Genomic DNA, 56,787 nt, shown 5'->3' with positions numbered 1-56,787 from the left:
CTGATGTTACGCAGTATTTTTCCGTTCTAACTACCGTTTTCGATGGCCTGCACCCTGGATTTGTACACGGATTATCTCATCAGCTCGACGGGCCAAACTTCGGCTACGGGCCTCTCACGCCTGTTCGATGGGCAGCTTAGTCACGACCAGGTGACGCGCTGGCTCAGCAGCGTACACTTGGATTCACGCCAGGTCTGGGGCCATGCCAAACCGCTGATTCGGCAAACCGAGCGGACGTTGGAAGCAGCCGATTTTGCTGTTCTTATCGTCGATGATTCTATTTTGGAGAAGGCCCACACCGATGCCAATGCCCTGCTCTGTACCCATTACGACCATAGCCTGGGGCGGTACGTGAAGGGGCTCAATTTCGTGAGCCTGCTCTATGTGGCCGGTTCGCTCGCCGTGCCGATTGCCGTGGAGCTGGTGGAGAAAACGCAGGCCGTAACCGACCCTAAAACCCAGAAAGTGAGTCAGAAAAGCCCGCTGACGAAAAACGAGATGCTCCGCGCCATGTTGCGCGTGGCCCAAGAGCAAGTGGCCTACGGCTACCTGCTGGCCGACAGCTGGTATGCCTCGGCTGAGAACATGAACCAGGTGCGCGCGTTGGGCCACGACTTTATTTTTGCCCTGCCCACCTCGCGCACCGTGGCCCTGAGCGAAGTGGGGCGCGGCAATGGGGAATTCCAGGCCCTTGATACGCTGGCTTTCCCGGATGGGCAGCCCTTGCGCGTCTGGCTACGGAGCGTCGTGGAGGCGGTGCTCGTGGTCCGGCAAGTCTTTACAAATAAGGACGGTTCGCAGGGCGTGTTATATCTGGTGAGCAGCGATACGAATTTGACCGGGGAACAAGTGACGGTAATCTACCAGAAAAGGTGGAAAATCGAGGAGTACCACAAATCGCTCAAGCAAAACACGTCGATGGGCAAGTCGCCTACGAAAACCATCGATACGCAGGCCAATCATTTCTTTTCTTCCATCCTGGCCTACATCAAGTTAGAGAAGATAACCCGACAATTAGGCATTGGTCATTTTCGCCTCAAAGCCCAACTTTATTTGCGCGGACTCAAAGCCATGCACTACGCGTTAACCAAAATGGCTGCGTAACATCAGTAACTAAGTACTTGCGCAAAAGTAAGCATAACAAAAAGCCGTCATGCTTCGACAAGCTCAGCATGACGGCTTAAATAGAGTGCGATTAATTATGCTCCACTGCTTAATAACCGACAACCAGCAACTAAAAACGTTACTCGACGGGCAAGATGGTGCCTGTAACTTCGCCAAATCCAATTCGGATGCCTTCTTTTTCGGCGTAGCCCCGCATGGTTACGGTGTCACCATCGAGCAGGAACTTACGCTCCGAGCCATCGGGCAGCGGCACGGGCCGGGTACCGCGCCAGGCCAGCTCCAGCATCGAGCCGAGCGAGTCGGGGGTAGGGCCGCTAATGGTGCCCGAAGCGTACAGGTCGCCGGCTTCAATATTGCAGCCGTTGGAGGCGTGGTGGGCCAGCTGTTGGGCCATGCTCCAATACATAAGGCCAAAATTGGCCCGGCTGAGGGTTGTTTCGGTACCGCCGGCGGGCGTGAGGGCCACTTCTAGGTTAACATCGAAATTGTGCTCGCCACTGTGGGCCAGGTAGGGCAGGGGCGTGGGCTCCTGCACCGGCCCGGCAATGCGGAAGGGCTCCAGCGCATCGAGCGTGACAATCCACGGAGCCATGCTGCTACCAAAGTTCTTGCCCAAAAATGGCCCTAGCGGCACGTATTCCCAGCTTTGTAGGTCGCGGGCGCTCCAGTCGTTGAAAAGGCAAAGGCCGAAAATGTGGTCCTCGGCGTCGGCCAGGGGAATGGTGGCGCCCAACTCGGTGCCGGTTCCAACTACAAAACCCATTTCCAGCTCAAAGTCGAGCTGGCGGCTGGGGCCAAAAGTGGGCAGGGCCTCATCAGGCGCCTTGCGCTGGCCATTGGGCCGCTTAATATCGGTGCCCGAAACCACGATGCTGCTGGTGCGGCCGTGGTAGCCAATGGGCAGGTGGCGCCAGTTGGGCAGCAAGGCATTGGCCGGGTCCCGGAACATGGTGCCCACGTTGGTGGCGTGCTCGATGCTGCTGTAGAAATCGGTGTAGTTCGCCGGTTTGATGGGGCGGAGCATGCGCACTTCGGTTTGGCGCAGCAGGCACTGGCTTACGGCTCCTTCGTTATCGCGCAACTCGGGCGCATCGTGGCGCAACAGCTCGCTTACGCGCTGGCGCACGGCGCGCCACGCCGGCCGGCCCAGCCGCAAAAAGGCATTGAGAGAGCGGCGCCGAAATACTTTGGGCTGCGCCGCGCCCAACTCCGTCAAATCCTGAAAGAAACCGTGCTGACTGGCGGCGTATAGGTCGAGCACGTAGCCCCCGATGGCCACCGCCAGGCGCGGCCCCCGCTCATCGGTCTCAAACACCCCAAAGGGTAAGTTTTGAATGGGAAAGTCGCTCGTAGGCGGAATATCTATCCAGGAGCGAAGGGTAGGCGAATTAGGCGAGGTGGCCATAGGGAAAGGGGAAGGGTGCGCGGGCAAAAGTAGAGCTGGGCCGCGCTACTGCATGTTTCGGGCAGCTCGGGCAACAGTGTCCCGCAGCTCCGGGATATTACCGGGCCTCTACGGCGGTGATTTCGGGCACGGCTTTTTTCACCGTGTCTTCCAGGCCCGCTCTTGTCATCGGCGACATGGGGCAGGCGCCGCAAGCGCCTTCCCATTCGAGTTGGAGAATGCCGTCGGCGGTGATGTTGGCTACGCGCACGTTGCCACCGTCAGTGGCCAGGTAGGGGCGCAGCGTGTCCAGTGCGGCCTCAATGCGAGGCATCAGCGGGTGGTCGAAAACGGGGGCAGGGGTTGAGCTTTCCACGAGCATTAAGTAGTCGTTCAAAAGTAAACGGATTGTCAGTTGCTAGCTGTCAGTTGTTATTCCAGATGATTTCAAATGAATAACAACTGACAGCTAGTGACTTAAGGATTCATTTGCACGACGGCCGTTTTGGGGGCTACATTGTTACGAATACTGATTTGCCGGGCTACAGCTTCGGCCAGGTCGGCGAATAGGCGTCCCACCACCGATTTGGGGTCGAGCACGGCGGGCTGGCCTTCATCGCCGTTTTCGCGGATGCTTTGCACCAGCGGCAGCTGGCCCAACAGCGGCACGTCGTGCTGCGCCGCCAGTCGCTGGCCGCCATTTTCACCAAAAATGAAGTACTTGCTGTCGGGCAGCTCAGCTGGCGTAAACCAGGCCATGTTCTCTACCACACCCAGCACGGGCACGTTTATCTGGGGCTGACGGAACATTTGCAGGCCTTTCTGCGCATCGGCCAGCGCCACTTTCTGCGGCGTAGTCACAATGACAGCACCGGTCACGGGCACGGTTTGGACCAGCGTCAGGTGAATGTCGGACGTGCCGGGCGGTAGGTCCAGCAACAGGTAATCCAGCTCGCCCCAATCTACTTCGGTAATAAATTGCTTGAGTGCCGACGACGCCATGGGGCCACGCCACACAATAGCCGATTCGGCCGGTGCCAGAAAGCCAATGCTCATCAGCTTGACGCCGTACTTCTCAATCGGCTGAATGAGGTTTTTGCCGTTGGGACCCTGGAAAATGTGGGGCGCCTCGTTTTCCACGCCAAACATGGTGGGCATGCTGGGGCCCGAAATGTCGGCATCCACCAGGCCCACTTTGGCACCAGTGGCGGCCAAAGCCACCGCCAGGTTGGCCGTGACCGTGCTTTTGCCCACTCCGCCTTTGCCCGAGGCAATGGCGATGATGTTTTTGACGCCGGGCAGCAGGTCGCCGCGGTTGTTGCGCAGCGTGGTCACGCGCGAGGTCATGGTGATGACCACATTGGCGTCCTTGTCCACCATCGTGTGGATGGCGCGCTCGCAGGCATCGTGAATGAGCTGCTTGAGCGGGCACGCGGGCGTGGTCAGGACTACGGTAAAGGCTACGGTAAGGCCGTCAATCTCAATGTTCTCAATCATGTTGAGCGTCACCAGGTCCTGGCCCAGGTCGGGCTCCTCCACGTAGCTCAGCGCTTTGAGAACGGCTTCTTTGGTTATGGTCATAGGTCGGGAAAGCGCCGGAAAACGACGCGCTGCAAAGATAACCCCAGAAGCGGCGGGCAGGTTCGGCCCGTATCCTATTGCTTTTTGATTAAGTTAAGGGGTTCAGTAGCAATAATCCGACAATTGATTGCCATATTTACGAACCCTATTTTGGTCTTCGTTATTCAACGTTTTCACACCTTCTATATGTCAAACAGCGACCCAACAACGCATGTCAGCACTGTCGAAGTGAACTGCCTTTCCCAGAGCTCCGAAGAAGCGGAGTCGCTGGTTGTTTTTGAGCTGATAGTGCCCGGTGCGGCCAAAGTGCCCGCATCCCACCAACCCCTGGAAGTGGCCACAATACTGCTGCGCCAGGGCTCCATTACCAGTACCGTGCCGGGCAAAATCCTGACCCAGCTCCGCGCCAACAACACGGCACTGCGGTCAGACTGGTGCATCACCGCCACCCTGGCTGTGCCCCAGCCGCCGCGGCAGCCATCGAGGTATTAGTTGCTGGTTGTTAGTTGTCGGTTGTCAGGTAAGAGCTTGATTATGCGCAAATTAATAATAATCGCCGATTAGCAACTAACAACTAATGGGGGAAGCGAGCAGCCCTTTGGGCACGCTCAGCGCGCCGGTTTGCGGGTCAATCAAGCCGTTGCGTTCGTCCTCGATGTTGGTGGCCTGCGTGTACACGTCGCCGGCAATGGGTCGGCGGCGCAGCTCCTGTTTGAATGCCAGGATGCTGTTGGTGCGGGATTCCGCGTCCTGCGGCCCGCCGTAGTCCGGGAAGCCAAAGCCGCCCCATTCGCTCACGATGAGCGGCACCTGGCGCCGGTAAAAAAATGGGTCGCCCACGACCAGCGGAAAAGCGGCGGTGCCCGTCATTTCGCCTCCCACCAGGCGGTCCAGCAGTTCTTTCCAGCGCGTCAGGTCGGGGGTGTAGAGGTGGGCCGTGAGCAGGTCGGACTTCAGGCGGCCAATGTGGGAAATATGGTGCCAGCCGTCGTTGTCCACCACCAGAAACTGCGGGTAGGCAATCTGCATGAAGTGGTAGGTGTCCATGATGTACTGGCGGGTTTCGGGGTTGGTGGCAATGTCCTGGGCCCCCCAATCCTCGTTATACAGGCTCCAGATGATGATGGAAGGGTGGGTTTCACTGAGCGTGACGAGGCGCAGCAACTCGGCGCGGTGGTTCTCGCGGCTGCGCGGCGTCGAGCTGTGCGGGCTCGGCACTTCCACCCACAGCAGCAAGCCCAGCTCATCGGCCAGGTTATAGATGCGCGGGTCGATGCCGGCAATGTGCACGCGCACCAGGTTGCAACCCAGCGCTTTCATGGCGTGCATGTGGCGCTGCATTTCTTTAAACGTAGCCTGGCCGGGCTGGTAGAGAATGCCGTCGAGGTAGGTCGCCTCGTTGTTGAGGTACACGTAGCGGCCCCGGGCTTCAATTTTGCGCAGCCCAAACAGGGTTTCAATCTGGGCCGGGTACCCGTCGCGGTCTATAAGCTGGGCTACCAGCCGGTAGCGGTTCGGGGCCTCCGGCGACCATAGCTCCGCGCCGGGCACTTCCAGCACTAGCCGCTGCTGCCACTGCCCCGGCTCCAGGTGCAGCGGAAAATCCGAGGACGCCAGCGGGGCGGTCCGGTCCGTGGTGTGCGGGTCAAAAATCTGCAGGCGAATGGTGTAGTCGCCGGCGTCGTGAATGCGCAGCGTCATATTGAACCGCACCAGCTGGTCTTCCACCACGCTGATGACGCCCACGCGGGAGCGCAGCCGGTTGCGCTCCACGGCCTCCAGCCACACGCTGCGCACGGCCCCGGTATAGGTCTGGTACCAGATGCCCCCGCGCTTGTAAACGTGCGATTCCTGCTTGCCGCGCGGGGTTTCGGCGTCCATGTTGTCGGCAATCCGCACTGTGAGGCGGTTCACGGGCTGCAGCTGGTCTGCGCTCAGCTCATAAGAGAATGAAGTGTACTCGCCGAAGTGAATTTCTTCGCCCTCAATGGTTTTCAGTAGCTGGCCATTGAGCCAGACCCTGGTTTCGTAGCCGCAGGCCCCAAAGGTGAGCTGAAGCAGGGAGCGCGCTTCGGGCTCCGCCACGTCGGGCCGGCGAAATTCGCGCTCGTACCACACTACTACTTTGTCGTGCCAGCCGGTGGCGCCCTGGTGCCCCCGGCCCTGAGCCAGGTGCTCTTCCACCGAGCCGGGCCACTGGGCGGTGTGCTCGTAAACGTGGCCCTGGGCCCAGTTCTCGGTCAGGCCGGCGTCGGCATCGTCGTGGGCAAAGTGCCACTGACCGTCGAGCAGCTGGTGGCTATTCAGGCGCAGTACGGCCCTGGGCAAGGGGTTGGCTACTTGCTCGGAAGCGGTCTGTTCGGGGTGGCTGAAAGAGAGGGAATAATTCGAGGAATTCTGGTCGTCCATGCGGCGGGAAATGGAATTGCGCTATGGCCTTTGAGCAGGCGTGCGGCAGTAAATGTATTTAAATTAGAGCGGCCTGCTCTCAAGTAAAATGCCGCTGGCGCGCGTCACGGGTGCGTGGCTGCCTAATATGACGTTTCCAAACGCTGCCATTCGCCCCGTCTGGTGTGGTTGGCTACGCGCGTCAGAGACGCGGAACCCGTGGGTAACGCGTCGGAGACGCGCGCCAGCAACTGAGTGCGTAAGTCCTATGTGAAATGATTTTGCGTGTTAGGTCAGGCATAAAAAAATCCCGTTTCATCAGAAACGGGAATTTTTTTATGTCAGCAGGCAGCGGCGCCAAGGCTCAGGTTTTCTGCTTTTTCTTCTTGGCTGCCGGAAAGAGAATGTTGTTCAATATCAGCCGGTAGCCCGGCGAATTGGGGTGCAGGGCCAGGTCAGTGGGTTCTTCGCCCACGAGGTGCTGGTAATCCTCCGGGTCGTGGCCGCCATAAAAAGTCCAGGTGCCTTTGCCTAGGGTGCCGTGCAGGTAGCGCGCCTCGCCGGTCTGCTTGGTGTCGCCCATCACCACCACATCCGACTTGATGAGGCGCTTGCGGAAGGCCGTGGTTTGGCCCATGAAGCCGTGAATGGTCTTTTCGTAGTTCTGGCACAGCATGGTGGGCACCGGGTCGTACTTGGCCGAGAAGGTGAAGAGCGAGAAGTAATCGTTCTGCTCGCCCAGGCCGCGCTCGTTGGGCTGCATGTCGATGTTGGAGTACTCGTACTGAATCGGATTGCGCTCCAGCTGAAAGTTTTCGAAGGCCAGGCAGCGGTTGTAATTCAGCTTACTCTGAGCGCTGGGGTCGGCCGGGTCACCGTCGTACATGCTTTCCACCATGTCAAGGCCCAGGCCTGCCAGGGCAATGTCGTAGCTGTCGGTGGCCGAGCACATGGCAAACAAAAAGCCGCCGCCGGCAATGAATTCCTGCATTTTGACGGCCACGGTAGCTTTCATCTGGCTCACTTTGCCGAAGCCATTGCGCTTGGCAGCCGCCTCCCCATCGCGCACCTGCTGCTGGTACCAGGGGTAGTTGCGGTAGGTGGCGTAAAACTTGCCATACTGGCCCGTGAAATCCTCGTGGTGCAGATGCAGCCAATCGTATTTGGGCAAGGTGCCGGCTAGGACCTCATCGTCGTAAAGCTGGGTGTAGGGAATTTCGGCGTAGGCAAGTACCATTGTCACGGCATCGTCCCAGGGCTGCTTGCCTTTGGGCGTGTACACCGCAATTTTGGGGACTTTTTCCAGCTTCATCACGTCCATGTTGGCATTGGGGTCGGCTATTTCCTGCAGAATGCCAGTGTACTGGGCGTCGCTGATAACCTGAAACGTGACGCCGCGCACGGCAAGCTCGTTTTCGGCGCCGGTGGTGGTTTCGAAGGCGAACGACCCGCCCCGATAGTTCAGCAGCCAGTCGACCGGAACATCGCGCTGGAGCAGCCAAAAAGCCACCCCGTACGCCTTGAGAGCCTCTTTCTGGGTGTTATCCATTGGAATGAATACCATATTGGCCTGAGCGGTCAGGGGCGCGGCCACCCAGGCCACGGCCAGGAGCAGGAAGAATAAAAAACGCGTGAGTAACATAGTTTTTCGAGAAAGAAGCGCGACGAAGCAACGGGGTTGCGGCGTCCGTGGTTCAAGTTAAGCGCTGGTCGCCGAACTTTGGCCGCATTAGAATGCGACACCATCTTTGTGCCGGCGCGCCACCGGCCCGTTCCCAGTACTTGTCGTTCAACGATTTTCCAGCCTCCGGCTGGAGCTACTCCCCATGAGCCCATTCGAAAACGTCCGCGAAGCTTTCCGCTCCATCCGCGCCAATCTGCTGCGCACGGTACTCACCGCCTTGATTCTCAGCATTGGCTTGTTTGCCTTGGTTGGCATTCTCACGGGCATCGACGCGATGAAAAACTCCTTGTCGGAAACCTTTGCCAGCCTGGGGGCCAACTCCTTCGACCTCCATGCCAAGGGCTACAACAACCGGGGCCGGCGCGGTGGCCGCCAGGCCAAGCAGTACGCCCCCATCGATTTTCTGCAGGCCAAGCAATACAAGCAAGCCATGGGCGACGACGCGCAGGTGGGGGTTTCGGCCTCCATCACGCGTGCCGCCGAAATGAAGGCCAACGGCATTAAAACCAACCCCAACATGGAAGTGGTGGCCGGCGACGAAAACTACCTGAAAATCCAGGGTTACAACCTGGCCAGCGGCCGCACGTTTTCCCAGGCCGAGCTGAATAATGGCGCCAACGTAATGATTGTGGGCGATGAAATTCGTCTCCGGCTCTTTCCCAAGCAAAGCCCGGTTGGCAAGTACGTGTCGGCTTTGGGTCGCCGTTTCCTGATAGTGGGCCTGCTCGAAAAAAGCGGCGGCAGCATGGGCGGGGGCGGGGCCGACCGTCTGGCCCTGCTACCCCTGGTCACCGGCAACCAGATGCCCCGGCAAGGCGCGCTCACCTACGACATTAAAACCGCCACCGACCAGCAGGGCACCCTGAATTTTCTCATTGGCCAAGCCACCGGCGTGATGCGCGCTGTGCGCCACGACAAGCTGGGCCAGGAAGATAGTTTTGTGGTGGAAAGCAGCGAGTCGCTGGCATCGGACCTGGAATCTATTTCCGGGAAGGTGCGCGTGGGCGGCACCATCATGGCTTTTATCACGCTGCTGGGGGCCAGCATCGCCCTCATGAACATCATGCTGGTTTCGGTGACGGAGCGGACCCGCGAAATCGGTATTCGGAAAGCCCTGGGAGCTACAGCCGTTCAGATTCGCCAGCAATTCCTCATCGAGGCGATTGTTATCTGCCTTATGGGCGGCACGCTGGGCATCGTCCTCGGCGTATTGGGCGGCAATGGTGTGGCCGTGCTCGTGGGCGCCAGCTCGTTTCTGGTGCCGTGGGTTTGGATGATAGCCGGCCTGATTATCTGCGTGGGCGTGGGTCTGGCTTCGGGGTACTATCCGGCCAGCAAAGCCGCCGCCTTGGACCCCATCGATTCGCTGCGCTACGAGTAGGGCCGGAGCGTTTGCCCAAAGCTGCAAGCCGGCCTCAGGGTGGGAAATAAGCGTCCGCGTTCTACATTTGCCCATTACTCATTTGTGCAAATCTCATGGCGGCTCCGGTTTCTGTGCCCATCGACCAACGCTTTGGTCAACTGATTCAGCAGTTTGGCCTGACTAAAAACAGCTTTGCGATATCGCTGGGCAAGACGGCCAGTGTGGTGCAGCACCTCATCGACGGGCGCAACAAACCGGGCTATGACCTGCTTTGCCGGGTATTTGAAGTGTACCCAAATGTCTCAAGAGACTGGCTGCTGCTGGGACGCGGCCCCATGTTGGTAGGCGGTGAAATTGCGCCGAAGCCCGCTCCGGCGGCCAGCCCTTCGGCCCCGGAAGAGGCCATTGTAGTGCCCGAATTTGAGGCCATCGAAGTGCCACCGATGCAGCGGCGCACGGGGCCGGGCGTGGCGGGTAGCCGCCTGCAAGCGGCGGAAATTGCGGCCACGCTAGCCTTGGCGGCTGCGGCCAATCACCCCACACAGCGGGCCGAATTGGAGACTAATAACGTCCCTGAAACACCATCAGATTTCCAGGAACCAACTCTTTTGGTAAGGCCAGCCCCACCGATAGCAGCAGTTCCTGCGCCGGCTATTGAAGTTCCCGTGCCGCCGCCAGCGTTTGCTCAAGCCCCTGGCCCGCCCGAAACGGCTCCACTCGCCGGACCTGTAACCCCGGCCGCAAATCCGGTGCCTGCCCCACTTGCCGGCCCGTCGCCCGAGAGCTACTTAGGGGCCGCGCTCCAGGCACAGCACCTCCAGCACCAGCTGGCAATGGCCGAAATGCGTAACCAACACCTGCTCGAACAGCAGCAGATGCTCCGCGAGATGCTTGCGATGGCCCGTCAGGGAATGGTCTGATGGTTAACCAATCATGCAAGGATAAACGCAGCTTGGATAACTGTCAACCGATTGATAACCAAAATAAAAGCTTCTGGCTTGTAGCCTAAAGCTTATGGCTCACCGCTTAGGCGAAGACGCCCATTTCTTCGGCTTCCATTAGCCCCAGGGCGTTTACGCCGGTCAGGCGCAGAGTTTTCAGCTCGCCAATCAGCAGTGGGTCGTACTTGGCCGCCACCCGAATGTAGTTGGGCGTGAAGCCTTCTATGCGCCCGTCGGTCACGTCATCCTCAAACAGCACGGCGGTTTCCATACCCAAATGCTGCTCGTAGAAATACCGTTTTTTCTTCTCCGATAAGCTGCGCAGCTGCGTGGTGCGCTCGTGCCGCACCCGGCCCTGCACCCGGCCCGGCAGGGTGGGCGCCAGCGTATCGGGCCGCTCGGAATAAGGAAAAACGTGCAGATAGCTAATGGGCAGCTCGTTCAGGAATTGGTAGGTTTCCAGGAAGTCGGCCTCCGTCTCGCCGGGAAAGCCCACAATTACATCGACGCCGATGCAGGCGTGCGGCATCAGTTCCTTGATGCGGGCCACCCGGCTGCTGTAAAGGTCGCGTCGGTAGCGGCGGCGCATCAGCCCCAAAATCTTATCCGACCCGCTTTGCAGGGGAATGTGGAAGTGGGGCATGAAGCGCTCCGAAGCCGCTACGGTAGCCAGAATCTCGTCGGTGAGCAGGTTGGGTTCGCAGCTGCTGATGCGAAAGCGGCGAATACCGGTTACTTCGTCCAGGGCTTTTACCAGTTGGGTAAAATCTTCCCGGCGCTCGCGCTCTGGGCCTTGTAGGCCAAAATCACCGAGGTTTACACCGGTCAGCACAATTTCTTTCACGCCGGTTTCCGCCAGCTTCTCCACCCGTTCCAACACGCTGGCAATGCTGCCGGAGCGGCTGCCGCCCCGCGCCAGCGGAATGGTGCAAAACGAGCAAGAATAGTCGCAGCCGTCCTGCACTTTCATAAACGTGCGGGTGCGGTCGCCAAAGGAATGCGCCGCGTGGAATTCCGTTGCTGCCGAAATGGGCGAGGCGTGCACCTGGCCAGGCTGGCCGGGGGCGGGTTTTTTGAAATCAGCCAGAATGTCCACCAGCTGAAACTTCTCGGCCGCTCCCAGCACGGCGCTTACGCCCGGAATGCCTGCAATTTCCTGCGGCTTGAGTTGAGCATAGCAGCCCACGATGGCCACAAAGGCTTCGGGATTGTGCTTCAAGGCCTGTTGAACCACTTTCCGGCACTTGCGGTCGGCGTGGTCCGTTACGGAGCAGGTGTTGATGACATATAAGTCGGCGCCGGCTTCAAAGGGGATTTTCTCAAACCCTTTTTCCTCAAATTGCCGGCCAATGGCCGAGGTTTCGGAGAAGTTCAGCTTGCAGCCGAGGGTGTAAAAGGCAACGGATTGGGGGGTAGGCATAGCGCCGCAAAGGTACGAATGAGGGAACGGTAGGTACGAGGCTGCAGCGTGGAGCTGCCCGTAGTTTATTTTCGCGCAAAGTCATCCAACGACACCTGCTGCATGGCCTTGCCCAGCTCGATTTGAGCATTGGGAACGTTCGCGCCCACGGCGGAATCGGCCCGCCGGCTCACGTTATCGAACGTGACCACGCCGACCGGCGACACCGCTCCAAAGCCGTTGTTGTAGCAGTAAAAAGCAAACGGCACCGGATTGCGCGCCAGCAAGTCCCGGCTCCACTGAAAGCCGCGAGCCGGCAGCTGCAGCTGGTGCAGCAACGTCGCCGCCACGTCGGTTTGCGAGCCGATGGTTGCCACCACTTGGCCCCGGGCTTCCGGCCGCAGCGCGCCGCCCGCTAAAATGAGCGGAATCTTAAACTTATCGGGGCTTTGATTAGAGGAATTGCCTGGCAGCTGATGGCCGTGGTCGGCCACCAGCACCAGCAGCGTGTGCGCGTACCAGGGCTGCTTTTGGGCTTCCCTGAGAAACCGGCCGAGGGCGTAGTCGGTGTAGTAAACCGAGCTGCGAAACAAATCGGTTTCACTGGTGCCGGGAAACCGGGGCTTCATCGGGACCTCAAAAGGCTCGTGGCTGCTCAGGGTAAAAGCCGTGACGAAAAACGGCTGCGTCTGCTGTTTCAGGTCTGCTGCAATCCGGTCGAAAAGGGCGCCGTCGTGCGCGCCCCACTTGGAGTTTTGCTCGGCCAGCGAGAAAGCGGACCGTTCGACGATGTGCTCGTAGCCGGCCGTTTGCACGTAGCTGCCCATGTTGGCAAACGCCAGCTCGCCGCCGTAGTAGTAGCTGGATTTGTAGCCCGCGGCGGCAAATTGCCGGGCCAGGTGGGGCAATTGCTCGGTTTTGCGCGGATACTTGATGATGCTGGTAGTAGGCTGATTGGGGTAGCCCGACAGCAGCGACACAAGGCCTTTCTGGCTGCGGTCGCCGGCCGCGTAGATGTTCGTGAACACGATGCCCGTGCGGGCCAGGCTGTCCAGGGTGGGCGTCACGCCCCGTTCGCCGCCCACACTGCCCACCAGCTTCGAGGTGAAGCTTTCGAGAATGATGAACAGGACATTAGGCCGGGGCTCGGCGAGGTAGGAAACCGAGGAGTCGGGCGCGCCGGGCGCGCCCACCGCCAACGGATAGATGCCGGCCACCAGCTGCCGGGCCATGCTGTCGGCCATAAAAGGCTTGGCGGGCTGCTCGCTTTTTCGAAGAATAAGCGCACTCATCAGGTTCCAGGGGGCATTCACGGCCGCGTGGTTGGCGAAAGGTATCCGGGAAAAATAGACATCGCTCTGGTTGATGGGAATCTGTTGGGTACCGCCGCGTAGCGGTACCACCAGCAGGGCCGCGTAGAGCACGCTGGCCAAAGCCGCCCGCCGGCGTCCAAACCACGAAGGCAGCGCCCGAATTGGCCCCACTACTACTTCATACAGCCCCCAACTCCCCGCCAGTAGCCCCACAAAAACCGCTGCCAGTAGTATCAGGGGCGCGTTGCCAGCCGAAGCCGCCATCTCTTTGGGCGTATTCAGGTATTGGAGCGGCGTGTCGTCAAGCCGAAAGCCCCACGTTCGGTACAGCTCCAAATCGGCGGTTATCAGCCCCGCCAGCACTACCGCTATGAAAACGGTGTACCCGCTTGTAAGTCGTGATAGCGGCAATCGGGGAAATACGCTTCCTATTATAAAGAGCAGGAAAGGAAGGATGCACACGTAAGCCGTTGCCGAAGCATCCAGCCGTAATCCGTAGGCAAACGTGCCCCAAATGGTGCTACCCGATATATTTGCCGTGAAAGGGTAGTGGTACGCCAAAAAAACGGTCCGGCACACCCCGAAAAAAAGCAGCCAGAAAAGAAAGTAGCGTGGCTGAAAGGCAAAGCGGTTTTTCACCCCGTAAAGATACGCCGCTGCCAAAATCCGGCTCATTCAATAACAAACCGGATTAGTCACTGAAATAAAGCTGCTAAGCCTTTGACTAGGGTGTTTTGAAGGGGGGTGTTGCGTAAATGTTAAGTTTTTCTGGGTAATCACCTGAAATATCGGGGTGGAGTACAGTAAAAAGCAATTCCTGTTTTATCTTTGCTTGTAGAACAGCACCTCGCCAGTTCAGTTTACTTCCCGACCGGTTACTTCCACATGGCAATTCTCCGCTTCAAAGCCCTAGAACTCGTTAACCATCGCCATCCCATCACGGTGGTGCCCGCCGCCGCGCGTCGCTCCGACAGCTTTGGCCAAAACGTGTTCAATCTGGAAGCCATGCGGGCCAACATGCCCGGCGATTATTTCAAAAAGCTGCAGTCGACCATCCGGCAGGGCAGCAGTGTGGAGCACAACGTGGCCGACGCCGTGGCCTCGGCCATGAAAACCTGGGCCATGGCCAAGGGCGCTACCCACTACACCCACTGGTTTCAGCCCCTGACCGGTTCCACGGCCGAAAAGCACGACTCCTTCTTCGACCTGAACTCCGACGGCCGGCCAATTGAAAATTTCAAAGGCTCGGCGCTCGTGCAGCAGGAGCCCGATGCGTCGTCGTTCCCGAACGGTGGTATCCGCAATACGTTCGAAGCCCGTGGCTACACGGCTTGGGACCCCACTTCGCCGGCATTTATCATCGAAACGGTGGGTGCCAAAACGCTGTGCATCCCCACCATTTTTGTGGCCTACACCGGCGAAGCCCTCGACTACAAAGCTCCGTTGCTCAAGTCGCTGGCCGTGCTCGAAAAGGCTGCCCTGGAGGTTTGTCATTACTTTGACAAGGACGTGAGCCGCGTGAACACCACGCTGGGCATCGAGCAGGAATATTTTCTGGTCGACAAAGCGCTCCACGACGCCCGGCCCGACCTGGTGATGACCGGCCGCACCCTGTTTGGCTACGCACCGGCCAAAGGGCAGCAGCTCGACGACCATTACTTTGGCTCGATTCCGGCCCGCGTGCACGGGTTTATGCTGGAGTTTGAGGAAGAGGCCAACCTGCTCGGTATTCCGCTGCGGACCCGGCACAACGAGGTGGCGCCCAATCAGTTTGAGTGTGCGCCTACCTTTGAAGACGCCAACCTCGCCATCGACCACAACCAGCTGTTGATGGATGTGATGGACCGTGTAGCCGAGCGGCACAACTTCAAAGTGCTGCTGCACGAGAAGCCCTACGCCGGCGTGAACGGCAGCGGCAAGCACAACAACTGGGCGATGAGCACCGATACCGGCGTGAACCTTCTCGCGCCCGGCCGCCGCCCCAAAGAGAACCTGCAGTTCCTGGCCTTCTTCATCACCACCATTCAGGCTGTGCACCGCTACGCCGACCTGCTGCGTTCCAGCATCGCCTCGGCCTCGAACGACCACCGGCTGGGCGCCAACGAGGCGCCGCCCGCCATTGTGTCGGTTTTCGTGGGCTCGATGCTGAACTCGGTGCTGGACGAGCTGGAGCGCACCGCCAAGCTGCCGCTCGACAAAGGCGACAACATTTACCTGAAGCTGGGCATCGACAAGATTCCCGCCATCCTGCTCGACAACACCGACCGCAACCGGACGTCGCCTTTCGCCTTCACCGGCAACAAGTTCGAATTCCGTGCCGTGGGCTCGTCGGCCAACTGCTCCTCGTCGATGACGGTGCTCAACACCATCGTGGCCGACCAGCTCATAGAATTCAAAAAGTCAGTTGATGCTTTGATTGAGGACGGCAAAAAGAAGGAAGTTGCCATCGTGGAAGTGCTGCGCGAGTACGTCATCAGCTCCAAAGCCATTCGTTTCGAGGGCAATGGCTACTCGGAAGAGTGGAAGCAGGAAGCCGAGCGTCGCGGTCTCAGCAACATTGCGACCACGCCGCAGGCCCTCGACGCCCTGATTCGGGACGATGCGGCCGCGCTATTTGCCCGCCACGGTATATTTTCGCAGGTAGAGCTGCACGCCCGCCACGAGATATTGCTGGAGGAATACCAGAAAAAAATTCAAATTGAGAGCCGCGTAATGGGCGATTTGGCCGTAAACCACGTAATACCTACGGCGCTGGCTTACCAGACCAAATTGGTGAACAACGTGCGTGGCCTGCGCGAGCTAGGCCTCGACGACGAGCACAGCCAGGTGACGGTGGGCATGATTAAAGATATTTCGCGCCACGTTTCAACCATCAAAACCAACGTGGATGCGATGATTGAAGCCCGCAAAAGAGTAAACAAACTCGGAGATGCCCGCGAGCTGGCGGTCGCATACTGCGAGGATATTAAGCCAAAATTCGACCCCATTCGCCGCGCTGTAGACAAGCTCGAACGTATGGTGGCCGACGAGGACTGGCCTCTGGTAAAGTACCGCGAACTATTGTTCAGTCGGTAATCAGGGGATGGAATCGGGTCCGGTGTTGGGTGGGAATTCTCGCCGCGCCCCGGTTTTGAAAGAGGTATCTCCGTGAGGTGCCTTTTTTTGGAGAACCCCCGCAAACGATTGCAGGTAAGGCCCGTAAAGGGCCTTTTTTGTGAGTGTTAAGCCCTTTTAGCGGTGCCCTTGGCGGTGGCCTTTTTGGTAGCGGGCTCGGCCGGGGCAGCCAGTAGCAAAGGCAGGCGGGGCGTCAGGGTGTCGTCGTCTTCCAGCAGCTCGGCACTGCTGCCGGGGTCGGGCACCAGCATTTGCCAAGTTGCGCTGCGTAGGTCGTCTAGCTTGGTCAGGGCCTCGCTCACGGTCGCGTTGGCCATTAGCTTGTCGAACAAGCCACTCTGCTGCCCGACCTTTATCAGCTTCTCAACAACGAACGGAAGTACCCAGCCCACGATGTTCGACGCCAAGGCCCCGCGCAGGCCTAGGCGCACCAGCAGGCGCACGGTCATCTGCTCCATCAGCAGCACGCGGGCCGCGGGTAGGGCTTTGTCGGCCAGAAAATCGACCACCAGCTTCAGGTTTCCTTTTTCAACTTCTGCCCGTAGCACGTCCTGCACGCTATCGAGGGCGCGGGCAGCTAGTTGGCGGAACAGGCGTCCGGTTTGCCAGGCCGCCAGGCCGGTAAAACGCGCGGCACCGATAATGACGGGAATAAACTGGGGTTTTCTCACGGTTTAAAAGCCTGGTAAGGGCTTAATTTGTTTGCAAAGGAACGTGGCAGCGGCCAATTGGGTTTAGCCCGTCAGTTTACCTATATCCTGTTCCAACGGTGCCTGCTCACATTTGCCTGGCGGCCGGTTCCTCTCTTTTTCTGTATGTCTGATTTGTTGCTGGATATAAATTTACAACAACTGCCTGATGCGTATTTCAACGGGGAATGGCACGTGGCTACCCGTGTCCTCAACCGGAATGACCCCGGCAGCACGATGGCGAAAGCAACCCGCTTTGTGCTTGCCGCCGGCCAGCTGGAAGCCCAATCGTCCGATGAGGGATTGAGCCAAACCGGCAGTTGGGCCGTGATGCGTGATGAGTTGATGAGCCGGCCTTACCTCAATTTTGAGCTGCCTACCGAAGCAACGCGGGCCCTGGTGACGCGTTTGCGGCGTTCGGCCAATGGGCTGAACAGCCAGCTCAATCTGTATTTTGCGTCGGGCATGGAAATGCAGCTCGACCTCGTATAACTTCCTGTCTTTATCAGCGCCGCCTTTAAGCCTACCTTGCCCATGAGCACCACGCCTGTTTCTGAAACGTTGCCATCCTCCGCCATACCCGCTGCCTCCGAGCAGGGCACGGTAGGAGCCGAGCAGTTTACTTTTTTAGCAGACGTCATTCCGCAGCTGGTCTGGATTACTGACCCGGCGGGGTTCCACACGTATTTCAATCAGCGCTGGACTGATTTCACCGGCTTCACGCTGGCCGACAGTGTAGGCCCCAACATGTGGAACAACCTGCTGCACCCCGATGACCGGGAACGCGCCCGCCAGGTATGGGGCCATTGCCTGGCCACCGGCAATGACTACAGCATTGAATACCGCTTCAAAGCCAAAGACGGTTCGTATCGTTGGTTTCTGGGGCAGGCTCTGCCGCGCCGGGACGAAGAAGGCCGCCTGATAGCCTGGTTTGGCACCTGTACCGATATTCAGGAGCAGCGCCAATTGCGTGAGCAGCTCGAGGTCGCCTATTCTGACCTGGAAGCCAAAGTCGTATTCCGAACCTTGGATTTGGAGCGGGAAGTGCAGGCGCTGAAGCAGCAATTAAGCAGTCAGCTTTAAGGTTTGTTTATAGACTCAAGTTACTGTAAAACATTGCTTTATTGGTGTTAGATGCGCATTCAATTTTACCACGTTTTCCGATTGATTTTGGTTAGTCGTCTGGCATAAAGTTGTTTTAAGCAGTGGTGCAAAAGTAACCGTAGCAACAAAGCGGGTCATGCTGAGCTTGTCGAAGCATCTCTACCGCACCGTTGAATGGTATTGACGGTGCGGTAGAGATGCTTCGACAAGCTCAGCATGACGGTCAAAACTCAACACGATTACTTATGCGTACCTGCTTAATAGTTCGATAAAAACGGCTCTTCGGAGCCGTTTTTCGTTTGCATAGGTCAGCTTGTGGCCAGCAGCGCCACTCAAAATTCAATATCCATGAATGCTATTATCATCCAGCAGCCCGGCGGGCCCGACGTATTACAGCTGCAACAGCAGCCCCGGCCGCGGCCCGCAGCCCACGAAGTGTTGATTCGGGTGCAGGCGGCCGGCGTGAACCGGCCCGACGTACTCATGCGCCAGGGCAAATACGCGGGCAGCGGCGAAGTTGCCGGTCTGGTGCCGGGGCTGGAAGTTGCGGGCACCATAGAACAGTGCGGGACCGATGTAACCCGTTGGCGGCCCGGCGATGCCGTATGTGCCCTGCTACCAGCCGGGGGCTATGCCGAATACGTCGTAGTAGACGCCCGCCACTGCCTGCCCGTGCCGGCCGGATGCAGCATGGTAGAAGCCGCCGCGCTGCCCGAAACGGTGTTCACGGTGTGGCACAACGTGTTTCAGCGGGGCGCGCTGCGGCCGGGCGAAACGCTGCTGGTGCACGGCGGCAGCAGCGGCATCGGCACCACGGCCATTCAATTGGCCACGGCCCTGGGTAGCCGGGTCGCCATCACGGCTGGTGATGCGGCCAAGTGCACGGCTTGCCGCGAGCTGGGGGCCGAGTGGGCCATCAATTACAAGGAGGAAGACTTTGAAGCGGTGTTGAAGCCGACCGGGGTTGATGTGGTATTGGACATGATTGGCGGAGAATACACTGCCAAAAACCTGCGCTTGCTCAACGACGACGGCCGCCTGGTCTTCATCAACGCCATGCAAGGCGCGGCAGCCGAATTCAATGCCCTGGATGTTATGCGGCGCCGCCTGACCATCACGGGCAGCACCCTGCGGCCCCGCTCCGCCGATTTTAAGGCCGCCCTGGCTGCGGCAGTGCAGCAGCACGTGTGGCCGCTGGTTGCCACCGCTGCGTTTCGCCCCGTAATTCACCGCACCTTTCCGCTGGCCGAAGCTGCTGCTGCGCATCAGCTGATGGAGAGCAGCGCGCACATTGGGAAAATAGTACTGGAGGTAGCAGCTGCCCGGTAGTTGCAAACCAGTTGAAACGCAAAACGTCAGGCATTTGCCTGACGTTTTGCGTTTCAACTTTCAGCATGGGTTTAGGCCTGCTTCCACTTTATGGTGCAGCCGATAGCTTTGGTGGTGCTGGTGCTGGCGGGCTTGCCGGCCATTATTTCGGCCAGGGCGTTTTCCAGGTAATTCGTTTTCACCAGTTTGGCGTCTTCCGAATTATCGTCGATGGCGCCGATGTAGGATACTACCAGGTCGTTAGCCTGCCGCTTGAGTAAGTAGAGGTGGGGTGTGCGCGTGGCCCCGTAGGCTTTGGCTACCTGCTGGCTTTCATCGAGCAGGTAGGGAAAGGCGTATTTCTTGGTTTTCATCGCCTCAAAAGAGTCGCCGGGGGCCACTACAGGGTCATTCGGGTTGATGGCAATTACGGGGTAGCCCAGGGGCGCGTACTTCTCATTCAGGGCGATGATGCGGCTTTCGTAGGCCTTGGCGTAGGGACAGGTATTGCAGGTGAATACCACGATATAGCCCTTGGCGGCTTTGTTATCGGCCAGCGACACCATTTTGCCATCAATGTTTTTGAGCTTGAAATCGGTGGCTTTGTCGCCCACCTGATACCCCCCGGATTCGGGGCGGAGAACGAAGCTGCTCAGCAGCAAGGCAAAGCAGAGCAGGGAAAAGGGGAGGAGCTTCTTCATAGGAAAACAGTTGGGTGAGGGGAAATGAGTGTCAACGCTATTATTACGACCAAAAAAGCTTGTAGCTTAAAGCTAACTGCTTAACAACTTGAATTTACAAAAACTTCTGTAGGGCGGCCGTTAGCTGGGCTTTGGAAAGCTCCCGTTCGAAAGTAGCCCGCTGCTTGGTTTTGTTATTGACAATGAGGGTGAACGGAATAGAGCCCGTCCATTTGGCATCAACTTCTTCCAGCCAGGAATTAGGGTCGCTTTCGTTGAGCAGCACTACTTCCGATTTCAGGGCGCGTTGCCTCACGAAGGGCCGGACTTTTTTGTCGAGCTGCGAGGCGTAGTCCAGGCTCACCAGCAAGACTTTTACCTTTTGGTTGGCGTAAGTGGTGCCCACTTGCTCGAAATTAGGCAACTCTTTCACGCAGGGCGCGCACCAGGTAGCCCAGAAATTAACCACGTAGGTGGTGTCCGTGGGCCGCGAAAGCCGCTTTTGCAGCTCCGGAAACTTGATGACTGCCACCTGTTGGCTCCTGCCGGGTAGTGCCAGCAGCAGGCCCAAACCCAGGAGCATCGCTCGTGCTTGAATCATAGCGTTTTGTGAAAATAGGACGAATATCGGCCCGCCCCTGAAATCTAATGGAAAGGGTTTGCAGGACCAAGCGCGCCGCTCCGAAACCAAAAGACAGCAAAACCCGCCCGGAAGTTGCGGCCGTGAGCAGGAGCGAAGCCCGCCCCGAACCGCTTTACCTTTGCGCTACGGCGCAACTTTAGCCGGCTCCCCGTAGTTTTTGGCCCATGAATAAGACGTATTGCCCCAGCCTGACCGAGTATAAGCGCCGCGTGGCCCGCGTAGTAAACATTGGCGGCGTGCCGATGGGCGGTAACTTCCCCATCCGGGTGCAAAGCATGACCACCGTGGACACGATGGACACGCAAGGCTCGGTGGAGCAGACGCTGCGCATGGTGGCGGCCGGCTGCGAGTACGTGCGCATCACCGCGCCCAGCATCAAAGAAGCCCAAAACTTGCTGGAAATCAAGAAGGAGCTGCGCAAGCGCGGCTGCAACGTACCGCTCATCGCCGACATTCACTTCACGCCCAACGCTGCCGAGCTGGCCGCCCGCATCGTGGAGAAAGTGCGCGTGAACCCCGGTAACTACGCCGACAAGAAGAAATTTGAAGAGCTGGATTACACCGACGCCACCTACGCGGCCGAAGTTGAGCGCATCCGCGAGCGGTTCCGGCCGCTGGTCCAGATTTGCAAGCAGTACGGCACCGCCATGCGCATCGGCACTAACCACGGCTCGCTGAGCGACCGCATTCTGAGCCGCTACGGCGATACGCCGCTGGGCATGGTGGAGTCGGCCCTGGAATTCCTGCGCCTTTGCGAGGAAGAAAATTACTACGATGTGGTGCTGAGCATGAAGGCCAGCAACACCCAGGTAATGGTGCAGGCCTACCGCCTGCTGGTGCAGAAACTGGATGAAGAAGGCCTGCAGCCCTACCCGCTGCACCTCGGCGTAACCGAAGCCGGCGAGGCCGAAGACGGCCGTATCAAGAGCGCCGTGGGCATCGGCACGCTGCTCGAAGACGGCCTCGGCGATACCGTGCGTGTGAGCCTGACCGAAGCCCCCGAAGCCGAAGCCCCGGTGGCCCGCATGCTGATTGACCGCTACACGGGTCGCGCCGCGCAGGCGCAGCCCATCGCGCCACTCACCTCACCCCCCGGCCCCCTCTCCAAAATAGAGGGGGAGACTAAAGATTTCGTTGCAGGGATACCTGGCTCCCCCTCTTTTTTGGAGAGGGGGCCGGGGAGTGAGGTTAACGCCCAGGGCTACCTCTCGCCCATCAATCCTTTTCAGTATTTCCGGCGCGTGACGCGGGAAGTCGAGAACATTGGTGGGGGCAACGTGCCGCGTGTTATTGCCGATTTGTCGCGCCTGCAAAACCTGGAATACGCCGACTTACGGGCAGCCGGGCAGCTTTATTCGCCTTTTCTGGATAAATTTCAGATGTCGGATTTGGGTGCCGACTACATCTATACCGGGCAGGTTCCTTCGCCCTTCATGCTGCCCAATGGCCTGAGGGAAATCGTGGATTACAGCGCCTGGTGCGATGCCGGCCACCGCGCCGACCACTTCCCGGTACTCACCCAGGCCGAATACGCCGGGGCAGCTGAGAAGCACCCGGCCCTGAACTTTGTGTTCCACAACCTGGCGTCCCTCACAGGACCGGCCCTCAACCAATTGCGCGAGGACCGCACCGTGGTGGTATTCCTGTACACCGAAAATGCCCACGCCATGCCGGAAATCCGGCGGGCCTTTTTTGAGCTGATGCAGGCGGGCGTCACCTGCCCGGTCATCATCAACCGGCAATACCCGGCCCTGCGCGATGAGGAAACCCAGCTCTACGCCGCTACCGACGTGGGCGGCCTGCTCCTCGATGGCCTTGGCGATGGCGTGGTACTCAGTACTGAGCTGCTGCCTGAGCGCCCCAAAGCCGAATGGCTAACGACCATCGACAGTCTGAATCAGCTCTCCTTCGGTATTTTGCAGGCGGCCCGCACCCGCATGAGCAAAACCGAATACATCAGCTGCCCCAGCTGCGGCCGGACGCTGTTCGACCTGCAGGAAACCACGGCCATGATTCGCAAGCGCACCGACCACCTCAAAGGCATCAAAATCGGCATCATGGGCTGCATCGTGAACGGCCCCGGCGAAATGGCCGATGCAGATTACGGCTACGTGGGCGTGGGCAAGGGCAAAATTGCCCTCTACCGCGGCCAGGAAGTTATCAAAAAATCAGTGCCCGAAGAACGCGCCGTCGACGACCTGATTGAGCTGATGCGCGAAGATGGAAAGTGGATTGAGAAGGAGGTGCTGGCAGGCGGGGAGGTGCAGTAAATAATTGCGTTGGCGATTATGGAAATACAGTTGATGGCCGGTCATATCCGGTTGGGTATTGTCGAGGCACGAGTCGTAGATTCCTCAATGGGCGTGATAGGCGGTAAGCTACAGGCTTCGAATGAGTATTATGCAGATTTTCAGCAATTTTTCCGTGCTCATAATAAACGTCCTGACTGGCAGAAGCTTCAAGAAATAGAATTAGTTACCGTAAGTCAGGTTTCTGGAATATTGACCGCACAAGGTGGAATTTGTATTGAAGATGTTGAGGGTTTTGATGATATTGAAGTCCAGGTATGCGGTGTTGATTTTCAGGTAGTACGTGAGTTTTTAAGTTTATAAAAGCATAGTTCCACTACTTTATAAACAGCTTCACCGCGCCAGCAAAAACGCCAGTTCGGCCAATTTCCACTGTGCGTAAGCCGCAGTAAAAGACGTGTCGACTTACTGTTGCAATACCGAAATACCCACGTCAATTAGCCGCAAGCCCTGTGCGGTGAACTGCATATTGTCGTAGCGCTCGTCGCTCACGTTGAAGGGGCGTAACAGTAGCGTTATACCTTCGGAATACCCAATTGCTTGCAGATTTCTTTGCATAATTCCTCATCGATATCACTGTGACGGGGGACGCTGGTGCGTTTGCCCGTTAGCTCGTTTGTATAGATATCGTGCCGGCTGCCGTGGCGATGCAGCGGGCAGTTATTGGCTTCGAGGTACTTGACGAACTTGCCGCGCTTCATGCTGGATTATGCGAATTCCAGTTCTTCCTGTGAGATTATTCCGGCAGTGTCGGCAGCATAATCTTCCCGGGCATCTTCCAGGTAGAGCGCCAACGCATCGGTAATATTTTCCTTTACTTCCTCAAGGGTGTGGCCTTGCGTGAGAACACCGGGAATTTCTTTAAGCTGGCCAATCAATTGAGATTTGCCTTGGCGAATGACGAGTGTAAGCTTCATCGGGAACTGGTGTAGCGGTGGGTAATATGCTAAGTTAACGCAGAAAACCGGCTGATTGTGCCATCTGATTCTACCTGCACTTCTCCTTGCGCCGCGTGTCAATAACGTGCGCAATTTTCCACCCGTCAGCCAGCTTGACTAATTGAAACGAATTGTAGCCGCAGTGGCTGAAGGTGCCGCCGAGGTAGAACTCGTAGGGCGTCCAGACGCTGGCCAGGTTGGCATCAATCAAAACGCTGGCGAAGCTGATGCGCTCATCCCAAACTTTGGGGTGCGGCGTGCCCACGGCTTTGAGGAAATCCAGCAGGCTTTCGGGCTTCACTTCGGTCACGCCAGCCTTGGCGACGATGGTGTGAAACACAGCGCCGGGGGCCAGGGTGCGGCGCACGGCGGTGCTGTCGCCCTGGCGCATGCCATCGAAAAAAGCGGTGATGGTTTTCTTAACGTCGGCGGTTTCAGGGGCCGTGGTTTGGGCCTGGGCCCCGAAGCCAGCGCAAAGCAGCTGGAAAAACAGGATTGGGGTAAGAAATTTAGTCATGTATAGGTAATGGCGGCGGGTGAAGCGGAGGGTTGCGCTTGCATGCGGGGTGTAGCTTTGTCGGAGCATGAATGTAAGCGCTTCCACGAACAATCCGGCCGGGCAGTTGCAGGCCGATGGCTACCTCAAATTACCCAAGCTCTTTGAGCCGGCTGAAGTAGCCGCGATGCTCAACTGTCTGGAAAGTGCCACTGCCGGGGCACCTGATGCCCGCCGAAGCAGAGAGGTATTTGCCATCCGGGACGTGCTGGGCAAAGTGCCCGATTTGGTGCCACTGCTGCACACCCCAGCATTATGCAAGCTCCTGAGTCAGCTTTTCTCTGGCGGCTGCCACTCGGTCAAATCCATCTATTTCGACAAGCCCGCGTTATCAAACTGGTTTGTGCCCTGGCATCAGGACCTGATGATTAACGTGGACCGCCGGACCGATTTGGCGGGTTTTGGCCCGTGGACGAGCAAGGCGGAAGGGGTTTCGGTGCAGCCTCCGCTGGCGATTTTGCAAAACAGCTGCACCATCCGAATTCACCTCGACGACTGTGACGCCAGCAACGGGGCGCTCCATGTCGTGCCTGGCTCGCACCAGCTTGGGGTGGTGCTGCCGGCGGCGTTGCCCGGGCTCACGCAGCATTCGACGGTTTGCGAGGTCCCGGCGGGTGGCGTCATGCTGATGCGGCCGCTGGTGCTGCACGCTTCCAACCGCAGCACCAGCAACCAGCCGCGCCGGGTGCTGCACCTGGAATTCTCGGCATCGGAACTGCCCGCCGGGTTGCACTGGCGCGAACGACGGTTTGCGCGTTGGCAAGGGTGAGCTTAAATGCTTGAAAATACCGACTTTCAGGCCAGAAATATTGAAAAAATCAGCGCGCCCATCAATCATTCTGCCGTGCCTTTTGTTATCTTTCCGAACCTAACTACCTCCTGCCATGAACGGTAAAAACCTCTTTAATTTCGGTCCGGTCCTCGGTTATTACTTCCGTGGCAAAGACGCAAATCGCAAAACCAATTTCAACATGAAGACCATGCACTTCATCAATAAGCTCAGCTTGGCGATGTTTCTGGTGTGCCTGGTGGTAATGTTTTTCCGCTACGTAATCTAAGTAGCCGGCCCGATGAATATTGAGGATTTCCGGGACTATTGCATGGCCAAGCCCGGCGTGACCGAGGAAACGCCATTCGGTCCCGAGACCCTCGTGTTCAAAGTCGGCGGCAAGATTTTCGCCCTCACCGACATCGATACCTTCGGCAGCATCAACCTGAAGTGCGACCCCGAGCGGGCCGCCGAGCTGCGCGAAGCCCACGACTACGTGCTGCCCGGCTACCACATGAACAAGAAGCACTGGAACACCGTCCTGATTGGGACGGGTGCTCCGCTGGGTCAACTCCGCGCACTAATTGACCATTCGTATGACTTGGTGCGGGCTTCGCTGCCCAAAGCCCTGCGTGCCACGATGTAGTGGCGCCAGGCTGCGTTAATTTATTGAGGGATACCGCAGCAAACCCGCTCAGCGCGAATGATTCAACGCAGGCGGTTGCTTGCTCATTGGTTTACAAAGCTGCCTGAGAAGCTCTGTCGTTGCATCGGCAGGGCTTTTTTTAACGCAAAAAGGCGGCGGGCCACTACCTTTCTCCAGCTAACTTTTGGGCCGGCGCCCTCCCACCTGGCCGCGCGTATTCGAGGCCCACTACCAGCAGTGCCCCCAGCGTGTAGGCCAGTAGGTCGCTCCACTCAAAATGACTGCCGAAGACGATGCGTGCCGCCCGCGAATGCCAGTCCAGCCGGTCGAGCAGGTTGATGTACTGCAGGCCCTCAATGAGATAGGAAAACGCCAGGGCCACCAGCGCCAGCCGCCCGACCGAAGCCCGCACAAAGCTGCTGAACAAGCAATACACAAAAATGGTAGCCAAAAAATCGCCCGCGTACGGTCTGATAATCCGGTCGTGCACAAACAGGGCGATGAGAACCTCCAGTAGCAACAAGCCACAGGAAATCAGGAAGTATCCTTTGCGAAAACACAGCATGGAGCGGATGGAATTACGCCTTGAGCGCAAGGTGACGGAAAGGACATTGCCCGGCCGCAGGACTTACCAACGGAGCCGAAACCACATCGACCGAAGCCGCATCCAACGCCAGAATGCGGGCCTGGTACGCGGCCGGAAGCAGGGCGTTTTTGGCCAACTGACTGAAGCGCCAGCGGCTAGTGAGGCGGTAGAACGCCACGGCCGGGCTTATCCACAGACCTCCGGGCAGTTGGAGCTTGTCCCGCACGCCGGCCGGTACCACGAGGCCCTGCACGGCCCGTAGCAGCGCATAGCGCGGGCCGCCCAGGTGCTTGCGGTACTGTTGGTACAGGTGCCGGGTGTGGGTACTGACAGCAGTATTGGCGGCCAGGTGTTGCGTGCGCGCCAATTGCCAGGCCGCGTATGAATTGGGTAAGTCAGGGATGCCCATGCGCCGGCCCACGCGGCAGAATACATCGGTTATTTCTTCTTTTTCGAGCGGTGTGAGGGGCTTTTCTAAAATTTCAAAAGCCCGAATGGAATACGCAATGAGCATAAGCAGCACGTCGCGGTAGGCCCAGGTGGGGATGGACTGCCCACGCCGGGCCTCTACCGCACCGTGAATGGCGGCAATGGTATCGATGGCTTTTTCGGCCCCGGCACGGTCGGCAAACACGATGCGGCGGGCGTAGTCCACCGTCGAAAACAGGCGGCCCAGCGGGTCGGCAGGCAGGCGGCCGGTGAAGTAAAGCCAGTCCACGGCCATATTGAGCGCGAACTCGGCGGCGGCCCCGGCAAAGATGAACAGCACGGTGTCGGAAGTGCCCCAGATGCGGCGAACGATGGAATCAGGAGCGACGAAATAAGGCATGATTATAAAGAACTTTGAAATACAAAGTTAATAATTGATTCCGTATCTCACGTTTCGGTAGCTTCGCTTCTGCCTGTCCGTCTGCTTGCTGATATGTTTCACAAAGTGGTGAAACCGCAGAGGTTCTCAGCGTAGGCTGTTAGAAATCTGCGAACCTCTGCAGTTTTACCTCTGCGACCTCTGCGGGAAACAATCGTTGAGCTACTATAGGGAATTCTAGTTTTCGAGTGTTTTCACCGCAGAAAGCGCAGAAGGATTCGCAGAAAGACCGCAGATGCTGTTCTTCTGCGGCCTTTCTGCGAATCCTTCTGCGCTTTCTGCGGTGAAAAAGCGAATAGCAGGAAGGGTTACAAAATACTTACTGGCCCACCAGAAAAACGGCGTTGCCGAAGAGCAGCTTGCCGCCCTGCCAGAAGGCACGGAATAGCGGGTTATCGCCCAGGTACACCACGGAGCCGCGGCCCATGTCCTGCGCCCCGACTACGAAAGTGTCGCTTAGCTCCTTGCGGGCTTTGCTGCCAGTGAAGCCGGCGGAGTAGCTATCCTTTTTGATGACGCCCACGTTCCAACCGCCTTGAGGCAGAAAGCTATATTTGAGCGGGTTACGCACCAGGGCGAAGTAGGTGTTGCCGTAGCCGAAGGCCAGCGGGTGGGTGTTATCGAGCTGCACGCGGTAGATGCTGCCCTGCACGGCATCCCCGGCATCGTCGCGCTCGGCGTCGCCGTAGCGGCGCAGGGCCAGGTAGGGATTGGCCTTCTGTTCTTTTTTGATGGCCGTAGAATCGACGGCCTTGGTTTTCAGCAGGAAGCCCTTTTTATCGGCTAAAAATCTGGCTGCGCCCTCCAATGCGATGAGGCGGCCGCCGTCGCGCACCCAGGCTTTGAGGGCTTCGAGGCTACGGTCAGAATACACGTCGGTATAATTGCCGTCGGGCAAAATCAGCACGTCGTATTTGCTGAGCGACACGCGGCTGAGGTAGTCGGTGCCCAGTACCGTGAGTGGGTAACCCAGCTGCTGCTCGAAGAAGTGCCACACCTCGCCAAACGCGGTCGGGTCGATGCCCTGCCCGGCCACCACGGCCACGTTGGGCCGCTTCACGAAGCGTACCGAGCCGGAGCCCAAATCGCTCCCGGTGGTAGAAAAGCCCGATTTCACGGCCAGAACTGTGGTGCCGGCCGAGTCGGCCTGGGCCCGCACCAGCTGGTCGAACCGCGCGCCCAGGGCCTCGTTGCCAGTGCGGGTGATGATGAGCGTGCCGGGCGCGTACCGCTGGCCTTCGGCCTCAAACGCCTTTTCGGCGTAGCGCACCTTCACTTTCTGTTGCAGCAGGCGGCTCAGGAAACGGATGTCCTGCAAGCTGTTCCAGCGGGCGAGGTAGGCGTAAGGACGGGCATCGGCGGCGGCGGCGCTGCCCGTTACGGCTGGCGCGGGGGCGGCGGCTCCGGAAGCATCGAGTCGGCCGGCCACGGCGTAGGCTTTCAGGCCGAAAGCGTAGGGCAGCGCCCACGAAGTGATGTCGTAGGTGAGGGAGTCTTCGAGCTGCGGGCGGGGCTCGAATAGCACCTTGACCAGCGTCGATTTCGGCTGGTACATGCTGATAACTACGTCGCGGGGCTCAATCTGTACGTCGCTGGTTTTCCCGGTGTAGTAGTTGAAAGCCTTGGTTTTTATTCGCTTGGGTGCGTAACCGTAGCGAATCTGGTTGCGGTCGAGGTATTGGGTGAAGGCGCGGAGCTGGCCGGGGTCGTTGCCGGCCGCCATTACGTAGCTTTTATACTCGCCTTGGGGCTTGGTGGCAGCGTTGCCGAAGTAGCGCTGGAACTCGCGCAGCAGGTCGTCGTGGCGCTCGGCGGTGGCCTGAATGGTGGCGCGGCTGGCGGCGTGGTGGTGCGCAATGCGTTGGGCCAGCGTGAGGGTGTCGCCGTCGAGGCGGGCGTAGGCCAGGCCGGCGGGGCCGCCGCCGCCCTGCTCATAAGTCATGCCGATGGCGCCGTTGAAGCTGGGCCAGGTGTCGCCGTAGGTGGGCGCGTACAGGTCGTAGACTTCGCGGGTGAAATACAGCCAGTTGTTTTTATCAAAAGCCACCTTGTTGTAGTCGCCCAGCACGCCCTGGAACTGGCGCTGCCAGGCCGTGAGGTCGGCGTGGTAGGGCTTGGCGGCGGGCGAGAAGTAGTAAGTGCTGTTGGGGCCCATCTCGTGAAAATCGGCGTGGACCTGGGGCAGCCACTGGTTGTAGAGGGAGATGCGCTGGCGGGTTTCCTGCTGGGTTTGCCAGGCCCAGTCGCGGTTCAGGTCGAAATAGTAGTGGTTGAACCGGCCGCCGGGCCAGGGCTCGTGGTGCTCCCAGGAATCGGGGTTGGCATTGGGCTGCTGGTTGCGCACGCGGTTGTACCAGTTCACATACCGGTCGTGGCCGTCGGGGTTGATGCAGGGGTCCACGATGACGACGGTGTTCTTGAGCCAGTCCTGCATCTGCTGGTCCTGGGGGTTGGCCAGGTCGTAGAGCACCTGCATCACGGCTTCGGAGCTCACGGCCTCGTTGCCGTGCACGTTGTAGCTCAGCCAGCACACGCCCGGCTCCTGCACCCGGCCCGCGCCGCTTTCAATCCCCGCCAGGCGCAGATTATTGCGGCGCACGTCTTCGAGCCGGCCAAAGGTTTCGGGACTGGCAATCTGCACTACTTCCAGCGGGCGCTGCTCGTAGGTGCTGCCGTAGCGCACCAGTTTCATGCGGCCGGGCGTGTGGGCCGTGATGTGGGCCACGTAGCGCAGCAGCTCGGCGTGGGGCGTGAACTGCGCGCCGAGCTTATAGCCCAGGAATTGTTCGGGCGTGAGCAGCGGGCCGGCGGCATCGCTGGTTTGGGCGCGGGCGGTGAAAGCGAGTAAGCTAAGCAGCAGCAGCCAGCAGCTACCGGCCCGCAAGCTGGTGGCAAAGGGTATGGTACGCATCAAGGAGCAGGTTAGGAGTTGAAACGGTATCGCCGGCAAAGATGCAAACGGGGTGCGGAGTACCACGCCGCCCCGGCCGTTTCCGCTGCTTTTGGAAGTTGCGCGTGGTAGCTGAACCAACCGTCAGGCTTCGGCAGTTGCTTGCTAAACCACGTATTTTGCATTATGCGCCAAGTTATTCTCACCGTTCCCGACGACCAGTTTGCTCCGCTGATGAAGCTGGTCAAAGCCCTGCCCTTTGCCATCAAAGCCAAAGCCGTGGCGCTGCCCAAGCCCAAAAGTACACCCCCGAGCAACAGGAGTGGATTGACGATTTCCGCGAAGCGCTGAACGAAGTGGAGTTGCACCAGCAGGGAAAGATTAAGCTCAAAACAGCTCGTGAGCTGCTGGCGGAGTTACGTGCAGAAAAATAAGTTTCGAAGTCATTGCTACCGACCGGTTCGAGCGCAACATCCGGCGCTTCCGAAAGAAATATGCGTCCACGGATGGTGATGACGAACGATTACTTGACGAATTAGAATCGGCTCCCTCGCTAGGCGATGTGCTGGGGCGCGACTGCTTCAAAGTTCATATGCGTATTAAATCCAAAAACACCGGCAAAAGCGGCGGTGCCCGCGTTATTACCTGCGTTAAAATCGTCGGGAAGAAAATTTACCTGCTGACAATTTATGGTAAGTCCGAACAGGATTCTATTTCGGATAAGGAGCGTGATGAATTACTGAGAGAAAACGGATTGGTTTAACATCAAAAACGCCCGCTACGTGTGCAGCGGGCGTTTTTGTGAGGTAAGCTTTAGCTTGCCGTGCCAGGAAAAGTAGCGGTTGAAAGAACGGCCCTGCGGTGCCAGCTAAAGCTTACCGCACATTACACCACCACGTTCACCATCCGGCCGGGCACCACAATCACCTTCTTCGCCGACTTTCCTTCGCCGTGCTTGGCCAGGAAGTCCGACGCCAGCACGGCGGCTTCAATTTCGGCGGCGGTGGCGGCGGCGGCAAACTGCATCTGCTCGCGCACTTTGCCGTTGATGGCCAGCGGGTACACCACCGATTCCTCCACCAGGAATTCCTCGCGGAACTCGGGGTAGCCCGCGTGGCTGACGCTGCCCGCCTCATGGCCCAGCTCCTGCCACAGCTCCTCGGCGAGGTGCGGGGCGTAGGGGGACACCAGCAGCACCAGCGGCTCCAGAATGGCGCGCTTGTGGCATTTGAGGGCCGTGAGCTCGTTCACGGTAATCATGAACAGGCTGACGGAGGTGTTGAAGCTGAACTTCTCAATGTCTTCCTGCACCTTCTGGATGGCGCGGTGTAGTACCTTTAGCTCGGCGGGCGTCGCGGGCTCGTCGGTTACGGCCAGGTCGCCGTCTTCGGGGTGGAAGAGGCGCCAGAGCTTCTTGAGGAAGCCGCTCACGCCGCTGATGCCGTTGGTGTTCCAGGGCTTATACTGCTCCAGCGGGCCGAGGAACATTTCGTAGAGACGCAACGCATCCGCGCCGTATTTGTCGATTAAATCGGTTGGATTAACAACATTGAATTTGGCTTTCGACATTTTTTCGATTTCCCAGCCGCTGATGTATGTTTCATCATCTTCGGTAATAAAATTGGCAAGTCGATAGTCTGGACGCCATTGCCGAAAAGCAGCCATGTCTAAAACATCGTTGTGAACAATGTTTACGTCTACGTGTAATTCGGAGAAGCCTTGAGAGTCTTTCGGGTTTCGAATTTTTATGCCTAATTCTTTGCTGTTGAAATCGGTAGCAAAATCTTCTACAAAACGACGTAACTCATTTGCTACAGCTTCATCACCAGCTTGAAATTTGTCATATTTATTCTTAGAAACAAAGAAGGTGGGTGGGTAGACTTTGGCTAAATCAGGACCTTCTATTTTGATGTCATAAATCTCGAAAGCGACATTGTACCGATACACGAAATTCGACCGCCCCAATATCATCCCCTGATTTATCAGTTTCTGGAAGGGCTCGCCGCTGCTCACGAGGCCCAAATCCTTTAGGAACAGGTACCAGAAGCGGGCGTAGAGCAGGTGGCCGGTGGCGTGCTCGGCCCCGCCCATGTAGAGGTCCACGGAGCCCCAGTACTGCTCGGCTTCTTCGCTTACGAAGCGGGCTTCGTTGGTGGGGTCCATGTAGCGGAGGTAGTACCACGACGAGCCCGCCCAGCCGGGCATGGTGCTCAGCTCGTAGGGGTATTTGTCCCGGTAGAGCCAGTTGGCGGCGCGGCCGAGGGGCGGCTCGCCGGTTTCGGTGGGCTTGTACTCGTCGATTTCGGGCAGCACCAGCGGCAGGTCGCTTTCGGCGATGCCATAGGCGGTGCCATCCTTGTAGTAAATCGGAATGGGCTCGCCCCAGTAGCGCTGCCGGCCGAAAATGGCGTCGCGCTGCCGGAAATTCACCTTGCCTTTGCCCAGGCCTTTTTCTTCGAGGAAGGCAATGAGCTTGGGCGTGGCTTCCTTGTAGGTGAGGCCGTTGATGATGCCGGAATTGATGTAGCGGCCTTCCTTGGTGGGGTCGGCCTGCTGGTCGAGGCCGGTTTGCGCGTCGGAAATGGCCGGGATGGGCAGGCCAAAATGCTGGGCAAAGAGGTAGTCTCGTTGGTCGCCGCTGGGCACGGCCATCACCGCGCCGGTGCCGTAGCCGGCCAGCACGTAGTCGGCCAGCCAGATTTGCACGGGCTCGTCGTTCACCGGGTTCAGAGCGTAGGCGCCGGTGAACACGCCGGATACGGTTTTAGCATCGGCCATGCGGTCGCGCTCCGAGCGGCGCTTGGTGGCGGCGATGTACTCATCCACGGCGGCGCGTTGGGCAGGGGTGGTCAGTTGGTCCACCAGCTCATGCTCAGGAGCCAAAACCAGGAAAGTGGCCCCGTAAATCGTATCAACCCGCGTGGTGTAGACTTTGATGCCGGCCGCCGCTTCTCCCGCCGCCGATGAGGCATCCGCAGAATTTTTAATTTTTAATTCTTCATTTTTAATTAAAAACGTCACTTCGGCCCCGATGCTCTTGCCAATCCAGTTGCGCTGCATCTCCTTCACGGCATCGGGCCAGTCGAGCTGGTCGAGGCCGGCTAGCAGACGGTCGGCGTAGGCGGTTATGCGCAGGTTCCACTGGGGCATGAGGCGGCGCTCGACGGGGAAGCCGCCGCGCTCGCTCAAACCGTCCTTCACTTCATCGTTGCTCAGCACCGTGCCCAGGCCGGGGCACCAGTTCACGGACGTATCCTGCTGATAGGCAAGGCGGTATGGGAGCACGGCGGCCAGCTTCTGCTTTTCGCTGAATAGCTGCCATTGTCCGGCCGAGAAGCTGAGCCGGTCGCCATCGTCGCCGGCGGCGCGGATGCCCTCGCTGCCGGTGGCGGCAAAACGGGCCGTGAGGTCCGTCAGCGGCTCGGCGCGGTCGGTGTCGAGGTTGTACCAGGAGTTGAACAGCTTGAGGAAAATCCACTGCGTCCACTTGTAGTAGCTGGCATCCGAAGTCCGCACTTCGCGGCTCCAGTCGTAGCTGAAACCGAGGCTGCTGAGCTGCTGCACGTAGGTTTCAATGTTCTTGTCGGTGGTGAGCGCGGGGTGCTGGCCGGTCTGGATGGCGTACTGCTCGGCGGGTAAGCCAAACGAGTCGAAACCCATGGGATGCAGCACGTTGAAGCCGCGCAGACGCTTGTAGCGCGTCACGATATCGGAGGCAATGTAACCCAGCGGGTGCCCTACGTGCAGGCCCGCCCCGGAGGGGTAGGGAAACATGTCGAGCACGTAGTATTTGGGCTTCTCGGAGTGGTTCTGGGTCTGGAAGGTGCTGTGCTGTTTCCAGTGGGCCTGCCACTTCTTTTCGATTTCTTCGGGGCGGTATGCGGGCATCTTGCGCGGAGTTTATTCCGGGCAAAGGTAGGACGCAGGAGAAAGTAGGGCGAAATTTGTTGGAGATAACGCCCTCCGCGTTCACCTCACCCCCTAGCCCCCTCTCCCGCGGAGAGGGGGGACTAGTTTCTAGCTTTAGACATTTTAGCTTCTAATCTGGAAAAACTAGAAACTAGTTTAGCACTAGTTCCTCCTCTCCGCGGGAGAGGGGGCTAGGGGTGAGGTGAGCCGGCCGCGCCGCCAGAAGTTTCATTCCTGCCCCCCAGATGGCCCGCATCCCCAAAGAACTAGTTGACCAGATTATTCAGACCGCCGACATCGTGGAAGTCGTTGGCGACTTTGTGCAGCTCAAGCGCAAAGGCCAGAATCTGTGGGCCCCGTGCCCGTTCCACAACGAGAAGTCCCCCTCGTTTTCGGTGAACCCAGCCAAGAGTCTCTACAAATGCTTCGGCTGCGGCAAGGCCGGCGGCGTGGTGCAGTTTGTGATGGACGTGGAAGGCACCTCCTACGTGGAGGCCCTGAAATACCTGGCCAAAAAGTACGCCATCGAGATTCAGGAGGAGGAAAAAACGCCCCAGCAGCAGCTGGAGCAGAACGAGCGCGACTCCCAGTTCATCGTCTCGGACTTCGCCAAAAACCACTTCCACCGCCTGCTGCTCAACTCCGACGAGGGCATGAGCATCGGTTTCGGCTACCTCAAGGAGCGCGGCCTGAACCTGAGCACCATCCAGACCTTCGAGCTCGGCTACTCGCTAGATAGCTGGGACGACCTGATGAAAGCCGCCGAAACGGCCGGCTACGACAAGAAATACCTGGAAAAAACCGGCCTCACCGTCATCAAAACCGACGACCAGGGCAAGGACACCGGCCGGCGCTACGACCGGTTCCGGGGCCGCGTGATGTTCCCGATTCACAACATCAGCGGCCGGGTGGTGGGCTTCGGGGCGCGCACCCTGAAGCGCGACGACAAGATGGCGAAGTACCTCAATTCGCCCGAGTCGGAGATTTACCACAAGTCGGACGTGCTCTACGGCCTGTTCCAGGCCCGACAGGCCATTCGCACGCAGGAGGTTTGCTATCTGGTAGAAGGCTATCTGGACGTTTTGAGCCTTTATCAGGGCGGGATTAAAAACGTGGTGGCCTCGTCGGGCACTTCGCTCACCGAAGGCCAGATTCGGCTCATCAAGCGGTATTCCGATAACGTGACGGTGCTTTATGATGGTGATGCGGCCGGCATCAAAGCCAGCTTGCGCGGCACTGATTTGCTGCTCGAAGGCGGCCTGAACGTGCGCGTGGTGCTGTTTCCCGATGGCGACGACCCCGACAGCTACATTCGCAAAGTGGGCGACCAGCGCTTCACCGAGTACATCGAAACCAAGAGCCAGGACTTCATCAGCTTCAAAACCACGCTCGTGGCCCGCGAGGCCAGCAACGACCCCGTGAAGAAGGCCGAGGCCATCCGTGACGTGCTCCATAGCATCGCCAAAGTGCCCGACGCCATCAAGCGCCAGGTGTTTTTGCAGCAGACGTCGGCCACGTTCGGCATTGACGAGCAGGTGCTTATCACCGAGTATAATAAGTTGGTGAAGGCTCCGGCCGCCCGGCAGGCTACGGGCAACGCGGGCAATTACGGCAGTGGCGCGGGCAGCGCCAACACTGGCTACGCGTCTGGCGGCAACGCCCGCCCGGCTTCGGCCGCCCGGCCCATGACCGACGAGGAAGAGGCCGAAATGCTCATGTATGGCGGCGCCGAAGCCGCTGAGGCACTAGGAGCAGCTGCACCCGCAACGAAGGCCGAGGAGGAGGAAACGCCCGACGTGCTCAAGCTCTGCGAGCGCGAGGTGCTGCGGCTGCTGGTGCTCTACGCGGGCCGCGAGGTAGACGCCGACGTCAGCGTGGCGGCCTACCTGCTAAACGAGTTGGGCGAGAATCCCCTCACGGTGCCGCTCTACGCCGAAATGTGGGAAATCTGCCGCCAGGAGCTGATGGCCAACCGTTTCCCCGACGCCCGCCAGCTGGCCCAAAACGAGCGGGCCGACATTCGCAGCCTCATTACCGACCTCGCCACCGAACGCTACGAAATCAGCCCGAACTGGCGCACCAAGGAAATCTACGTCTTCAACGAAGTCGACCTGCCCAAGCTGGCCTGCGACAACGCCGTGCTGCGCCTCAACAAAGTGCACGTGCAGCGCGAGCTGGATATTTGCCTCGACAAGCTGCGCCACCCGCTCGAAGACGCCGAAATGTTCGAAATCCTGGGCGACATCAAGCGCCTCAAGGAACTCGATAATGAGCTGGCCGCTCTATTAGGCACGGTAGTAGCGCGAGGAGCCTGAGTCGGTTGGAACGGTTGCTTGCTGCTTTTACGCCACCCGGCCGCAAACCTTTCTAACCCCTCTTCCAAGGAATGGGGGATTAGCTTTAATCTCTAGAATCTAGCTTTATTAGAACTAACGTTGGGTTTCCTTCTCTTTGGGACAGGGGGCTATGCCCCAAAGAGTTCCCGTGAGGTTGGCGCCTGAGTGGCGTAAGGTCAGTTACTAAACGAAAATATGATAAAACGCATTGCCATCAACCGCCTGATACTGGCCGGCATCCTTTCGGGACTGAGCCTGGTGGTCGGAATGCTGGGCTACACCCAAATCGAAAATTATGGCCCGGTCGATGCTTTTTACATGACCGTGACCACCATTGCCACGGTGGGCTTTGGCGAGCTGCACCCGTTTTCTCCGGCTGGCCGGCTGTTCGTTTCCATCTACATTCTCTACAACCTGGTGGTGGTGGCCTACCTGCTGTCGGTAATTTCGGCGATTATCTTTGATGGGCAGTTGCACAAAATGTATCGAATGTTTCGAACCGACCAGGAAATTAAGCGTTTTAGCGGGCACATCATCGTCTGCGGTTTCGGGCGCAACGGGCGGCGGGCCTACCAGGAATTGCGGGCCAGCGGCGCCCGCGTAGTGGTTATCGAATCGAGCGAGGAGTTGATGAAAAGCCTCACAGAAGGTCGTTCCGGCGAAGATTTTGACGGCGACGGGCTGGCGGGCGGCAAAATATTCACCGTCTTCGGCGATGCCACTTCCGATACTGTGCTCTCGCAAGCCGGCGTGGAGCGGGCGTCGGCTCTCATCACCTCCCTGCCCAAGGACGCGGATAATGTGTTTGTGGCCCTTTCGGCGCGCGCCCTCAACCCGCGCCTGAAAATTATCGCCCGTGCCTCGCTGAAAACCTCCGAAAGCAAGCTGCTTTTCGCGGGTGCCGATTCGGTGGTGATGCCCGACGAAATTGGGGGCTCGCACATGGCCAAGCTGGTGGTGCGCCCCGAAATTATCCGGTTCCTGGATTTGATTTCGGGCCTGAGCGCCGACAAGCTGCGCCTCGAAGAAATGACATTTGAGCAGCTGCGGAAGGACTTACGCGGGTCCAGCATTCGGCAGATGGACGTTCGCTCCCTCACCGGGGCCACCGTAATCGGCCTGCGCAACGCCACCGGCGCCCTGCTCATGAGCCCGCCAATAGACCACGTACCCGCGCCGGGCGAAGTGCTGCTGGTGCTGGGCAGCGAGGAACAGATTCAGCACTTTGAAGTCCGGTTTCGGGAACTGAAGATTAAGTAGAAATTACGAGTTGGAATACCTGCAAAGCGCCATTCATAACGTCTGATTTCTGCCTCATAATTCGACCAAATGCATATCCTGCAACTCCTGCCCCGCGTTCCATTTCCGCTGCATACCGGGGGCGCCATTGCCATGCACGATGTGGCTGCCGGGCTGCTGCAGGCTGGCCACCGCGTCACGATGCTGGCCATCAATACGCCCAAACACCACCAGCCCGCCAACGCCCTCGACCACCTGGGCCCGAATTTCCGGCTGGTAACGGTGGAGATTGATACCGATATTTCGCCCCGCCGGGCCCTGAAAAATCTGCTTTTCAGTCGCCAGCCCTACATTGCCGAGCGGTTCATCAGCCCGGCGGTGGGGGAGAAGCTGCTGGAGCTGCTGCGCACTGAAGCCGTGGATGTGGTGCAGCTGGAAGGCACGTTTGTGGCCTGGTATGCCGAGTTTCTGGGGCGGCAGCATAGCGCCGAGCTGGTGGTGCCGCCCTTGGTGCTGCGGGCCCACAACCTGGAATTCACGATTTGGAAAGCGCTGGCCAGCCGCGAAAAAAACGTTATTAAAAAGCTGCTGCTGCGCACTATGGCCGCCCGGCTGGAGAAATTCGAGCGCCGCCACCTGCCGCAGTTCGACGCTGTAGCGGCCATCACCGACGACGATGCCCAACGCCTGCGGGCCCTGGGTTGCCCGGAACCCGTGGTGTTCATTCCGGCGGGCGTGGAAATGGCCCGCATCAGCCCCGACCCCAGCCTGCGGCCCGCGCCGCGCACGTTGTTCCTCATCGGTTCTCTGAACTGGCTGCCCAACCTGGAAGGCCTGGAGTGGCTGCTACGCGAGGTCTGGCCCACCATTCATGCCGAGATGCCGGACGTGGAGCTGCACGTAGCGGGCAGCGGCACGCCCGCCAGCCTGCTCGCGCCCCGCACCGACAACGTAATCGTGCACGGCTTCGTGAAATCGGCTCCCCGCTTTATGCAGCAGTACGACCTGATGCTGGTGCCGCTGCTCAGCGGCGGCGGCATGCGCGTTAAAATCATCGAAGCCATGACCCTGGGCAAAGCAGTGCTGAGCACGTCGCTGGGGGCCGAGGGCATTGCCGTGCGCGACGGGGAAGATATCCTGCTCCGCGAGTCGGCCGCCGCGTGGATAGCGGCACTCCGGGCCTGGGGCCGCGGCGAGCTGCCAACGGCTGCCATCGGCGCCGCTGCTGCCCGCACAGCCACCGACCTCTACGACAACCGCCGCGTCACGCAACGCTTCGTGGACCTGTATGAGCGGCTGCTGCCCGTGGAAGCCTGATGGGTATGCCAGTGCTCCTGATAGTGTTTTGGGTGTGCTTGCTGCTAGTGGCGCATACCTACGTGCTGTTTCCGCTGCTGCTGCGGGAGCTGGCCCGTGGCCGCCGTCAAAACCAAAACGTATTTGGGCCCACCGCCGCCGACCTGCCCGCCGTGGATATTTTGCTGGCCGCGCACAACGAGGAGGCCGTGATAGTGGAGAAAATCCGTTCCACCTTCGCCACCACTTACCCGCTCGACCGGCTGCGGTTGCTGGTGGGCTCGGATAACTCCTCGGACCAAACCAACGAGCTGCTGGCCCGGCTGGCCACGCAATATCCCCGGCTGCATTTTGAGGCCTACACAAAGCGAATCGGTAAGCCCGGCGTCATCGAAAACCTGGCCCAACAGGCTACTGCGCCCATTCTGGTGCTCACCGATGCCAACGTGTTTTTTGCTCCCGATACGTTGTATCATCTGGTCAAGCACTTTCAGCATCCGCCCATCGGCCTGGTGGGCGGCCACATTCTCAACCCCGAACACCGCGCCGAAGGAATTTCAGGCCAGGAAAAGGCGTACCTGGAACGCGAGAATCTTATAAAATACCGGGAGGGCGTGCTGTGGGGCAGTATGATGGGCGCTTTTGGCGGCTGCTTCGCGGTGCGTCGGGCCTGCTACCACCCGGCGCCGGCGGCTTTTCTGGTCGATGACTTTTACAGCACGATGGCCGTGGTGCGCGACGGCTACCAGGCCATCAACGAGCTGGACGCCGTGTGCTACGAAGACGTGTCGGACCGGCTACCGGAGGAGTTTCGGCGTAAGGCGCGGATTTCGGCCGGCAACTTTCAGAATCTGAAGGAATTTCGGGCGCTGCTTTGGCCGCCGTGGCAGGGCGGGGCGTTTGCGCTGTGGTCGCACAAAGTGCTGCGCTGGTACACACCGCACCTGCTGCTGCTGCTGCTACTGGCCACGGTGGGGCTGGTGGGGCGCGGGGCCGGGTGGTTTTTCCAGATGGCGCTGGCCGGGCAGCTGGCCCTGCCGCTGCTGCTGCTCGTGGATGGCGGCCTGCGCCGGCTGGGCTGGAATTCGCGGCTGTTGCGCTTCATAACCCATTTTTACAGCATGAACGCGGCGCTGCTGGTGGGCTACGTGCGCTATTTGCGCGGCGTCAAAACCACTATTTGGCAGCCTACGCAGCGCTTCCAGCAAGGCCGGTAGCGGGCCCGCGTACCCGGCGCCCGGCGGCGGGCTAACTTTGCGGCGGCCCCCGTTGTTATGGCCCGAAATACCCCATCCATGCTTGATACCATCGAATCCGCCATTGCCGATATCCGCGCTGGCAAGGTTGTAATTGTCGTCGACGACGAAGACCGCGAAAACGAAGGCGACTTTATCTGCGCCGCCGAGTGCGCCACCCCGGAAATCATCAACTTCATGGCCACCCACGGGCGCGGCTTGGTTTGTGCCTCGCTGCCCGAGCAGCGCTGCGAAGAGCTGGGCCTCGAGCTGATGGTGGGCCATAATACGGCCCTGCACGCCACGCCCTTCACGGTTTCGGTCGACTTGCTCAAGAATGGCGTGACCACGGGCATCTCGGCCTCCGACCGCAGCAAGACCATTCTGGCCCTTATTGACCCCGCCACCAAACCCGAAGAGCTGGGCAAGCCGGGCCATATTTTCCCCCTTAAGGCCCGTAAGGAAGGCGTGCTGCGCCGCGCCGGCCACACCGAAGCAGCGGTGGACCTGGCCCGTCTGGCGGGGCTGGCCCCGGCCGGGGTGCTGGTTGAGATTCTGAAGGAAGACGGCGAAATGGCCCGCCTGCCCGACCTGGAGATTGTGGCCAAAAAGTGGGACCTCAAGCTGGTTTCGGTGCAGGACCTCATTAAATACCGCCTCGCCACGGAAAGCCTCATTACCCGCGAAATTGCGGTGAAAATGCCCACTGAAGACGGTGATTTCGACCTTTACGCCTACACGCAAAACTCGAACAACGCCAAGCATTTAGCGCTGGTGAAGGGCGACCTCAGCGGCCCGGAACCGGTGCTGGTGCGCGTGCACAGCTCCTGCGTGACGGGCGACATCTTCGGGTCCTGCCGCTGCGACTGCGGCCCGCAACTGCGTCAGGCCATGCGTCAGATTGAGCAGGAAGGCCGCGGCGTTATCGTGTACATGAACCAGGAGGGGCGCGGCATCGGTCTGCTCAACAAGCTGAAAGCCTACAAGCTGCAGGAGCAGGGCCGCGACACGGTGGAGGCCAACGAAGACCTGGGCTTTCAGGGCGACGAGCGCGACTACGGCGTGGGAGCCAGCATCCTGCGCGACCTGGGGGTGCGCCAGATGCGCCTGCTCACCAACAACCCTAAGAAGCGCACCGGCCTCATCGGCTACGGCCTCGAAATCGTGGAGACGCTGCCCATCGAAATCCACTCCAATCCCCACAACGAAGCCTATTTGGCCACCAAGCGCGACAAGATGGGCCACGAAATCATGCGCGCCTTGACCGACGAAACCTCGGCTGCATAAACGCTCAGATAGTATAAATTAAAAATCCCCGATGCCTTCAAGCGTCGGGGATTTTTGCGTTACCGTTTGTCATGCTGAGCGCAGCCGAAGCATCTCGCTCGCCTCGTTGGGCCGCTTCAATAAGGCGAGCGAGATGCTTCAGATGTGCTCCGAATAACAACTTTTTTTACTGCGGTTGTTTTTGCGCGAGTGAGTATTTCAAGCTCTAAAATCACACATTCATAGCCGCCAGCTGCTGCCGTAGCAGCGTGAGTAACGACTGCGCGGCGTATTCTACGTTGAGCCCGCGGCCCCGGTCCAGCACATATTCCTTGCTGATGGTTTGGGTCGCATCGGCGTAGGCCAGGCATACCGTACCCACTTTCTTGGTGTCGGTGGCGCCGGTGGGGCCGGCGATGCCGCTCGTAGCCACGGCCACATCCACGCCGAGGCGGCGGCGGGCGCCCTCGGCCATTTCGCGCACGGTGGCTTCGCTCACGGCGCCGTATTGGGCCAGCGTTTCGGCTTGCACGCCCAGCTCGCTTTGCTTAATGTCGTTGTGGTAGGCCACGATGCTGCCCCGGAAGTAGGCCGAGCTGCCCGGCACGCTACTGAGACGCTGCGCCACGAGGCCGCCGGTGCAGCTTTCGGCTGTGCCAATGGTGAGGTTTCGTGCCAGCAATAGCTTGCCAATGGCCGCTTCCAGCGGGGTTTCTTCCTCGGCAAAAACATACTCCCCAATGCGCTCGCGCAGCACGGGTAGCAGCGCTAACATGCGCCCGCGCAGGTCGGGCAGGCCATCGGCGGTGCCGGTGAGGCGTAGGCGTACGGCCCCGAAGCTGGGCAGATAAGCCAGTTTGATATTGGCCGGCAGTGCTTCTTCCCAGTCGGCAATTTTTGCCGCCAGAAACGACTCGCCCAGGCCGGCCGTCATCACCACCAAGTGCTCGATGGGCGCCAGGTGGAACAGGGCTTGCAGGCGCGGCAGCACGTGGTCCGTCATCAGCCGCTTCATTTCGAAGGGGACGCCGGGCATGCTTACAAACACGGTTCCCTGGTCGTTGAACCACATGCCGGGCGCGGTGCCCACCGCATTGTGCAGCACTTCGCAGTTGGCGGGCACCAGGGCCTGCTGGCGGTTCACGTCGAGCATGGGACGCTGGAAACGTTGAAATATTTCTTCCACGTGGCGGAGCGTGGGCGCGTGCAGCACCAGCTCGGCGCCGAAATAGCGGGCCAGCACGTGCTTGGTGAGGTCGTCTTTGGTGGGGCCCAGGCCGCCGGTGATGAGCACTACCTGGGCGCGCTGTCGGGCCTGGTCGAGGGCGGCCACTATTTCATCGGCCCGGTCCGAAACCGAGGAAATCTGGCGCACGCGCAAGCCCAGCTTCCCCAACTCCTGGCCCATAAATGCCGAATTGGTATCGATGACCTGCCCGTACAGCAACTCATCGCCGATGGTCATAATCTCCACATCGGGCGGCGCGGCGTAGGTAGTTGGGAAGAAGAGCAGGTCGGTGACAGGCGCTGGGGAGGACATCAGGAGGGGGTAAGAATTGGTTTGGCCGCAAATTTGTCTTCAATTTGCACACGCGGCGGTCCAACGACAGCCATAGGGGCTTTCCGGTTTTCCCGTCGCGACAGTTTTTTCATGTTTACTCGCATTGCCAGCGGTCTGCTGGTAGCCGGCCTGTTGGCCCTGGCGGCCCCCGCCGCCCACGCTCAAACCACCAAAAAATCATCTGCCGCAAAATCTGCCGCTGCCAAAAAAGCGGCGGCTAACCGCGCCACTGCTGCTAAAGCTGCTGCCGCCAAAGCCACCGCCGCCAAAGCTGCAGCGGCAAAAGCGGCCGCCGCCAGTGCCGCTGTCGCTACGCCCGCACCCGCCGCCGCGCCCCTCACCGAATCGATGGCAAGCGCGGGCATCAAAGACGCGCTAAATAAGGGCATCATCAAGGCCGTTCAGTTCGCCTCCGAACCCGATGGATTCAACTTGAACGATGAGATTCACATTCCCTTTCCCGAGGATGCCCTCCTGATGAAAACGACTCTGAGCCGCTTTCCGGGCATGAATACGCTGGTGGAATCCTTCGAAACCCAGCTCAACCGGGCCGCCGAGGCCGCCGCGCCCAAAGCCAAAGAGATTTTCCTCAACGCACTTACCATTATCAGTATTTCGGATGCTTTGACTTTGGTAACCAGCAGCTCGACGGATGCTGCCACGCAGTTTCTGCGCAAGTCCACCGAAGCGCAGCTTATCGCGGCATTCAAACCGGATATCAGCGCGGCCATCGACCAGGTAGGCGCGGGCAATGCGTATAAAAAAATGACCAGTCAGTACAACCGCATCCCGCTGATGACGCCCGTGCAGACGGACCTATCGGCCTATACCACCCAGAAAGCGGTAGACGGGCTGTTTATTCTGCTGGCCAACGAGGAAGTAAAAATTCGTAAGAACCCCGCCGCCCGCACCTCCGACATCCTCAAGCAGGTATTCGGCAGGTAGTGGTTGTAGTACGTATCCAGCGCATAAAAAATACCCCGACCGAATATTCGGTCGGGGTATTTTTTATGCGCTGGAAATGCAAGCCGAATTAGTAGTCGTCGCTATCGAATTTGCTGCCGCCGCGACTGCCGCGCCCGCTGCTGTAGCCTTCATCTTCGTCGTCCTCGTCGTCGTCAGCAAACTCGTCGTCGTCATCGTTGAGGCTGGTGAAGGCGCCCCGTTCGGCGTTTTCGGCCCGCTCAGCTTCCACAAATTCTTCCTCGGTCATGTTGGCCAGGTCGAGGGCTTCATCGTGCGTGGAGCCGGTGTCAGTCCACATCAGGTAGTCCGCGTATTTGGCCGAAAGACGGTCTTCGGTGTTGCCAAGGGCCGCGGCGCCGCCTTTTGAGGCGTAAGAGTCCAGGTTATCGTCGTCGTCGAGCAAGTCGTCGTCCAGGTCGTCGTTATCTATCATGGCCGGGGCGGTTATAATTAAAGTGGAGAATTGGGCCTAAAGCGGCCGCGAAGATACGGAACGAGCGGATTCAGGGTTAAGCCCGGTCCGGTTTCATCGTTTTAAAACGCGGCTCAACTACCGGAATCGGGTGTTTCGACGGGGTGCTTAACTACGTGTGGTTTTATTGAATTAGCCAACTGAACCTGTAAATTAATTAATGGTTATAAAGAAGCCGGCTGATAGCTGGTGACCAATAGCTGTTCATTGCAAAACGCGTATTCGGCCGGCACGTTGGAGCTTAATAGTAGCGTGCGGCCGGCGCGAGTAGCCTGCACGTGCTCCTGATACCAGGCCACGCCCGTTTCGTCGAGGTTGGTGGTGGGCTCGTCGAGCAGGAGCAGCGGAGCGTCAGCATACAGGGCCAGCGCCAGCTTTAAACGTTGTTTCATGCCCGACGAGAACTCGCGCACCAGCCGGTGGCGCGCTTTTTCGAGGTACATCAAATCAATCAGCTTGTCCAGCGTCATGTCCGGCCGGAAGGGTTTGAACTGGCTGTGGAAACGCAGCAGCTCCAGCAGCGTCAATTCTTCCAGCAACTCCAGGTACGGAGCCGCGTAGGCCAGGTGCTGCGGCAGGTCCTCCACGGCTACCGTGCGGCCGCTAAGCTGGTAGGAAATCGCACCTTCGGTGGGCAGCAGCTGGCCGGAAATGGTGTTGAGCAGCGTGCTTTTGCCGGCGCCGTTGGGCCCGAGTACGGCGGTGGCACTGCCCGGCGCAAAGGTGCGCGTGAGCCCCCGGTAAATCCAGTCGCGCTGAAAGCGCTTGCCCAGGCCGGTGGCGGTAATTAGCAATTAGTAATTGATAATTAGTAATTAATAATTCTGGGGCGCAGAAAGTGTTTTTAGTCCAGCTGGGTTTCGTCGTACTTGTCGCGCTTGGGACCTTTGATGATGCCCCGAGAAGCCGCCCGCACAAAATCCAGCGCAAGCTCCCGCTCCGGCGAAGGAGTGATTTCGGCCTCGATGCGGGCAATGGCATCCTGCGTGTTCATGCCACCCAGGAAAAGCAGGCGGTAAAGGTTGTGCAGGTCCGTGACCTGCTGCTCGCTGTAGCCGCGGCGACGTAGCCCCACCGAGTTCACGCCGGCATAGGTGAGGGGTTCGCGGGCCGCTTTGATGAACGGCGGAATGTCCTTCCGCACCAGCGAGCCGCCGCCCACAAAGGCGTGCGCCCCAATGCTTACAAACTGATGAATGGCCGAGGTGCCACCCAAAATGGCCCAGTCGCCCACCGTCACGTGTCCGGCAATCTGCACCGAGTTCGAAATCACGCAATAGTCGCCGATGATGCAATCGTGGGCTACGTGCACATAGGCTTGCAGCAGGCAGTGAGTACCCACCACGGTGCGGCCCCGGTCCACGGTGCCGCGGTTCACGGTCACGCACTCGCGCAGCACGGTGTAGTCCCCAATTTCAACCGTGGTGTGCTCCCCGGCAAACTTCAAATCCTGGGGCACTGCGCTTACCACCGCACCCGGAAAAACCTGGCAGTGCGCCCCAATGCGCGCGCCATTCATTATCGTCACATTCGGCCCTATCCACGTGCCCTCCCCAATCTCAACATCGGCCGCTATGGTCGTGAAGGGTTCGACGGTGACGCTCGGCGCGAGCCGAGCAGAAGGGTGAATAGAGGCGAGGGGAGAAATCATGTTGGGTTAATTAGTAATTAAAAATGAGTAATTATGAATTAGGTAGTGGAAGGAAATATTATTTACCAACCGCTAATTATTAATTACTAATTATTAATTGAAAATCTAAGCGTCTTTGCGAACGATAGCCGCACTCATTTCTGCATCCATCACCACTTTACCGTTCACAAATGCCTGGCCCCGCATTTTGGCAATGCCGCGTTTGATAGGAGCTAACAGCTGGCAGTGGAATAAGATGGTGTCGCCGGGCAATACTTTTTTGCGGAAGCGGCAATTCTCGATGCCCAGGAAGTACTGCCAGTAGTTTTCGGGGTCGGGCACGGTATTCATCACCAGAATGCCGCCCGTTTGGGCCATTGCTTCCACTTGCAGCACACCAGGCATCACCGGGTTGCCGGGAAAGTGGCCCTGAAAGAACGGCTCGTTCATGGTCACGTTCTTCACCGAAGTCACCATCTGGTCGTCGAGGTGAATGATTTTGTCAATCAGCAGGAAGGGGTAGCGGTGGGGCAGCACCTGCATAATGCGGTTGATGTCCATCACTGGCTCGCGGCTGGGGTCGTACTGCGGCACGGGGTTGCTGTGGGCCTCAAGCATCTTCTTTTTGATGCGTTTGGCGAAGGCCACGTTGGCGGCGTGGCCGGGGCGGGCGGCCAGAATCTGGCCTTTCAGGGGCCGGCCTACCAGGGCCAGGTCACCCACGAGGTCGAGCAGCTTGTGGCGGGCGGGCTCGTTTTTGTGGCGCAGGTCCACATTGTTCAGAATGCCTTCTTTCTTGACCGAAACGCGGGGCTTGCCCAGCATTTTGGCCAGGTCGTTGAGCTCCTCGTCGGTCACCACGCGGTCCACTACCACGATGGCGTTGCTGAGGTCGCCGCCGCGAATGAGGTTGTTTTTGTAGAGCATTTCCAGCTCGTGCAAAAAGCAAAACGTGCGCGAGGAGGCAATTTCTGCCCCAAACTGACCGATGTCGGCCAGCGTGGCGTGCTGCGAGCCCAGCACCGGCGAGTTATAGTCCACCATCACCGTGAGGCGGTAGTCGGACAGGGGCAGGGCCGCAATTTCCACGCCCCGGGCATTATCGACGTAGCGAATACTCTCCGGGATTTCGTAGTAGTTGCGCAGCGCGTTCTGCTCTTCCAGACCCACCGATTCGAGGGCTTTGACGAACTCGGCCGAGGAGCCGTCCATGATGGGCGGTTCGGGGCCCGAGAGCTGAATGAGCACGTTATCAAGCTGCATGCCCACCAAAGCCGCCAGGGTGTGCTCTACCGTATTGATGCGGGCCCCGTTCTGCTCGATGGTGGTGCCGCGGCTCAGGTCCACCACATTGTCCACGTCGGCGTCGACAATGGGCTGGCCGGGCATGTCCACGCGCTGAAATTTGTAGCCGTGCCCCACGGGCGCGGGGCAAAACGTCATGGTCGCCTCCACGCCCGTGTGCAGTCCGATGCCGCGCACGGTAACCGGCGCCTTAATAGTGTGTTGCTTGTCGTTCATTTGATAGCTGTTAGCTATTGGCTGTTAGCTGTTAGCCTTTTCTTCGCGCAATTGAATGCAGATAATTGAGCAGTGCTAACAGCTAAGGGGCAAATAACGCCCCCCGCTAATAGCTAACAGCTCAAACCTGACTGCAAAGCTAGGGCTTTTCCGCCGCGTTTTTCGCCTTCTCCAAGCGCTCCAGGCGCTGTTCCAGCTCAGGCAGGCGGCGAAAAACGATTTGGGCACGTTGGTTTTGCTTGAAATCGAAGGCCGTGGAGCCTTGCAGAATCAGCCCTTCCTGCTTCACGTTTTTGCCCACGCCCGACTGGGCCGTAACGGTCGTTTTGTTGGCCAGCGTGACGTGGCCGGCCATGCCCACCTGCCCGGCCAGCACGCAGTGGTCGCCAATTTTGGCCGAGCCCGCAATGCCGGTCTGGGACGCGATGACCGTATGTTGGCCAATTTCCACGTTATGAGCCAGCTGTACCAGGTTGTCGATTTTGCTGCCCCGGCCCACGCGGGTGGCGCCCAGGGTGGCGCAGTCTATCGTGGCATTGGCCCCGATGCTCACGTAGTCTTCCAGCACCACGTTGCCGATTTGGGGAATGGCCTTGTAGGAACCGTCGGGCTGGGGCGCAAAGCCGAAGCCGTCGGTGCCCACCACGGCGCCCGCTTTCACCACGCAAAACTGCCCGATAACGGTGTCAGAATAGATTTTGGCACCCGCGTGGATAATACTGCCCGCCCCAATCGTGACCCGGTCGCCGATGTAGGCATGCGGAAAAATCAGCACGTTTTCGCCCAGCTGGCACTGCTCGCCAATGTAAGAAAAGGCGCCCCGGTAGTGCCCCGCCCCAATTACCGAAGTTTCGCCGATGTACGATGGTTGCTCCACGCCGCGCTTGCCAGTGCGGGTGGCCTGCGCGTAAAATTCCAGCAGCTGGCTGAACGCCGAATACGGGTCTTCAACGCGAATCAGCGTTGGTCGAACTGTCTGGCGCAACTCCAGCGTCCGGCCCACGATGGCCGCGGAGGCACTGGTTTCGTACAAAAACGACTCGTATTTGGAATTGGAAAGGAACGTAAGCGAGCCGGCCTGGGCTTCTTCAATTTTGGCCAGGCTCGAAATCCGCTGGGTCGCGTCGCCTTCCACGGTGCCGCCGAGCACCTCGGCGATTTGCTGAATAGTAAATTCCATAGCGGGCAAAAGTAGTGGTGAGTAGTGAGTGGTTAGCGGTTAGTGGTTAATTGAGGCATGAAAAGGCATTGACCACTTACCGTTACCCACTCACTACTATCAAACAATCTCTTTGGGGTAGCAGATGTAGAATTTCTCCACGCGCTGGCTGAGGGCGCGAATGTTGGGCAGGTCGGAAGCATCCATCACGTTCACCACGTCGCCTTTTTTGGTCAGGATTTCGATGGGCTCCTGGCTTTCGGCGTTGTAGGCACTGTTGCTCAGGCGGCCGGGAATCATCAGTAGCTCGGCTTCAGCGGGCGGCAGGTTGAATTTCTCCTCAATCAACTCGCGGATGCCCAGCCGGAACTCCTCATCGAACGGCTCGGGTGCGAGCACGATTTTGAGCAGGTTGCGGTGCAAAATACTCTTGGCCAGGTAGCTCAGCACCACATCCGGGTGGCCGGCCCAGGCTTTAATGGCCGACCAGATATCGTAGTCGTCTAGCTCCACGAAGTGACTGAGGATTTTCTCGTCCTTTTCAAATTCCGCCAGGCTCACGGCCCTGCCCAGGAAGTAGCTCAGGCAGGAGTTTGCGGGCACCTCCACGCCGCGCCGGGCCAGGTCGCGGGCCCGCTGCACGGTGCGAATCACCATTTGCTCGGCGCTGGTCACGGTTTTGTGCAGATACACCTGCCAGTACATGAGGCGGCGGCTCACCAGGAAATTCTCCACCGAATACACGGCTTTTTCCTCCAGTACCAGCCGTTCCTCGTGCACGCGCAGCATTTTGATGAGGCGGTCGGCCCCTGGGCGGCCTTCCTCCACGCCGGTGTAAAAGGAGTCGCGGTTCAGGTAGTCGAGCCGGTCCATGTCGAGCTGGCTACTCACCAATTGATGGAAAAATGGCCGGCCGTAGGTGCCTTTAAAGATGTCGATGGCAAGCGTGAGCTTGCCGTCGAACTCTACATTGAGCCGCTGCATGAGAAAAAGCGAGAGCTGCTCATGTGGCACATCCTGAAAAATGGCGGTTTCCAGAGCGTGGGAGAGCGGGCCATGGCCGATGTCGTGGAGCAGAATGGCCGCCAGCGCCGCTTCACCCTCCGCCGCCGAAATTTTCACGCCTTTGTCCTTGAGCGTGCGCAGGGCCAGCGACATGAGGTGCATGGCGCCCAGCGCGTGGTGAAAGCGCGTGTGCAGCGCCCCCGGATACACAAACCCGGTGAGCCCCAGCTGCTGAATCCGGCGCAGCCGTTGGAAATACCGGTGCTCGATGAGGTCAAATAGGAATTCCGTCGGGATGGTGACGAAGCCGTACACCGGGTCGTTAAAAATTTTCTTTTTATTCATGAGGGGCGTCAGCGGCACGCCAACGGGGTATCAATAGGAATCGTGCTGCAAAAGAACAACAGCCGCATGAGGTTTGGCCGGTGTGGGCAGGCGTGGCGGGCAGCTGCCCTGCCGAGTCCCTGCGAAGTGAACCCTTTGGAGCATGCTGGCCCCGCTCGGGTTGAGCGCTCAATAAATCAATAACCAAACCGCCATGTTTACGGTAAAGTGTTATGGCGTGACCGGTGGTCAGGGCACTAGGACCTGCATTCCACCGTTCTACCCGCAAGCTGGACCTTTGTTCGGCAACAATTCACCTGCGAACGCCTCTTACAGCGCGTTCTGCCTAACCGCCATTTTACAGCTGGCGCTATTCTATGCAACAAACCACCATTCTTTGGGCCGACGACGAAATTGACTTGCTCAAGCCCCACTTGCTGTTTCTGAAGGAAAAAGGCTACGACGTGACGCCCGTGAACAGCGGCGCCGATGCCATTGAGGAAATTCAAGAGAAGAGCTACGACCTGGTGTTTCTCGATGAGAACATGCCTGGCCTTACCGGCCTGCAAACCCTCACCGAAATCAAAGCCATCCGGCCCACCGTGCCCGTGGTAATGATTACCAAGAGCGAGGAAGAGCACATTATGGAGTCGGCCATCGGCGCCAAAATTGCCGATTATCTCATCAAACCAGTGAATCCGAGCCAGATTCTGCTGTCGGTGAAAAAGGTGCTCGACAACAAGCGTCTCGTGAGCGAAGCCACTAACAGCGGCTACCAGCGCGACTTCCGGCAGCTCGGCATGCAGCTTTCCGACCGCCTAACGCCCGCCGAGTGGGCCGATGTGTACAAGAAGCTGGTGTACTGGGAGTTGGAAATTAACGAAACCGAAGGCAAAAGCATGGCCGAAGTCTTCAACATGCAGAAGGATGAGGCCAACACCTACTTCGGCCGCTTCATCACGGAAGATTACGAGGATTGGGTGAACGGCGACGACAAAAACGCGCCGCTCATGTCGCACCAGCTGTTTAAGGAGCGGGTGTTTCCGACCCTGAAAGCCACCGGCGACACGCCCGTGTACTTCGTGCTGATTGACAACCTGCGCTACGACCAATGGAAGGTGCTGGAGCCCATCATCACCGAAATGTTCACCGTGGACAGCGAGGAGATGTATTACGCTATTTTGCCCACCACCACGGCCTACGCGCGCAACGCCATTTTCTCGGGCATGATGCCGAGCGAGATTCAAAAGAAATACCCCAACCTGTGGGTAGACGACCAGGACGACGAGGGCAAAAACCTGCACGAAGCCGAGTTCATGGAAATTAATTTCCAGAAGAACAACCAGAAGGTGAAGCACAGCTACCACAAGGTAACCAACCTGCAGGCCGGCAAAGACTTGCTGGGCAAGATGAGCAACCTGCACAACAACTACAAGTGCAACGTCATCGTGTACAACTTCGTGGACATGCTCTCGCACGCCCGCACCGACATGGCCATGATACGCGAGCTGGCGGCCGACGAATCGGCCTACCGCAGCATCACCCGCTCGTGGTTCCTGCACTCGCCGCTGTATGAGATGATGCAAACCATTGCCGATAAAAAAGGCAAGCTCATCATCACCACCGACCACGGCACCATCCGCTGCAAGCGCCCCTACAAGATTGTAGGTGACCGCAACACGAACACCAACCTGCGCTACAAGCACGGCAAAAACCTGGGCTTCGAAGACTCGCGCGACGTGTACGTGGTGCGCAAGCCGGAAAGCATTTTCCTGCCCCGCGAAAACGTGAGCACCGCCTACGTATTCACCATCGGCGACTACTTCTTCGCCTACCCCAACAACTATAACTACTACGTGAACTATTACAAAGACACATTCCAGCACGGCGGTATCTCGCTGGAGGAATGTATTATTCCGTATGTGACGCTCACGGCGAAGGGATAGCAAAAGGCAGTATCATTTTGTTGCCGGCTGCAGTTTTTTTAACTGACGCATGAGCGTTTAAAAGAGTAAGGGGACGCCAGTTATGGCGTCCCTTTACTCTTTTAGGTTCTCAATACTGCTGTGGCAGTGCTGACGGGGAAAGCGCACCGCTGTTGCAGTAGCGGTCTGTTGAATCCGGGGTCAGGATATATGTACGGCGGATATAAAAAATTTGCGAATGACGTTTGGCTCTTCGCAGTAAGTGCATACATTTGGCTGTCAGTAGTTTCAGGTCCTGTTAGTCTACCCCTAATACACCACCGTATGAAAATTGGAGCCGTGCTGCTAAAGGCGCGCAAAGCTCGTCGACTTTCGCAAGCCGAAGTTGCCGAACAATTGGGGGTTTGCCAAAGCGCCTACTGCGGCTGGGAGAGCGACCGTTCGATGCCCAACGCACGCTACTACCGGCCTCTCACCGCTTTGTTCGGGATGGAGCTCCAGGACTTGTTGCCGGCCGATTTAGCCCAGGCGGCTTCTCCTTCATCCATTGTGTCGTCGGTAGATACTGTTCAACCGAGTTCGAACGATGAACTGGTTACCGCTCAACGCGAAGCAATTGCCCTGCAAAAGCGGTGGATAGCCCACCTTGAGAGTGAAAACGAGCGCCTCCGCCAACAGTTACCGGACTAGGAAGAAACACCGCGGCAGGAGCGGCAGGATATATATTATCACACAGGCGCAGTGTTTTATCATTGTAGTGTTCGAATATATAATTGAATAGATTGCGGCCTGTTGAGAAGCCGACCAAATTTGTTCCAACGCTTGCCGAAGGAACGATGTCTGCCCCCATTACCCAATCTGCTCCTAAAGTTACTCCCTCGACCCTGCGAATAGCGGGCGCTACCGACGTGCCATCGCGGGTCGTTAGTCCACCAAGAAAGCGGGTACTATTCATTCCGGCCTCCATCCGTAGCCATGTTGTTCCCACGCTGTTCGTAGCGGGACTATTGGCGGCGGAGTACGATGTTTTCTACGCCGTGACTAATTCGGTCCTGGCTACAATCGTGTCGGAGAATGGCTTTACGCCTGTTCTGAACAGAGCATTGTGGGTAAACTTTGGTATGGAGTCCCAATACCTGGAATCGCAGGGGCGTAGCGCGGGGTTTTGGCCGGTTGTGCGGGCAGTGTGGACCAACGAAATCTATTGGCAACGAAAGCTGGAATTGGACGCGCTACTGGACCAGGTGAAGCCGGCCGTCGTTATTATCGATATATTTAGTAGCGCGGATTTTCTGGTGCTGTATCGGTACCGGAGTACAGTTCAGCTATTGTTTTGCAATCCGATGCTTTCTACCTATCGGGTAAGCAACTTCCCGATTGTTTCCGAAGCCAGTTGGTTCTCAGCGCCGCCGCCGGTTAATCAGCCCGCAAGGTTCAATTCACGCAATGTGCTGCGCAACCCTGGCGCTGCAGTATTAGAAGTTGCTGTGCGCCATCAAACAGCAAAGCTAACGCAGTTGGCCGGCCTAACGGCAGAACATCAATTAGTTGATACTGTCTTTTCCCGTCTTGTTACCAATGTGCCGGAGTTAGTACTGGCACCGTTGGAATTCGAGCTGTCGCCGGAAGTGAAAAAGCCCAACCAGCATTACCTGGGCCTGTGCATCCGGGATACGCGCATCGATACCGAGCTGGATGCTGCGTTCGAGCAGCGGTGGCCCGAAATTCTGGCCCGGCACCACGCGGGGCAACGGCTGGTTTATTGCAGCTTCGGTACATTCTACACGGGCTCCGACAGGGCGCTACTCACCTTTATCGCCACCCTGCTGGAAGCAATTGGTACCGTGCCCGATACGCAATTGGTATGCTCGGTCAACGGCTTGGTCGTGGAAACATTGCAGGCGATGTACGCCGCATTGCCGAATGTTTATTTTTTTCGGCGCGTGCCCCAACTCCTGGTGCTGGAACGTGCTGATGCGCACATCACGCACGGCGGGCTGGGCTCCGTGAAAGAGAGCATCCGCCATGGCGTGCCAATGCTGGTGTATCCCTTGGATATACACTACGACCAGCCGGGCAATGGCCTTAAAATAGAGCATTACGGGCTGGGGCTGCGCGGCGATTTTGAATGGGAACGCCCCGCCACTCTAAGAACCAAGCTACTGCGGCTTCTGGAAGACCCGGCATTCCGGGCAAGCATCGCCCGCTTCCGGCAAACGTGTGCGGTGCGGTACCCCGATGAAAAAGTGAGCGAAGTACTCCGAACCCTGCTAACCGTTGCCGCGCCATGAATCTGACTGCCCCCCAAAAAAATGCCGTTTCCGGCTTGGATATGCTCCTGCGCCTGAGTCAGGTGCGGGTGACGCGCGCCACGCTACAAGAAAAACTGTGGCAGCACCCGGATTTCCCGACGCTGACCGCCCTGAGCGATACGCTCGACGAGTTCAGGGTGGAGAACATGGCTGCGCACCTCACGGCCGACCAGTTGCCCGAAATACCGCTGCCGGCGCTGGCGTACCTGAGTAGCGAAGGGGGCTTTTTTGCCCCCGTGCGCGCCACCGCCGCCAACACCGTGGAGTGGTGGCACAACAAATGGGGCTGGCAGAAGGACAGCACGGCTCAGTTTAGCCAGAAATGGAACGGCGTGATGCTGTTGATTGAGCCCACCGAACGGTCGGGGGAAGCCGGCTACGCCCAAAGCCGAAAAAAGCAGCTGGTCAAAAGCCTGCGAATTCCTTTTGTGGTGCTTAGCCTGCTGGTTTGCCTGGGGGTATGGGCTGGCGTGTCTCAGCTGCCCGTGGCCGGGGCGCCGCAGTACTATGTGCTGCTGCTGTTGAAACTGGCGGGCCTGTTGGTCAGCAGCCTGCTGGTGTGGTACAGCCTGGACGCGGACAACGTTTTTCTGCGGAGCCTTTGCCAGCTTAATTCCCGCACCAGTTGCAGCTCTGTGCTGAATACCCCTGCCGCTCAATTGTTTGGCTGGCTCAGTTGGGCGGAAGTCGGACTGCTCTACTTCAGTGGTGGACTGCTGTCGCTGCTGCTTTTTCGTGCGAACCCCTCGGCTTTGTACCCGCTCTTATTTGTGTTTTCTATCGCGTCATTGCCCTACACGGTGTGGTCGGTGTATTACCAGTGGCGGCGGGTGCGGCAGTGGTGCGTGCTGTGTCTGGCCGTACAAGCACTGCTGTGGCTGGAGTTCGGCGTGCAGTTTTATTTTCAGCGGCAAATTTCCTGGCCCGCGACCTTCGGCCCTGCTGAAACAGGGCTGCTGGTTGCCGGATTCTTACTGCCGGCAGCAGTGTGGGCCTTCATCAAGCCCACCTGGGCCAAAGCGTTGCGCGTTGAGGGCTTGCAGCAGAGCCTGCAAAAAATCAAGTTCGACCAGGGCTACCTGGAATCATTGGGCCGACGGGCGCGGACGTTGCCACCCATTTTCACGGGCATGCGTGTGCCCACGCTGGGCAACGCCGACGCGCCGCATACCCTCATTGTCGTTACCAATCCCACTTGTGCGCTATGCGCACGGGTACACTCGGAAATTGAAGCGTTGATGGCCGAATTGGAGGACGTCTGTTGTCAATTTATTATTGCCGTCGAGCATCGGCCTGGGGATGCGGGGGATGCCGTAGCGTGCCGGGTATTGAGCCGGTCCCACGAGGAAATGCCGCTGGCTTTGCACCAATGGTACGAAACGCCCCGACTAGCAGAATGGCTTAAAAAAACGCCAGGGCCAGGTGAAGAGGATGGAACAAATCAGGTTGAATTGCATCAACGGTGGTGCGAGCTGGCTGGAGTGGATACGACCCCGACTATCTTTTTCAATGGCGTTGATATGCCACGCCACTTTGCGGTTGTGGAGTTTAGAAAATTGATTAAGCAGTTGAGAGAGCAAATGGAGACAATGGGTTAACCTGAATCAGAATCACAGCTAATTACGGGCGTTATGACGTTAAAACCTTTGCTAATCGCCAGAAAATGCAATACATACAGCAATAAATATGTTTGCAACCGCGTTTGCGAACATACCAGAAGGGACCTTCCGGGCCCCACTCTACACCCTACATCTCCAATAAGGCCGCCACCCGGAGCGAAAGCATTTCGCAAGTCATTTCCATTATTTTACTTTTTCTTTTTACTCATGAAAACTTCACTCGCAAACTTTGCTGCTGATGCCCTGTCACGGGGCGAAATGAAACGTGTTACCGGTGGTACCTGCTACATACGCGGTGCGTCCGGACCTCTTGCCATGAAAAGTGGCTCTAGTGCCAAATCCACAGCGACCACTTGGCATACCAATTGGTGCTGCGCAAGCTGTAGTTCGACATCCTGGTGCACCGGGTGCTAATATAACTTAAGAGCCTATCCGGAAAATAAGGAAGTTGTAGCCGAGCGCGAGAATTTTGGGGTTACCACACCTAACAAATTTCCCGTTGCGCCCGACTACAACCGAATACGAAGCTACCATACACGCCGATTTTTTGCCTTCTCCCGCACTCTGGGCCGCCGCTGAACCGCTGCTGCCGGAGCCGGCCAGCGGCCCTGGTAAGCGCGGCCGGCCGGCCGCCTGTAACCGCCAAATGTTTTTTGCCATCTACTATATTTTGGTTACGGGGATGCAGTGGAAGGCCTTGCCGCGGTGCTTGGGGGCAACCTCCACGGTCCATG

At 58.5% G+C, this 56,787-nt stretch carries 51 protein-coding genes; 26 read left to right on the top strand and 25 right to left on the bottom strand.

Going from position 1 to position 56,787, the window contains the following annotated elements:
- The first annotated feature begins 42 nt into the window (after nt 1-42).
- A complete protein-coding gene (locus GM79_RS08935; protein WP_035562095.1) occupies nt 43-1,104 on the top strand; it encodes a transposase in 1,062 nt (353 codons plus the stop codon).
- A gap of 139 nt (nt 1,105-1,243) precedes the next feature.
- On the opposite strand, the gene fahA is transcribed toward GM79_RS08935, so the two are convergent.
- The 3 genes from fahA to GM79_RS08920 all read right to left on the bottom strand — a co-directional run bounded on the left by fahA (nt 1,244) and on the right by GM79_RS08920 (nt 4,090).
- Complete coding sequence (gene fahA, locus GM79_RS08930; protein WP_035562479.1) at nt 1,244-2,530, bottom strand: fumarylacetoacetase; 1,287 nt, start codon at nt 2,528-2,530, stop codon at nt 1,244-1,246.
- Nucleotides 2,531-2,627: 97 nt separating this feature from the next.
- Nucleotides 2,628-2,891: a NifU family protein gene (locus tag GM79_RS08925; protein WP_051718690.1), complete on the bottom strand. Its 264-nt coding sequence runs from the start codon at nt 2,889-2,891 to the stop codon at nt 2,628-2,630.
- 95 nt (nt 2,892-2,986) lie between these two features.
- Nucleotides 2,987-4,090: an Mrp/NBP35 family ATP-binding protein gene (locus GM79_RS08920; protein ID WP_035562477.1), complete on the bottom strand. Its 1,104-nt coding sequence runs from the start codon at nt 4,088-4,090 to the stop codon at nt 2,987-2,989.
- A 186-nt stretch (nt 4,091-4,276) separates the two neighbouring features.
- Between GM79_RS08920 and GM79_RS08915 the strand changes: the two genes are divergently transcribed.
- Entirely contained in the window at nt 4,277-4,582 is a 306-nt protein-coding gene (locus GM79_RS08915) for a hypothetical protein (protein WP_035562472.1), read from the top strand.
- A gap of 75 nt (nt 4,583-4,657) precedes the next feature.
- On the opposite strand, the gene GM79_RS08910 is transcribed toward GM79_RS08915, so the two are convergent.
- Complete coding sequence (locus GM79_RS08910) at nt 4,658-6,499, bottom strand: glycoside hydrolase family 2 protein (RefSeq protein WP_035562469.1); 1,842 nt, start codon at nt 6,497-6,499, stop codon at nt 4,658-4,660.
- 343 nt (nt 6,500-6,842) lie between these two features.
- Nucleotides 6,843-8,120 carry a hypothetical protein gene (locus GM79_RS08905; RefSeq protein ID WP_035562466.1) on the bottom strand — a complete coding sequence of 426 codons (1,278 nt, stop codon included), beginning with the start codon at nt 8,118-8,120 and terminating at the stop codon, nt 6,843-6,845.
- 184 nt (nt 8,121-8,304) lie between these two features.
- Between GM79_RS08905 and GM79_RS08900 the strand changes: the two genes are divergently transcribed.
- Both GM79_RS08900 and GM79_RS22890 read left to right on the top strand, forming a co-directional pair.
- Nucleotides 8,305-9,543 carry an ABC transporter permease gene (locus GM79_RS08900; RefSeq protein WP_035562463.1) on the top strand — a complete coding sequence of 413 codons (1,239 nt, stop codon included), beginning with the start codon at nt 8,305-8,307 and terminating at the stop codon, nt 9,541-9,543.
- Between the two features lie 95 nt (nt 9,544-9,638).
- The gene (locus tag GM79_RS22890; RefSeq protein ID WP_051718689.1) at nt 9,639-10,445 is read left to right on the top strand and encodes a helix-turn-helix transcriptional regulator; all 807 of its coding nucleotides are present in this window, start codon (nt 9,639-9,641) and stop codon (nt 10,443-10,445) included.
- A gap of 106 nt (nt 10,446-10,551) precedes the next feature.
- On the opposite strand, the gene mtaB is transcribed toward GM79_RS22890, so the two are convergent.
- Complete coding sequence (gene mtaB, locus GM79_RS08890) at nt 10,552-11,886, bottom strand: tRNA (N(6)-L-threonylcarbamoyladenosine(37)-C(2))-methylthiotransferase MtaB (protein ID WP_035562460.1); 1,335 nt, start codon at nt 11,884-11,886, stop codon at nt 10,552-10,554.
- A gap of 65 nt (nt 11,887-11,951) precedes the next feature.
- Nucleotides 11,952-13,514 (bottom strand): LTA synthase family protein, encoded by a 1,563-nt coding sequence (locus GM79_RS08885; RefSeq protein ID WP_161787145.1) that lies wholly within the window; start codon nt 13,512-13,514, stop codon nt 11,952-11,954.
- Nucleotides 13,515-14,063: 549 nt separating this feature from the next.
- Here GM79_RS08885 and GM79_RS08880 point away from each other — a divergent pair.
- Nucleotides 14,064-16,253, top strand: a complete 2,190-nt coding sequence (locus GM79_RS08880) for a glutamine synthetase III (RefSeq protein ID WP_035562458.1) — start codon at nt 14,064-14,066, stop codon at nt 16,251-16,253.
- Between the two features lie 146 nt (nt 16,254-16,399).
- On the opposite strand, the gene GM79_RS08875 is transcribed toward GM79_RS08880, so the two are convergent.
- A complete protein-coding gene (locus tag GM79_RS08875; RefSeq protein WP_035562455.1) occupies nt 16,400-16,963 on the bottom strand; it encodes a hypothetical protein in 564 nt (187 codons plus the stop codon).
- A gap of 144 nt (nt 16,964-17,107) precedes the next feature.
- Between GM79_RS08875 and GM79_RS08870 the strand changes: the two genes are divergently transcribed.
- The 3 genes from GM79_RS08870 (at nt 17,108) to GM79_RS08860 (ending at nt 19,414) form a co-directional block, all read left to right on the top strand.
- Complete coding sequence (locus tag GM79_RS08870) at nt 17,108-17,473, top strand: hypothetical protein (protein ID WP_035562452.1); 366 nt, start codon at nt 17,108-17,110, stop codon at nt 17,471-17,473.
- A 42-nt stretch (nt 17,474-17,515) separates the two neighbouring features.
- The gene (locus GM79_RS08865; RefSeq protein ID WP_035562449.1) at nt 17,516-18,064 is read left to right on the top strand and encodes a PAS domain-containing protein; all 549 of its coding nucleotides are present in this window, start codon (nt 17,516-17,518) and stop codon (nt 18,062-18,064) included.
- A gap of 369 nt (nt 18,065-18,433) precedes the next feature.
- The gene (locus GM79_RS08860; protein WP_035562447.1) at nt 18,434-19,414 is read left to right on the top strand and encodes an NAD(P)H-quinone oxidoreductase; all 981 of its coding nucleotides are present in this window, start codon (nt 18,434-18,436) and stop codon (nt 19,412-19,414) included.
- A gap of 71 nt (nt 19,415-19,485) precedes the next feature.
- Here the strand turns inward: GM79_RS08860 and GM79_RS08855 are convergent, their stop codons facing one another.
- Nucleotides 19,486-20,094 carry a thioredoxin family protein gene (locus GM79_RS08855; protein ID WP_035562444.1) on the bottom strand — a complete coding sequence of 203 codons (609 nt, stop codon included), beginning with the start codon at nt 20,092-20,094 and terminating at the stop codon, nt 19,486-19,488.
- 94 nt (nt 20,095-20,188) lie between these two features.
- Nucleotides 20,189-20,674 carry a TlpA disulfide reductase family protein gene (locus tag GM79_RS08850; RefSeq protein ID WP_035562441.1) on the bottom strand — a complete coding sequence of 162 codons (486 nt, stop codon included), beginning with the start codon at nt 20,672-20,674 and terminating at the stop codon, nt 20,189-20,191.
- Nucleotides 20,675-20,880: 206 nt separating this feature from the next.
- On the opposite strand from GM79_RS08850, the gene ispG reads away from it, so the two are divergent.
- Both ispG and GM79_RS08840 read left to right on the top strand, forming a co-directional pair.
- Nucleotides 20,881-22,986, top strand: a complete 2,106-nt coding sequence (gene ispG / locus GM79_RS08845; protein WP_035562438.1) for a (E)-4-hydroxy-3-methylbut-2-enyl-diphosphate synthase — start codon at nt 20,881-20,883, stop codon at nt 22,984-22,986.
- Between the two features lie 18 nt (nt 22,987-23,004).
- Complete coding sequence (locus GM79_RS08840; protein ID WP_035562435.1) at nt 23,005-23,328, top strand: hypothetical protein; 324 nt, start codon at nt 23,005-23,007, stop codon at nt 23,326-23,328.
- Between the two features lie 102 nt (nt 23,329-23,430).
- Here GM79_RS08840 and GM79_RS25740 read toward each other — a convergent pair whose 3' ends face one another.
- From GM79_RS25740 to GM79_RS08830, 4 genes are all read right to left on the bottom strand, one after another.
- A complete protein-coding gene (locus GM79_RS25740) occupies nt 23,431-23,583 on the bottom strand; it encodes a hypothetical protein (protein WP_200875594.1) in 153 nt (50 codons plus the stop codon).
- Complete coding sequence (locus GM79_RS23720; RefSeq protein WP_072008575.1) at nt 23,541-23,726, bottom strand: type II toxin-antitoxin system HicA family toxin; 186 nt, start codon at nt 23,724-23,726, stop codon at nt 23,541-23,543. The genes GM79_RS25740 and GM79_RS23720 overlap by 43 nt, the downstream gene beginning before the upstream one ends.
- 6 nt (nt 23,727-23,732) lie before the next feature.
- Nucleotides 23,733-23,942 (bottom strand): type II toxin-antitoxin system HicB family antitoxin, encoded by a 210-nt coding sequence (locus GM79_RS08835; protein WP_035562432.1) that lies wholly within the window; start codon nt 23,940-23,942, stop codon nt 23,733-23,735.
- Between the two features lie 70 nt (nt 23,943-24,012).
- A complete protein-coding gene (locus GM79_RS08830; RefSeq protein ID WP_035562430.1) occupies nt 24,013-24,480 on the bottom strand; it encodes a nuclear transport factor 2 family protein in 468 nt (155 codons plus the stop codon).
- Nucleotides 24,481-24,547: 67 nt separating this feature from the next.
- Between GM79_RS08830 and GM79_RS08825 the strand changes: the two genes are divergently transcribed.
- The 3 genes from GM79_RS08825 (at nt 24,548) to GM79_RS08820 (ending at nt 25,934) form a co-directional block, all read left to right on the top strand.
- Nucleotides 24,548-25,288 (top strand): phytanoyl-CoA dioxygenase family protein, encoded by a 741-nt coding sequence (locus GM79_RS08825; protein ID WP_035562427.1) that lies wholly within the window; start codon nt 24,548-24,550, stop codon nt 25,286-25,288.
- Between the two features lie 115 nt (nt 25,289-25,403).
- Nucleotides 25,404-25,577, top strand: a complete 174-nt coding sequence (locus tag GM79_RS25735) for a DUF6728 family protein (RefSeq protein WP_200875593.1) — start codon at nt 25,404-25,406, stop codon at nt 25,575-25,577.
- A gap of 12 nt (nt 25,578-25,589) precedes the next feature.
- Nucleotides 25,590-25,934, top strand: coding sequence for an MmcQ/YjbR family DNA-binding protein (locus GM79_RS08820; RefSeq protein WP_035562424.1), 345 nt, complete (start codon nt 25,590-25,592; stop codon nt 25,932-25,934).
- 163 nt (nt 25,935-26,097) lie between these two features.
- Here the strand turns inward: GM79_RS08820 and GM79_RS08815 are convergent, their stop codons facing one another.
- The 3 genes from GM79_RS08815 to GM79_RS08805 form a co-directional block, all read right to left on the bottom strand.
- Complete coding sequence (locus GM79_RS08815; protein WP_035562422.1) at nt 26,098-26,499, bottom strand: DUF2809 domain-containing protein; 402 nt, start codon at nt 26,497-26,499, stop codon at nt 26,098-26,100.
- Nucleotides 26,500-26,512: 13 nt separating this feature from the next.
- On the bottom strand, nt 26,513-27,349 hold the full coding sequence (locus GM79_RS08810) for an oxygenase MpaB family protein (protein ID WP_072008574.1): 837 nt from the start codon (nt 27,347-27,349) through the stop codon (nt 26,513-26,515).
- A 358-nt stretch (nt 27,350-27,707) separates the two neighbouring features.
- A complete protein-coding gene (locus tag GM79_RS08805) occupies nt 27,708-30,299 on the bottom strand; it encodes a M14 family metallopeptidase (protein ID WP_051718686.1) in 2,592 nt (863 codons plus the stop codon).
- A gap of 165 nt (nt 30,300-30,464) precedes the next feature.
- Between GM79_RS08805 and GM79_RS25400 the strand changes: the two genes are divergently transcribed.
- Entirely contained in the window at nt 30,465-30,629 is a 165-nt protein-coding gene (locus GM79_RS25400; RefSeq protein ID WP_161787144.1) for a hypothetical protein, read from the top strand.
- Nucleotides 30,630-30,840: 211 nt separating this feature from the next.
- A complete protein-coding gene (locus tag GM79_RS26050; protein ID WP_262489446.1) occupies nt 30,841-31,041 on the top strand; it encodes a type II toxin-antitoxin system RelE/ParE family toxin in 201 nt (66 codons plus the stop codon).
- Between the two features lie 122 nt (nt 31,042-31,163).
- On the opposite strand, the gene GM79_RS08795 is transcribed toward GM79_RS26050, so the two are convergent.
- On the bottom strand, nt 31,164-34,166 hold the full coding sequence (locus GM79_RS08795) for a leucine--tRNA ligase (protein WP_035562417.1): 3,003 nt from the start codon (nt 34,164-34,166) through the stop codon (nt 31,164-31,166).
- Nucleotides 34,167-34,432: 266 nt separating this feature from the next.
- Here GM79_RS08795 and dnaG point away from each other — a divergent pair, with 266 nt between their 5' ends.
- From dnaG to GM79_RS08770, 5 genes are all read left to right on the top strand, one after another.
- Nucleotides 34,433-36,502, top strand: coding sequence for a DNA primase (dnaG, locus tag GM79_RS08790; RefSeq protein WP_035562414.1), 2,070 nt, complete (start codon nt 34,433-34,435; stop codon nt 36,500-36,502).
- A 216-nt stretch (nt 36,503-36,718) separates the two neighbouring features.
- Entirely contained in the window at nt 36,719-37,783 is a 1,065-nt protein-coding gene (locus GM79_RS08785; RefSeq protein ID WP_051718685.1) for a potassium channel family protein, read from the top strand.
- A 69-nt stretch (nt 37,784-37,852) separates the two neighbouring features.
- Entirely contained in the window at nt 37,853-39,079 is a 1,227-nt protein-coding gene (locus tag GM79_RS08780) for a glycosyltransferase family 4 protein (protein ID WP_035562411.1), read from the top strand.
- Nucleotides 39,080-39,084: 5 nt separating this feature from the next.
- Nucleotides 39,085-40,275, top strand: coding sequence for a glycosyltransferase (locus GM79_RS08775; RefSeq protein ID WP_161787143.1), 1,191 nt, complete (start codon nt 39,085-39,087; stop codon nt 40,273-40,275).
- 78 nt (nt 40,276-40,353) lie between these two features.
- Nucleotides 40,354-41,580 (top strand): bifunctional 3,4-dihydroxy-2-butanone-4-phosphate synthase/GTP cyclohydrolase II, encoded by a 1,227-nt coding sequence (locus tag GM79_RS08770; RefSeq protein WP_152559914.1) that lies wholly within the window; start codon nt 40,354-40,356, stop codon nt 41,578-41,580.
- Between the two features lie 211 nt (nt 41,581-41,791).
- On the opposite strand, the gene GM79_RS08765 is transcribed toward GM79_RS08770, so the two are convergent.
- Nucleotides 41,792-43,099: a competence/damage-inducible protein A gene (locus GM79_RS08765; RefSeq protein ID WP_081867645.1), complete on the bottom strand. Its 1,308-nt coding sequence runs from the start codon at nt 43,097-43,099 to the stop codon at nt 41,792-41,794.
- A 111-nt stretch (nt 43,100-43,210) separates the two neighbouring features.
- Between GM79_RS08765 and GM79_RS08760 the strand changes: the two genes are divergently transcribed.
- On the top strand, nt 43,211-44,065 hold the full coding sequence (locus tag GM79_RS08760; RefSeq protein ID WP_051718684.1) for a DUF4197 domain-containing protein: 855 nt from the start codon (nt 43,211-43,213) through the stop codon (nt 44,063-44,065).
- Nucleotides 44,066-44,153: 88 nt separating this feature from the next.
- Here the strand turns inward: GM79_RS08760 and GM79_RS08755 are convergent, their stop codons facing one another.
- From GM79_RS08755 to GM79_RS08730, 6 genes are all read right to left on the bottom strand, one after another.
- Nucleotides 44,154-44,519, bottom strand: coding sequence for a hypothetical protein (locus GM79_RS08755; RefSeq protein ID WP_035562402.1), 366 nt, complete (start codon nt 44,517-44,519; stop codon nt 44,154-44,156).
- Between the two features lie 203 nt (nt 44,520-44,722).
- Nucleotides 44,723-45,352, bottom strand: coding sequence for an ATP-binding cassette domain-containing protein (locus GM79_RS08750; protein ID WP_035562399.1), 630 nt, complete (start codon nt 45,350-45,352; stop codon nt 44,723-44,725).
- 50 nt (nt 45,353-45,402) lie between these two features.
- Nucleotides 45,403-46,209 (bottom strand): acyl-ACP--UDP-N-acetylglucosamine O-acyltransferase, encoded by an 807-nt coding sequence (gene lpxA, locus GM79_RS08745; protein ID WP_035562397.1) that lies wholly within the window; start codon nt 46,207-46,209, stop codon nt 45,403-45,405.
- A 105-nt stretch (nt 46,210-46,314) separates the two neighbouring features.
- The gene (locus GM79_RS08740; protein WP_035562394.1) at nt 46,315-47,709 is read right to left on the bottom strand and encodes a bifunctional UDP-3-O-[3-hydroxymyristoyl] N-acetylglucosamine deacetylase/3-hydroxyacyl-ACP dehydratase; all 1,395 of its coding nucleotides are present in this window, start codon (nt 47,707-47,709) and stop codon (nt 46,315-46,317) included.
- 139 nt (nt 47,710-47,848) lie between these two features.
- Entirely contained in the window at nt 47,849-48,889 is a 1,041-nt protein-coding gene (lpxD, locus tag GM79_RS08735) for a UDP-3-O-(3-hydroxymyristoyl)glucosamine N-acyltransferase (protein ID WP_035562393.1), read from the bottom strand.
- A gap of 99 nt (nt 48,890-48,988) precedes the next feature.
- Complete coding sequence (locus tag GM79_RS08730; RefSeq protein WP_035562486.1) at nt 48,989-50,218, bottom strand: HD domain-containing protein; 1,230 nt, start codon at nt 50,216-50,218, stop codon at nt 48,989-48,991.
- Between the two features lie 356 nt (nt 50,219-50,574).
- Here GM79_RS08730 and GM79_RS08725 point away from each other — a divergent pair, with 356 nt between their 5' ends.
- The 5 genes from GM79_RS08725 to GM79_RS26480 form a co-directional block, all read left to right on the top strand.
- A complete protein-coding gene (locus tag GM79_RS08725; RefSeq protein ID WP_035562390.1) occupies nt 50,575-52,143 on the top strand; it encodes a PglZ domain-containing protein in 1,569 nt (522 codons plus the stop codon).
- A 303-nt stretch (nt 52,144-52,446) separates the two neighbouring features.
- A complete protein-coding gene (locus GM79_RS08720; protein ID WP_035562387.1) occupies nt 52,447-52,812 on the top strand; it encodes a helix-turn-helix domain-containing protein in 366 nt (121 codons plus the stop codon).
- Nucleotides 52,813-53,243: 431 nt separating this feature from the next.
- Nucleotides 53,244-54,413, top strand: coding sequence for a glycosyltransferase (locus GM79_RS24240; protein ID WP_161787142.1), 1,170 nt, complete (start codon nt 53,244-53,246; stop codon nt 54,411-54,413).
- Nucleotides 54,410-56,032, top strand: a complete 1,623-nt coding sequence (locus GM79_RS08710; RefSeq protein ID WP_035562381.1) for a vitamin K epoxide reductase family protein — start codon at nt 54,410-54,412, stop codon at nt 56,030-56,032. The genes GM79_RS24240 and GM79_RS08710 overlap by 4 nt, the downstream gene beginning before the upstream one ends.
- A gap of 568 nt (nt 56,033-56,600) precedes the next feature.
- A partial coding sequence (locus GM79_RS26480; RefSeq protein ID WP_161787141.1) for a transposase occupies nt 56,601-56,787 on the top strand: 187 nt, incomplete at its 3' end.

The organism is Hymenobacter sp. IS2118, from assembly GCF_000715495.1.
GTDB lineage: Bacteria > Bacteroidota > Bacteroidia > Cytophagales > Hymenobacteraceae > Hymenobacter.
Note: the sequence above shows the minus strand (reverse complement) of the source record. Positions and strands in the feature narration are given on the sequence as shown.

Excerpts from the sequence above, each read along its gene's own strand:
- GM79_RS08935 (WP_035562095.1), top strand. The coding sequence starts at position 43 with ATGGCCTGCACCCTGGATTTGTACACGGATTATCTCATCAGCTCGACG.
- fahA (WP_035562479.1), bottom strand. The coding sequence starts at position 2,530 with ATGGCCACCTCGCCTAATTCGCCTACCCTTCGCTCCTGGATAGATATT.
- GM79_RS08925 (WP_051718690.1), bottom strand. The coding sequence starts at position 2,891 with ATGCTCGTGGAAAGCTCAACCCCTGCCCCCGTTTTCGACCACCCGCTG.
- GM79_RS08920 (WP_035562477.1), bottom strand. The coding sequence starts at position 4,090 with ATGACCATAACCAAAGAAGCCGTTCTCAAAGCGCTGAGCTACGTGGAG.
- GM79_RS08915 (WP_035562472.1), top strand. The coding sequence starts at position 4,277 with ATGTCAAACAGCGACCCAACAACGCATGTCAGCACTGTCGAAGTGAAC.
- GM79_RS08910 (WP_035562469.1), bottom strand. The coding sequence starts at position 6,499 with ATGGACGACCAGAATTCCTCGAATTATTCCCTCTCTTTCAGCCACCCC.
- GM79_RS08905 (WP_035562466.1), bottom strand. The coding sequence starts at position 8,120 with ATGTTACTCACGCGTTTTTTATTCTTCCTGCTCCTGGCCGTGGCCTGG.
- GM79_RS08900 (WP_035562463.1), top strand. The coding sequence starts at position 8,305 with ATGAGCCCATTCGAAAACGTCCGCGAAGCTTTCCGCTCCATCCGCGCC.
- GM79_RS22890 (WP_051718689.1), top strand. The coding sequence starts at position 9,639 with ATGGCGGCTCCGGTTTCTGTGCCCATCGACCAACGCTTTGGTCAACTG.
- mtaB (WP_035562460.1), bottom strand. The coding sequence starts at position 11,886 with ATGCCTACCCCCCAATCCGTTGCCTTTTACACCCTCGGCTGCAAGCTG.
- GM79_RS08880 (WP_035562458.1), top strand. The coding sequence starts at position 14,064 with ATGGCAATTCTCCGCTTCAAAGCCCTAGAACTCGTTAACCATCGCCAT.
- GM79_RS08870 (WP_035562452.1), top strand. The coding sequence starts at position 17,108 with ATGTCTGATTTGTTGCTGGATATAAATTTACAACAACTGCCTGATGCG.
- GM79_RS08865 (WP_035562449.1), top strand. The coding sequence starts at position 17,516 with ATGAGCACCACGCCTGTTTCTGAAACGTTGCCATCCTCCGCCATACCC.
- GM79_RS08860 (WP_035562447.1), top strand. The coding sequence starts at position 18,434 with ATGAATGCTATTATCATCCAGCAGCCCGGCGGGCCCGACGTATTACAG.
- GM79_RS08855 (WP_035562444.1), bottom strand. The coding sequence starts at position 20,094 with ATGAAGAAGCTCCTCCCCTTTTCCCTGCTCTGCTTTGCCTTGCTGCTG.
- GM79_RS08850 (WP_035562441.1), bottom strand. The coding sequence starts at position 20,674 with ATGATTCAAGCACGAGCGATGCTCCTGGGTTTGGGCCTGCTGCTGGCA.
- ispG (WP_035562438.1), top strand. The coding sequence starts at position 20,881 with ATGAATAAGACGTATTGCCCCAGCCTGACCGAGTATAAGCGCCGCGTG.
- GM79_RS08840 (WP_035562435.1), top strand. The coding sequence starts at position 23,005 with ATGGAAATACAGTTGATGGCCGGTCATATCCGGTTGGGTATTGTCGAG.
- GM79_RS25740 (WP_200875594.1), bottom strand. The coding sequence starts at position 23,583 with ATGCAAAGAAATCTGCAAGCAATTGGGTATTCCGAAGGTATAACGCTA.
- GM79_RS23720 (WP_072008575.1), bottom strand. The coding sequence starts at position 23,726 with ATGAAGCGCGGCAAGTTCGTCAAGTACCTCGAAGCCAATAACTGCCCG.
- GM79_RS08835 (WP_035562432.1), bottom strand. The coding sequence starts at position 23,942 with ATGAAGCTTACACTCGTCATTCGCCAAGGCAAATCTCAATTGATTGGC.
- GM79_RS08830 (WP_035562430.1), bottom strand. The coding sequence starts at position 24,480 with ATGACTAAATTTCTTACCCCAATCCTGTTTTTCCAGCTGCTTTGCGCT.
- GM79_RS08825 (WP_035562427.1), top strand. The coding sequence starts at position 24,548 with ATGAATGTAAGCGCTTCCACGAACAATCCGGCCGGGCAGTTGCAGGCC.
- GM79_RS25735 (WP_200875593.1), top strand. The coding sequence starts at position 25,404 with ATGAACGGTAAAAACCTCTTTAATTTCGGTCCGGTCCTCGGTTATTAC.
- GM79_RS08820 (WP_035562424.1), top strand. The coding sequence starts at position 25,590 with ATGAATATTGAGGATTTCCGGGACTATTGCATGGCCAAGCCCGGCGTG.
- GM79_RS08815 (WP_035562422.1), bottom strand. The coding sequence starts at position 26,499 with ATGCTGTGTTTTCGCAAAGGATACTTCCTGATTTCCTGTGGCTTGTTG.
- GM79_RS08810 (WP_072008574.1), bottom strand. The coding sequence starts at position 27,349 with ATGCCTTATTTCGTCGCTCCTGATTCCATCGTTCGCCGCATCTGGGGC.
- GM79_RS08805 (WP_051718686.1), bottom strand. The coding sequence starts at position 30,299 with ATGCGTACCATACCCTTTGCCACCAGCTTGCGGGCCGGTAGCTGCTGG.
- GM79_RS25400 (WP_161787144.1), top strand. The coding sequence starts at position 30,465 with ATGCGCCAAGTTATTCTCACCGTTCCCGACGACCAGTTTGCTCCGCTG.
- GM79_RS08795 (WP_035562417.1), bottom strand. The coding sequence starts at position 34,166 with ATGCCCGCATACCGCCCCGAAGAAATCGAAAAGAAGTGGCAGGCCCAC.
- dnaG (WP_035562414.1), top strand. The coding sequence starts at position 34,433 with ATGGCCCGCATCCCCAAAGAACTAGTTGACCAGATTATTCAGACCGCC.
- GM79_RS08785 (WP_051718685.1), top strand. The coding sequence starts at position 36,719 with ATGATAAAACGCATTGCCATCAACCGCCTGATACTGGCCGGCATCCTT.
- GM79_RS08780 (WP_035562411.1), top strand. The coding sequence starts at position 37,853 with ATGCATATCCTGCAACTCCTGCCCCGCGTTCCATTTCCGCTGCATACC.
- GM79_RS08775 (WP_161787143.1), top strand. The coding sequence starts at position 39,085 with ATGCCAGTGCTCCTGATAGTGTTTTGGGTGTGCTTGCTGCTAGTGGCG.
- GM79_RS08770 (WP_152559914.1), top strand. The coding sequence starts at position 40,354 with ATGCTTGATACCATCGAATCCGCCATTGCCGATATCCGCGCTGGCAAG.
- GM79_RS08765 (WP_081867645.1), bottom strand. The coding sequence starts at position 43,099 with ATGTCCTCCCCAGCGCCTGTCACCGACCTGCTCTTCTTCCCAACTACC.
- GM79_RS08760 (WP_051718684.1), top strand. The coding sequence starts at position 43,211 with ATGTTTACTCGCATTGCCAGCGGTCTGCTGGTAGCCGGCCTGTTGGCC.
- GM79_RS08755 (WP_035562402.1), bottom strand. The coding sequence starts at position 44,519 with ATGATAGATAACGACGACCTGGACGACGACTTGCTCGACGACGACGAT.
- lpxA (WP_035562397.1), bottom strand. The coding sequence starts at position 46,209 with ATGATTTCTCCCCTCGCCTCTATTCACCCTTCTGCTCGGCTCGCGCCG.
- GM79_RS08740 (WP_035562394.1), bottom strand. The coding sequence starts at position 47,709 with ATGAACGACAAGCAACACACTATTAAGGCGCCGGTTACCGTGCGCGGC.
- lpxD (WP_035562393.1), bottom strand. The coding sequence starts at position 48,889 with ATGGAATTTACTATTCAGCAAATCGCCGAGGTGCTCGGCGGCACCGTG.
- GM79_RS08730 (WP_035562486.1), bottom strand. The coding sequence starts at position 50,218 with ATGAATAAAAAGAAAATTTTTAACGACCCGGTGTACGGCTTCGTCACC.
- GM79_RS08725 (WP_035562390.1), top strand. The coding sequence starts at position 50,575 with ATGCAACAAACCACCATTCTTTGGGCCGACGACGAAATTGACTTGCTC.
- GM79_RS08720 (WP_035562387.1), top strand. The coding sequence starts at position 52,447 with ATGAAAATTGGAGCCGTGCTGCTAAAGGCGCGCAAAGCTCGTCGACTT.
- GM79_RS24240 (WP_161787142.1), top strand. The coding sequence starts at position 53,244 with ATGGAGTCCCAATACCTGGAATCGCAGGGGCGTAGCGCGGGGTTTTGG.
- GM79_RS08710 (WP_035562381.1), top strand. The coding sequence starts at position 54,410 with ATGAATCTGACTGCCCCCCAAAAAAATGCCGTTTCCGGCTTGGATATG.